The sequence below is a fragment of the Epilithonimonas zeae genome (assembly GCF_900141765.1).
GTDB lineage: Bacteria > Bacteroidota > Bacteroidia > Flavobacteriales > Weeksellaceae > Epilithonimonas > Epilithonimonas zeae.
In genome coordinates this window covers 1-57,671 of record NZ_FSRK01000003.1, presented here as the reverse complement: position 1 = coordinate 57,671, position 57,671 = coordinate 1, and the positions used below count along the sequence as shown (strand labels likewise).

At 35.2% G+C, this 57,671-nt stretch carries 50 protein-coding genes (1 of these 50 running past the window's edge); 23 read left to right on the top strand and 27 right to left on the bottom strand.

Features of this window, described 5'->3' with window-relative positions; translation table 11 throughout:
• Positions 1-130, top strand: the 3' end of a protein-coding gene (locus tag BUR19_RS16470; RefSeq protein ID WP_245799105.1) for a M3 family metallopeptidase. It extends 1,952 nt beyond the left edge of the window; the window shows 130 of its 2,082 coding nt (coding positions 1,953-2,082); its start codon lies off the left edge, out of view; its stop codon occupies positions 128-130.
• Between the two features lie 239 nt (positions 131-369).
• On the top strand, positions 370-1,053 hold the full coding sequence (locus BUR19_RS16465) for a M949_RS01915 family surface polysaccharide biosynthesis protein (protein WP_074236576.1): 684 nt from the start codon (positions 370-372) through the stop codon (positions 1,051-1,053).
• Positions 1,054-1,258: 205 nt separating this feature from the next.
• Here the strand turns inward: BUR19_RS16465 and BUR19_RS16460 are convergent, their stop codons facing one another.
• The 7 genes from BUR19_RS16460 to BUR19_RS16430 form a co-directional block, all read right to left on the bottom strand.
• Complete coding sequence (locus BUR19_RS16460) at positions 1,259-1,702, bottom strand: carboxymuconolactone decarboxylase family protein (RefSeq protein ID WP_074236575.1); 444 nt, start codon at positions 1,700-1,702, stop codon at positions 1,259-1,261.
• A gap of 15 nt (positions 1,703-1,717) precedes the next feature.
• Complete coding sequence (locus BUR19_RS16455; RefSeq protein ID WP_074236574.1) at positions 1,718-2,149, bottom strand: DoxX family membrane protein; 432 nt, start codon at positions 2,147-2,149, stop codon at positions 1,718-1,720.
• Positions 2,150-2,208: 59 nt separating this feature from the next.
• The gene (locus tag BUR19_RS16450) at positions 2,209-2,784 is read right to left on the bottom strand and encodes a Crp/Fnr family transcriptional regulator (protein ID WP_074236573.1); all 576 of its coding nucleotides are present in this window, start codon (positions 2,782-2,784) and stop codon (positions 2,209-2,211) included.
• A 68-nt stretch (positions 2,785-2,852) separates the two neighbouring features.
• The gene (locus BUR19_RS16445; RefSeq protein WP_083600810.1) at positions 2,853-3,479 is read right to left on the bottom strand and encodes a PH domain-containing protein; all 627 of its coding nucleotides are present in this window, start codon (positions 3,477-3,479) and stop codon (positions 2,853-2,855) included.
• A 102-nt stretch (positions 3,480-3,581) separates the two neighbouring features.
• Positions 3,582-4,547: a retron St85 family RNA-directed DNA polymerase gene (locus BUR19_RS16440; RefSeq protein ID WP_074236572.1), complete on the bottom strand. Its 966-nt coding sequence runs from the start codon at positions 4,545-4,547 to the stop codon at positions 3,582-3,584.
• 165 nt (positions 4,548-4,712) lie between these two features.
• A complete protein-coding gene (locus BUR19_RS16435) occupies positions 4,713-5,606 on the bottom strand; it encodes a retron St85 family effector protein (RefSeq protein ID WP_139297401.1) in 894 nt (297 codons plus the stop codon).
• Positions 5,607-5,736: 130 nt separating this feature from the next.
• Entirely contained in the window at positions 5,737-7,674 is a 1,938-nt protein-coding gene (locus BUR19_RS16430; protein ID WP_074236570.1) for an ABC-F family ATP-binding cassette domain-containing protein, read from the bottom strand.
• Between the two features lie 493 nt (positions 7,675-8,167).
• On the opposite strand from BUR19_RS16430, the gene BUR19_RS16425 reads away from it, so the two are divergent.
• The gene (locus BUR19_RS16425) at positions 8,168-9,142 is read left to right on the top strand and encodes a deoxyhypusine synthase family protein (RefSeq protein WP_074236569.1); all 975 of its coding nucleotides are present in this window, start codon (positions 8,168-8,170) and stop codon (positions 9,140-9,142) included.
• Between the two features lie 72 nt (positions 9,143-9,214).
• Here BUR19_RS16425 and BUR19_RS19005 read toward each other — a convergent pair whose 3' ends face one another.
• From BUR19_RS19005 to BUR19_RS16415, 3 genes are all read right to left on the bottom strand, one after another.
• On the bottom strand, positions 9,215-9,361 hold the full coding sequence (locus BUR19_RS19005; RefSeq protein WP_175565927.1) for a hypothetical protein: 147 nt from the start codon (positions 9,359-9,361) through the stop codon (positions 9,215-9,217).
• 41 nt (positions 9,362-9,402) lie between these two features.
• Positions 9,403-9,708 (bottom strand): DUF493 domain-containing protein, encoded by a 306-nt coding sequence (locus BUR19_RS16420; protein WP_074236568.1) that lies wholly within the window; start codon positions 9,706-9,708, stop codon positions 9,403-9,405.
• Between the two features lie 76 nt (positions 9,709-9,784).
• Positions 9,785-10,339 carry a ferritin gene (locus BUR19_RS16415; protein ID WP_074236567.1) on the bottom strand — a complete coding sequence of 185 codons (555 nt, stop codon included), beginning with the start codon at positions 10,337-10,339 and terminating at the stop codon, positions 9,785-9,787.
• Between the two features lie 279 nt (positions 10,340-10,618).
• Here BUR19_RS16415 and BUR19_RS16410 point away from each other — a divergent pair, with 279 nt between their 5' ends.
• From BUR19_RS16410 to bglX, 5 genes are all read left to right on the top strand, one after another.
• Positions 10,619-13,438 carry a SusC/RagA family TonB-linked outer membrane protein gene (locus BUR19_RS16410; RefSeq protein WP_074236566.1) on the top strand — a complete coding sequence of 940 codons (2,820 nt, stop codon included), beginning with the start codon at positions 10,619-10,621 and terminating at the stop codon, positions 13,436-13,438.
• Positions 13,439-13,449: 11 nt separating this feature from the next.
• The gene (locus tag BUR19_RS16405; RefSeq protein WP_074236565.1) at positions 13,450-14,874 is read left to right on the top strand and encodes a RagB/SusD family nutrient uptake outer membrane protein; all 1,425 of its coding nucleotides are present in this window, start codon (positions 13,450-13,452) and stop codon (positions 14,872-14,874) included.
• Positions 14,875-14,952: 78 nt separating this feature from the next.
• Entirely contained in the window at positions 14,953-16,341 is a 1,389-nt protein-coding gene (locus tag BUR19_RS16400) for a glucoamylase family protein (protein ID WP_074236564.1), read from the top strand.
• Between the two features lie 247 nt (positions 16,342-16,588).
• Positions 16,589-17,293 carry a carboxylesterase family protein gene (locus tag BUR19_RS16395; RefSeq protein ID WP_074236563.1) on the top strand — a complete coding sequence of 235 codons (705 nt, stop codon included), beginning with the start codon at positions 16,589-16,591 and terminating at the stop codon, positions 17,291-17,293.
• A gap of 20 nt (positions 17,294-17,313) precedes the next feature.
• Positions 17,314-19,641, top strand: a complete 2,328-nt coding sequence (gene bglX, locus BUR19_RS16390; RefSeq protein WP_074236562.1) for a beta-glucosidase BglX — start codon at positions 17,314-17,316, stop codon at positions 19,639-19,641.
• A gap of 108 nt (positions 19,642-19,749) precedes the next feature.
• Here the strand turns inward: bglX and BUR19_RS16385 are convergent, their stop codons facing one another.
• Positions 19,750-21,108: a PQQ-dependent sugar dehydrogenase gene (locus BUR19_RS16385; RefSeq protein WP_074236561.1), complete on the bottom strand. Its 1,359-nt coding sequence runs from the start codon at positions 21,106-21,108 to the stop codon at positions 19,750-19,752.
• A gap of 224 nt (positions 21,109-21,332) precedes the next feature.
• Between BUR19_RS16385 and secD the strand changes: the two genes are divergently transcribed.
• The gene (secD, locus tag BUR19_RS16380; protein ID WP_074236560.1) at positions 21,333-24,242 is read left to right on the top strand and encodes a protein translocase subunit SecD; all 2,910 of its coding nucleotides are present in this window, start codon (positions 21,333-21,335) and stop codon (positions 24,240-24,242) included.
• 270 nt (positions 24,243-24,512) lie between these two features.
• Here the strand turns inward: secD and BUR19_RS16375 are convergent, their stop codons facing one another.
• Complete coding sequence (locus BUR19_RS16375; RefSeq protein ID WP_074236559.1) at positions 24,513-24,881, bottom strand: hypothetical protein; 369 nt, start codon at positions 24,879-24,881, stop codon at positions 24,513-24,515.
• Between the two features lie 146 nt (positions 24,882-25,027).
• On the opposite strand from BUR19_RS16375, the gene BUR19_RS16370 reads away from it, so the two are divergent.
• The 3 genes from BUR19_RS16370 (at position 25,028) to BUR19_RS16360 (ending at position 27,265) form a co-directional block, all read left to right on the top strand.
• Positions 25,028-26,245, top strand: coding sequence for a TCR/Tet family MFS transporter (locus BUR19_RS16370; protein ID WP_074236558.1), 1,218 nt, complete (start codon positions 25,028-25,030; stop codon positions 26,243-26,245).
• Between the two features lie 138 nt (positions 26,246-26,383).
• Positions 26,384-26,707 (top strand): Sec-independent protein translocase subunit TatA/TatB, encoded by a 324-nt coding sequence (locus tag BUR19_RS16365; protein ID WP_074236557.1) that lies wholly within the window; start codon positions 26,384-26,386, stop codon positions 26,705-26,707.
• 3 nt (positions 26,708-26,710) lie between these two features.
• Positions 26,711-27,265: a phosphatase PAP2 family protein gene (locus tag BUR19_RS16360; RefSeq protein ID WP_074236556.1), complete on the top strand. Its 555-nt coding sequence runs from the start codon at positions 26,711-26,713 to the stop codon at positions 27,263-27,265.
• Positions 27,266-27,348: 83 nt separating this feature from the next.
• Here the strand turns inward: BUR19_RS16360 and rlmH are convergent, their stop codons facing one another.
• Positions 27,349-27,822, bottom strand: coding sequence for a 23S rRNA (pseudouridine(1915)-N(3))-methyltransferase RlmH (rlmH, locus tag BUR19_RS16355; protein ID WP_074236555.1), 474 nt, complete (start codon positions 27,820-27,822; stop codon positions 27,349-27,351).
• Between the two features lie 30 nt (positions 27,823-27,852).
• Between rlmH and BUR19_RS16350 the strand changes: the two genes are divergently transcribed.
• Positions 27,853-28,776 carry a YihY/virulence factor BrkB family protein gene (locus tag BUR19_RS16350; protein ID WP_074236554.1) on the top strand — a complete coding sequence of 308 codons (924 nt, stop codon included), beginning with the start codon at positions 27,853-27,855 and terminating at the stop codon, positions 28,774-28,776.
• 197 nt (positions 28,777-28,973) lie between these two features.
• On the opposite strand, the gene nhaA is transcribed toward BUR19_RS16350, so the two are convergent.
• Together nhaA and BUR19_RS16340 are read right to left on the bottom strand one after the other, a co-directional pair.
• Positions 28,974-30,140 carry a Na+/H+ antiporter NhaA gene (nhaA, locus tag BUR19_RS16345; protein ID WP_074236553.1) on the bottom strand — a complete coding sequence of 389 codons (1,167 nt, stop codon included), beginning with the start codon at positions 30,138-30,140 and terminating at the stop codon, positions 28,974-28,976.
• Positions 30,140-32,341: a RelA/SpoT family protein gene (locus BUR19_RS16340; protein WP_074237021.1), complete on the bottom strand. Its 2,202-nt coding sequence runs from the start codon at positions 32,339-32,341 to the stop codon at positions 30,140-30,142. Before BUR19_RS16340 ends, nhaA begins: the two co-directional genes overlap by 1 nt.
• A gap of 88 nt (positions 32,342-32,429) precedes the next feature.
• Between BUR19_RS16340 and BUR19_RS16335 the strand changes: the two genes are divergently transcribed.
• Positions 32,430-32,873 (top strand): VanZ family protein, encoded by a 444-nt coding sequence (locus BUR19_RS16335; RefSeq protein WP_074236552.1) that lies wholly within the window; start codon positions 32,430-32,432, stop codon positions 32,871-32,873.
• On the opposite strand, the gene BUR19_RS16330 is transcribed toward BUR19_RS16335, so the two are convergent.
• Both BUR19_RS16330 and proC read right to left on the bottom strand, forming a co-directional pair.
• A complete protein-coding gene (locus tag BUR19_RS16330) occupies positions 32,854-33,285 on the bottom strand; it encodes a GNAT family N-acetyltransferase (RefSeq protein WP_074236551.1) in 432 nt (143 codons plus the stop codon). The genes BUR19_RS16335 and BUR19_RS16330 overlap by 20 nt on opposite strands.
• Before the next feature lie 2 nt (positions 33,286-33,287).
• Complete coding sequence (proC, locus tag BUR19_RS16325; protein ID WP_074236550.1) at positions 33,288-34,091, bottom strand: pyrroline-5-carboxylate reductase; 804 nt, start codon at positions 34,089-34,091, stop codon at positions 33,288-33,290.
• A gap of 122 nt (positions 34,092-34,213) precedes the next feature.
• Between proC and BUR19_RS16320 the strand changes: the two genes are divergently transcribed.
• Positions 34,214-36,229 carry a M13 family metallopeptidase gene (locus tag BUR19_RS16320; protein ID WP_245799099.1) on the top strand — a complete coding sequence of 672 codons (2,016 nt, stop codon included), beginning with the start codon at positions 34,214-34,216 and terminating at the stop codon, positions 36,227-36,229.
• Positions 36,230-36,277: 48 nt separating this feature from the next.
• Here the strand turns inward: BUR19_RS16320 and BUR19_RS16315 are convergent, their stop codons facing one another.
• The 4 genes from BUR19_RS16315 to BUR19_RS16300 are packed head-to-tail and all read right to left on the bottom strand — an operon-like array spanning position 36,278 to position 39,660.
• Complete coding sequence (locus BUR19_RS16315; protein ID WP_074236548.1) at positions 36,278-36,970, bottom strand: DsbA family oxidoreductase; 693 nt, start codon at positions 36,968-36,970, stop codon at positions 36,278-36,280.
• Between the two features lie 10 nt (positions 36,971-36,980).
• The gene (murB, locus tag BUR19_RS16310) at positions 36,981-38,000 is read right to left on the bottom strand and encodes a UDP-N-acetylmuramate dehydrogenase (protein ID WP_074236547.1); all 1,020 of its coding nucleotides are present in this window, start codon (positions 37,998-38,000) and stop codon (positions 36,981-36,983) included.
• Positions 38,000-38,443 (bottom strand): hypothetical protein, encoded by a 444-nt coding sequence (locus BUR19_RS16305; protein WP_139297397.1) that lies wholly within the window; start codon positions 38,441-38,443, stop codon positions 38,000-38,002. The genes murB and BUR19_RS16305 overlap by 1 nt, the downstream gene beginning before the upstream one ends.
• 14 nt (positions 38,444-38,457) lie before the next feature.
• Positions 38,458-39,660: a pyridoxal phosphate-dependent aminotransferase gene (locus BUR19_RS16300; RefSeq protein WP_074236545.1), complete on the bottom strand. Its 1,203-nt coding sequence runs from the start codon at positions 39,658-39,660 to the stop codon at positions 38,458-38,460.
• Positions 39,661-39,887: 227 nt separating this feature from the next.
• Here BUR19_RS16300 and BUR19_RS16295 point away from each other — a divergent pair, with 227 nt between their 5' ends.
• The 4 genes from BUR19_RS16295 (at position 39,888) to BUR19_RS16280 (ending at position 41,924) form a co-directional block, all read left to right on the top strand.
• On the top strand, positions 39,888-40,343 hold the full coding sequence (locus BUR19_RS16295; protein ID WP_074236544.1) for a DUF1801 domain-containing protein: 456 nt from the start codon (positions 39,888-39,890) through the stop codon (positions 40,341-40,343).
• The gene (locus BUR19_RS16290; protein WP_083600809.1) at positions 40,321-40,965 is read left to right on the top strand and encodes a YiiX/YebB-like N1pC/P60 family cysteine hydrolase; all 645 of its coding nucleotides are present in this window, start codon (positions 40,321-40,323) and stop codon (positions 40,963-40,965) included. Before BUR19_RS16295 ends, BUR19_RS16290 begins: the two co-directional genes overlap by 23 nt.
• Before the next feature lie 194 nt (positions 40,966-41,159).
• A complete protein-coding gene (locus BUR19_RS16285) occupies positions 41,160-41,591 on the top strand; it encodes a DUF4395 domain-containing protein (protein WP_074236543.1) in 432 nt (143 codons plus the stop codon).
• 24 nt (positions 41,592-41,615) lie between these two features.
• Entirely contained in the window at positions 41,616-41,924 is a 309-nt protein-coding gene (locus BUR19_RS16280; protein ID WP_074236542.1) for an NIL domain-containing protein, read from the top strand.
• A gap of 62 nt (positions 41,925-41,986) precedes the next feature.
• Here BUR19_RS16280 and murA read toward each other — a convergent pair whose 3' ends face one another.
• The 4 genes from murA to BUR19_RS16260 form a co-directional block, all read right to left on the bottom strand.
• Positions 41,987-43,294: a UDP-N-acetylglucosamine 1-carboxyvinyltransferase gene (gene murA, locus BUR19_RS16275; RefSeq protein WP_074236541.1), complete on the bottom strand. Its 1,308-nt coding sequence runs from the start codon at positions 43,292-43,294 to the stop codon at positions 41,987-41,989.
• Positions 43,295-43,957: a DUF4290 domain-containing protein gene (locus BUR19_RS16270; RefSeq protein ID WP_074236540.1), complete on the bottom strand. Its 663-nt coding sequence runs from the start codon at positions 43,955-43,957 to the stop codon at positions 43,295-43,297.
• 201 nt (positions 43,958-44,158) lie between these two features.
• Positions 44,159-44,584 (bottom strand): thiol-disulfide oxidoreductase DCC family protein, encoded by a 426-nt coding sequence (locus tag BUR19_RS16265; protein ID WP_074236539.1) that lies wholly within the window; start codon positions 44,582-44,584, stop codon positions 44,159-44,161.
• On the bottom strand, positions 44,581-45,039 hold the full coding sequence (locus BUR19_RS16260; RefSeq protein WP_074236538.1) for a heme-binding domain-containing protein: 459 nt from the start codon (positions 45,037-45,039) through the stop codon (positions 44,581-44,583). Before BUR19_RS16260 ends, BUR19_RS16265 begins: the two co-directional genes overlap by 4 nt.
• 373 nt (positions 45,040-45,412) lie before the next feature.
• Between BUR19_RS16260 and der the strand changes: the two genes are divergently transcribed.
• On the top strand, positions 45,413-46,720 hold the full coding sequence (der, locus tag BUR19_RS16250) for a ribosome biogenesis GTPase Der (protein WP_074236536.1): 1,308 nt from the start codon (positions 45,413-45,415) through the stop codon (positions 46,718-46,720).
• 81 nt (positions 46,721-46,801) lie between these two features.
• Positions 46,802-47,452, top strand: a complete 651-nt coding sequence (upp, locus tag BUR19_RS16245) for a uracil phosphoribosyltransferase (RefSeq protein ID WP_074236535.1) — start codon at positions 46,802-46,804, stop codon at positions 47,450-47,452.
• A 65-nt stretch (positions 47,453-47,517) separates the two neighbouring features.
• On the opposite strand, the gene BUR19_RS16240 is transcribed toward upp, so the two are convergent.
• The gene (locus tag BUR19_RS16240) at positions 47,518-48,174 is read right to left on the bottom strand and encodes a ComF family protein (protein ID WP_074236534.1); all 657 of its coding nucleotides are present in this window, start codon (positions 48,172-48,174) and stop codon (positions 47,518-47,520) included.
• A 100-nt stretch (positions 48,175-48,274) separates the two neighbouring features.
• Complete coding sequence (gene glgP, locus BUR19_RS16235) at positions 48,275-49,927, bottom strand: alpha-glucan family phosphorylase (protein ID WP_074236533.1); 1,653 nt, start codon at positions 49,925-49,927, stop codon at positions 48,275-48,277.
• 285 nt (positions 49,928-50,212) lie between these two features.
• Between glgP and BUR19_RS16230 the strand changes: the two genes are divergently transcribed.
• Together BUR19_RS16230 and BUR19_RS16225 are read left to right on the top strand one after the other, a co-directional pair.
• On the top strand, positions 50,213-50,992 hold the full coding sequence (locus BUR19_RS16230) for a hypothetical protein (protein WP_074236532.1): 780 nt from the start codon (positions 50,213-50,215) through the stop codon (positions 50,990-50,992).
• 227 nt (positions 50,993-51,219) lie between these two features.
• A complete protein-coding gene (locus BUR19_RS16225) occupies positions 51,220-57,030 on the top strand; it encodes an InlB B-repeat-containing protein (RefSeq protein WP_175565926.1) in 5,811 nt (1,936 codons plus the stop codon).
• Positions 57,031-57,671: the final 641 nt, after the last annotated feature.

Sequence of the window (57,671 nt, the reverse complement as noted above, 5' to 3'; positions counted from 1 at the left end):
CGGTGACAGATTCAGAAAATATATTCTTTCCGTCGGCAACAGTGTAGATTTGAACAAGGCTTTTGAAGAATTTACGGGTCATAAAGCGGATATCAAACCTTTATTGAGAAGCAGAGGTTTCATCAAATAAAAATTTAACTTTCAGATATAAAACGTTTCCAATTCGGAAGCGTTTTTTTTTGTAGTAATTTGGGCGGACAATTCGCGCTGTCCAGGGGTTCCGTCTAGCAATATTTTTGCAAAAATATTGCTAGACCGCTCGCTGCGCTCGCGCCCTTACCATCACGGCCGCAATGACGTATACGAAATCAACATTCCACAACTCATTGAAGATTTTTTTAATTAACTTCGTTTCAAATTCATCATTTTGTGAGAAAACTATTACTTCCTTTTTGTTTTTTAATATTAATATTTATCGTTAGTTGTAATCCCAAAGAACAAAATCAAACTAATAAAATTGATACTGAAAATCCTGATAAAAAAGACTTCATAATCGCAGTTGAAGTCGATTCAGCGCAGATTCCAAAATCGATTGTTTATAATGGAAATTTTAAAAAAGCAGTTCAATGGAAAGATGAAGTTGGAGAGAATCTGGTTATTCTTTCAGAGTCAGGTTATCACAGAAACGAAAAATTCAAACACGAATTTGATGACAGCGCAGACTTCGAATTGTTTGCTTACCATTTCTGTTTAGATAAAAATAATTTGCAGATTTGGAAAATGTACGATTTTGTGGCCGATTGTCCGGTTGATATCGAAGCCGAATTTTATCCTCAATTTCCAATCATTACAGATTTAGACAAAAACGGAATCGCTGAGGTTTGGATAATGTACAAAGTCGGTTGTCACGGCGATGTAAGTCCTGTCAATCTGAAATTAATATTGTACGAAGGCAACAAAAAATATGCAATGCGAGGTGAAAACAAAATTCAGTTTGGCGCTAATGAATATATAGGTGGAGAATATAAATTGGACAAAGCTTTCGACTCTGCACCTAGTGTTTTCAAAGATTACGCCATCCAATTGTGGAAAGAAAATGTTTACAAAAACTGAAATCCTAACCAAAACTGATTAGGATTTTTTATTGAATTTGAATCAAAAAAATGCCCTTCTGCAAGTCCGATGGATAGGGCGTTTGCAGAGGCACTTAAAAAGGTACGTGCGTTTTCATCAAAAGGCACGTACCTTTTGTCCAAAACACACGTGTCTTTTTAGTAAAACATACGTGCGTTTTTAGAAATTAGTTTCGAGTAACTTATTATTCTCCTATTTCTAATCTTGTACTCAAAGCGATTCTGTTCCAGGAATTGATAGTTACAATCGCCATAATAACCTCTGCAATTTGCTTTTCAGAAAAGACAGCTTTTGCTTTTTGATAAGTTTCCTCGCTAAGGCCATTCTGGCTGATTAGTGTGATTTCTTCGGTCATTTTAAGAGCAACTTTCTCTTCTTCTGTGAAGAATTTTTCCGCTTCGTGCCAGGCGCTTACCAGGAAAATTCTTTCAGCTGTCTCTCCATATTTGATGGCGTCTTTAGTATGCATATCCAGACAGTAAGCACAGCCATTGATTTGCGAAGCTCTTATTTTGATAAGTTCTTTAATCGTTTTTGAGATTTCTGATTGTGCCAGATAACTTTCCAATCCTAACATTGCTTTATAAGCCTGAGAATCTGTTTTGCTGATGTTGATACGTTTTTCCATTGTTTTTGATTTTATTCAATTTTTGATTTTGTTATCGATACTAAAATGAAATTGATTCTGACTAGATAATAAGAATGCCGCAGCACTACCTATCCAAACCGAATAATCGAGTGGCGCTTTGATGCCTAAAGTGATGCTCATAGACAAGGCGAACATCAATAAAAGAAAGCCTGTTCCAATGGCTGTCCATTTGGCTTTATAACCTAGAATTAAAAGTAGGGCGAAGACTGTTTCTAAAAATGTTGCAGCATAAGCTCCGAAAATACTGAGGAATTCTGGCAGAAAAGAAGTGATTTGTTTGGTATAATTTTCAAAATTCTGCCAATTACCCCAAGCCGAACTTTTGCCCCAAAACCCGAATCGATCCGCAACAACAGATAGAAGTGTAATGCCTAAAGCCAGTCTTAAAAATAATTGTTGAAACCGATTGTTGGTGGTAGTTTCCATTTCCTTCGTTTTGATGATACAAAGTTGGGAAATCAAAAACGTGAAAAACTTAAACTGGTTTAAGAAATGCTTTTCTTACGAATTTCGCTCAGATATTCTGGTGTGAATCCGAGAAAAGAAGCAATGAGATATTGCGGAACACGCTGCACAAATTCAGGATATTGTTTGACTAATGAGAAGTAGAAATCTTCTTTGGAATAGGTAAAAATATATTTGACTCGCCGTTGGTTGGCAGCAAAAGCTCTTTGATAAATAAGTCTGAAATACTTTTCCATTATCGGAAAATCGTTAAGGAGTTTTTCCTGAGAATCGCTGCTGATAGTCAAAACTTCCGATTTTTCTACTGTCTGAATGCTGAAGTCTGCAGGTGTTTTGCGCTCGAATGAGAAGTTATCCGTCATCCACCAGGTTTCCAAAGCAAAATCTGTAGTTTGCTCAATACCTTTTTCGTTGATGAAAAACTTTCTGAGAAGACCTTTCAAAACAAAATAATTCTGCCGGCAAACCTGTCCTTCTTCTAAAAGAATTTCTTTCTTTCTAAAGTTTTTAACTTCAAAATAATCCAATATCAAAGCAAAATCCTCATCAGTAATTGTGATGAATTTATCCAGATGGGCTTTGAAGATTTGGGACATAATTATTTGATTGATGTAAATTTAAAACAAAAAAGCAAAACGTTGAATGACATTTTGCTTTCGGATTGTTACATTCTGCTGAGGATTTCTTTCTTTTTGGTTTCGTAATCTTCAAGAGATATCAAATCATTGTCCAAAAATGCTTTTAGTTTCAGTAAGGTTTCCATTGGATCTTCAGCTGGTGTTTCTGATTTTGCTTCTTGTGGTTCTGCAGCTTTTTCCTGATTTTCGTTTTGTGTATTGACAACAATTCCTCCTGCTGCAGCTCTTCTTTCTTCCAGTTCTTTTTCTCTGCGGTATTCTATCATTTGCTCTTCTTTGCCTTGAGCATATTGATAGAGTTTTCTGGCTTGAGATTTTGGGATATAATCAATTGTTTCAATATAGCCAGTCACTGCAGTCATTGTGAAAGTGGAACCCAAAATAGCTTCGCTAATATGACTCTCAGCAACATCTTTCCAAAGATAATCGTTGAAATCGGTTACCAATCCAAATGATTTTGAGCGAAAAAACAGGATTCTTTTATTGGTAAGAACGATAGAATCCGGAGATATATTAATGGCAGGCTTGTTTTGGACTGCGATATATTCCACAGTTTCTCCATTGGTTAATAGATCATTGACTTTTTCACTGATTTTTTCTACTGCTTTTGGGTCTTGGTCTTCGTTTAGGAATTTTTTTATATCGTTGATCATTGTTTGAATGTTAAAGTTTGTAAGAAAGAAAATAATTAACTTTTAATAGAAAATATATCATAATTATGAACAACCTAGAATTTAGGAAAATTCTTAATATCGTTAAGAATTATAATAATTGTAAAGTGTTTTAATGTCTGTTTTAGGATTTTTTTGATATAATAATTTAATATATTCTAAAAGCGATTTATATCGAACCTCGTCCACACTTTTAATATAATTCATCCATCCATATAAATGATGAAGGGCTTTATGATTTACGTTGTCAGTAGTTTTTGTAAAATTATAAACTTTACTCCTAATAATACGGAGTTTTTTTCTACCAATACCGAAGTTATTATCATAAATAACTAATCCGGTAATCTCACGTCTTCTCAATTTTCCAGTAAATCTAGTTTTATATTTATTTAAGGTAAATCCTTCATCTATTATTATTTTTTCCACAAAAGGTAAAACACCTATCAATTTATCTGGCATAATACTTGAGAAGGTTATATCATCAGCGTATCTTGTAAATATAATACCTTTTTTTCCAACGTAACCTTGAAGTCTTGAGTCCATTTTCCAACAAATTAAATTAGATATTTTTGGAGAACAAGGACTTCCCTGTGGTAAAGAATTTTTATAAGTGCAAATATTTGTTAATAAGGTACTAATCAAATTGTTGTAGCCAATAGATTTAAATAAATTATAAACTTTTATCGAATTAATACTTGGATAAAAGTCTTTAATGTCAATATTCAATAAACAATTTGAAAAAATATGAGGTCTTACATTATCTGAGATTGATTGTCCTTTTTCAAAACCTTTACTATACTCAGATACTTTTAGCTTGTTTAGTATGTTATTTAAAATCCAAAGTTGTATTCCTTTTAGTTGTTTGTTAGGTTGAGAAATATCTCTTAATTTACCATTTTTCTTTGCTATTTGGTAAGTTTTATAGTAATATTCAGAGTTTTTAGATAATTGGTAAATAGAATTTTTTGAAAGATTAATTAAATAAGCGAAATCTTCCAAATCAGTAATGTTTGGTAGTCCTAGAATTTTGAGTCTGATAGTACTAGTCATATTGAAAAGCGTAGGGTAATATTATTTACTTTCTAAAGTCTTACGTGATTAAAATAATTTTCGAGTGCCCGCAGGAAATTATTTTAATTGCACAAATAAAATATAGTTTTACTTCTCGAATAGCGAACCACTATTCTCCAAAAAATGGTCTAAATAATATTACCTCTACATCTTTAGCCTTTTATTTCTATAAATCAAATTTAATAAATCTAATCTTAAATTATCAAGTATTTTACCACCAGCTGAATTTTTAACTCTTGGATATGGATTTTTGAATTTCAAAAACTCTTTTTTCCCTGATTGAGTAAGTTTATAACCAGTTAATGTTAACTCAGCATAGTTTTTTTTGATTAAAGTAGTAAGTCCTGAATAGGTAGCTTGATACGCATTCTCTTCATCCTCATTCATAGCGAATTTTAAGATTTTTGATATTGTTAACCTATTGACAGGTTCTAAAAGGTATAATATAGGTAATATGAAACTGTCAGCTTGTAATAGACTGATCTCTTTCTTATTTATGAAATTTGTTTTAATTAATTGTTTTATTACAGATTGGATTTGCTTCTTATTTTGATCTATATTTTTTAAATCTAGAAATAGAACATTACTTGGATTTACATTCTTAACAAGTTTAACAGGACCTTGATTTATAAAGCTTCTATTTTTTTTGTATTTAATATCTAAGATACAAATCATTTTTTTTCTCAAATTCTCATCATTAGCGAATGCTCCTAGTTCAGCAAAAGATCCTGGACTTTCAGGTATCATAATTATAACATCAACACTTTTAGCTAACAATCCTTCAAGTGAAAGAAGATCTTTTGATTCAGAACTATATAATAATTCATCAAATATATCTTCAGGATAATATATTCTATAATAATATTTAGACCACCAATCTTCAAATAATTGTGCTACTTTGTATCGTGTAGATTTACTATCATTTATATCTGCTCCACATAGAAAAATTGAAGTTTTGTAGTCGTTAGATACATCAAAGATATTATCTCTGATTTTGTCAGCTAAATGTTTATATTCGATATCTTTAAATTTGACCATACTAAGTTTATTATATAGAACTTCATCAAAATAATTTTTCAAATGAGTGAAATTACGAAAACAAATGCAAATATCTTAAACAAAAAATCCATTCGAAATGAATGGATTATATTATAGCTTGATTTCAATTTTAACCTTCCAGCTGACTCCCAAGATATTCCCATTCCTGCAAAGTCAGATCCAGTGCTTCTTTGGTTTTGTTATAAGTTTCCAAAACTTGTTCAGAAGGATTTTCCTTAGCAAAAGATGCTTCGAATTCTTCGATTTTCAGTTCCAGTTCAGAAATTTTTTCCTCAACTTTTTTCAGTTTGTTCTGAATGTTTTTTTGTTCTTTGCTAACAATCGTAGTTGGTTGATTGTTGTTGGCTACTGGTTTGGATTCTTGTTTCTTCGGCCTTGGTTCTTCAACCTCTTCCTGATGCAGTTTTGCCTTTTCAACAGAAATTTCTCTGATGCTTTCTTTTTGTCTGTATTCCAGGTATTCATCAATGTTTCCAAGGAATTCTTTCATTTTCCCATCACGGAATTCGAAGATTTTATCTGATAAACCTTGCAGGAACTCACGGTCGTGAGAAATTACAATTAATGTTCCTTCATATTTCTGAAGCGCCAATTTGATAATCTCCTTAGACTGAATATCCAAGTGGTTCGTAGGCTCATCCATAATCAAAGTGTTGAACGGACGAAGCAATAATTTACATAACGCCAGACGGTTTCTTTCACCTCCTGAAAGAACTTTGGTTTTCTTTGTAACATCTTCACCTTGAAACAAGAAAGATCCCAAAAGGTCACGAACTCTTGGTCTGGTTTCCTCTGTTGCAGAATCTTCTGCTTCCTGTAGAACAGTTTTTTCAGGCGTCAAAACTTCTTCCTGATTCTGAGCAAAGTATCCGATGCTCACATTATGTCCCAAATTCCATTCTCCGGAATAATCTGTGATATCGCCTGCAAGAATCTTCGCCAACGTCGTTTTTCCTTGTCCGTTTTGTCCCAAAAGAGAAATTCTGTCACCACGTTCGATAAAGAAATCTACGTTGTCAAAAATCTGTTTGTCACCATAAGCTTTCCCAAGATTTTTTGCTTCGAAAATCACTTTTCCTGGCGTTACAGAAGGCTGAAAACGAATGTTGAATTTAGAAACATCTTCATTCTCAACTTCGATACGTTCTACTTTTTCCAATTTTTTAATCAATGACTGCGCAAATGAAGCTTTGGAAGCACTCGCACGGAATTTATTGATTAATTCTTCGGTATGTTTTATCTCAGCATCCTGATTTTTCTTAGCCTGGATGAGTTTTTCTTTTCTGTCTTTTCTCAGCTCAAGATATTTGGAATAATTGGCCTTGTAATCATCGATTTTCTTATTATTCACATCGAAAGTTCGATTACAAGTAGAAGTCATAAACTGCTTGTCGTGACTTACCAATAACATTGAGCCTGGATAATCTTTCAAAAATTCTTCCAGCCAAATGATAGATTCCATATCCAAGTGGTTGGTAGGCTCATCCAGAAGCATCAAATCGTTTTGCTGAAGAAGCAGTTTTGCCAATTCGATTCTCATTCTCCAACCTCCGGAAAACTCATCGGTTATTTTGTGAAAATCACTCGCTTTGAAACCTAATCCAAATAATATTTTCTCTACATCACCTTCCAGATTATACGCGTCGTGATTCATTAAAAGATCATTCAGATCCGTCATTCTGTTGATAAGATCTGTGTACGCATCGCTTTCGTAATCGGTTCTGGTTGCCAATTGGTTGTTGACTTCTTCCAACTCGTCTTTCAAAGCATTGATTTGTTCAAAAGCCTGCATCGTCTCATCCCAAACCGTTCTTCCTTTTACAAAATCTAAATCTTGTTTTAGAAATCCAATGGTGATATTGCCTTCTGGAACCACGTTCCCTTCGTAGAAATTGATTTCTCCAGAAAGAATTTTAAGAAGCGTAGATTTTCCGGCTCCGTTTTTTCCGACCAATCCAATTTTATCGCCTTTTTTGATGGTGAAATTGGTGTCTCTGAAAAGATAATTTCCTGCGTGATGTAAGCCTAATCCCTGAACCGAAAGCATTGTATTCTATATTTTGTTTGAATTTGCAAAAGTAAGGTTTAATTGATGAAGTCGCAAGAGTGAATAATTAAGATAAAATACAGTTAATAAAGTCTTTAAAATAGCTGGCTTCGAGAACCTGAGCCTTATAGTCGCTCGTCAAGTTTAGTCGTCAATTATAAATGAGAAAACGTGAATTTATGTTGAATCTGCAGCCCGATTTGAGCGGAAATCCTTTTTACGCAAACGTAGTGGAGTGAAAAGATTGACTTAGTCGAACCACTCTGTTAGGTTTGGGAGCGCTTCGACTAAGCTTAGGAGAAACTAAAGGCGGATAAGCTGACCAAATAAATTTAGGCTTTCTAATCAAGAAATTTATATGGAAAAAATCTGACGATTTTGTTTTTTTATTTGTCTTCGAGAGCCTCAGACTGACAATTCTATTATTGAAATCATCAACTTCCAACTTCTGACATCCAAACAAATCCTTATCTTTGCAAAAATCTTAAACAAAATGAGCAAACCGATTACTGAGTTCATAGAAAAATATTATTTGCACTTCAATGCGGCTGCTTTGGTAGATGCTTCCAAAGCTTATGTTGCACACCTAAAAGATGGTGGGAAAATGATGATTACGCTTGCAGGAGCAATGTCAACGGCAGAATTAGGGAAAATATTGGCAGAGATGATTCGTCAAGGTAAAGTAGATTTCATTTCTTGTACTGGAGCGAATCTTGAAGAAGATTTGATGAATCTTGTGGCACACACGCACTACGAAAGAGTTCCAAATTACAGAGACCTTACGCCGAAAGAAGAGTGGGACTTGTTGGAAAGAGGACTTAACAGAGTAACTGACACTTGTATCCCTGAGGAAGAGGCTTTCAGAAGATTGCAAAAACATATATATGAAATCTGGAAAGATGCAGATGATAAAGGAGAGCGTTATTTCCCGCACGAATATATGTACAAAATGATTTTGTCAGGTGTTCTGGAGCAGTATTACGAGATCCCGAGAGAGAACTCTTGGATGATTGCTGCGGCGGAAAAAAACTTACCAATCGTAGTTCCAGGCTGGGAAGATTCTACAATGGGAAATATTTTTACTTCTTATTGTATCAAAGGAGATTTGAAGTTTTCTACAATGAAATCTGGTATCGAATATATGGCTTATTTGGCTGATTGGTATCCGAAAAATTCTGGTGGAAAAGGTGTTGGATTCTTCCAAGTTGGAGGTGGAATCGCTGGTGATTTCCCAATTTGTGTAGTGCCGATGTTATATCAGGATATGGAAATGCACGACATTCCGTTCTGGAGTTATTTCTGCCAGATTTCTGATTCTACAACGTCTTACGGTTCCTATTCCGGAGCGGTTCCAAATGAGAAAATCACTTGGGGTAAATTAGATATTACAACTCCGAAATTCATTGTTGAAAGTGATGCGACGATTTGTGCGCCATTGATGTTCAGTTATATTTTGGAGAATTCTTAATTGAATTAATCATATAAATAAAAAGCGCTCAAATTATTTTGAGCGCTTTTTTTATTTTAAATTGATGATTTGTTAGTCTAGTGAATTGATTAAAACCAAATAACGATAGCCGAAAATAGCTTTTTGAAGTTTATTCAATTTTGTGAAATCTCTTTTGCTGTATTTGGGTAGAATAGCAACATTTATTTTATTCAGAAATTTAAAAAATGACTTTTTCATAACCTTAAATTTTATTTTAAAATACAAGATTCAAACCAAAATTATAACATCATTACACCTTCGATGGTTGCTACTTTTTTATAAATGCTAATGACTTGGTCAGCATCTAATACAAAGCAATCGATAGAAACAGAAGTGTATTTTCCAGTAGAGCTTTCTTTGTTGGATAAAGTGTATTTCAAATTATCGAATACTCTTAATATTTCTGTTATTTTTTCAGAATCACTTGTCACAATGAATTTGAAGAGATATTCTTCCGGAAAATTATGTTGTTCTTCTAATTTTTCTTTCAGTGATTTGTAAAATTCTTCTGGATTTGCGTGATTGCTATCTATAATATCTGCCATTTAATTTTAAGTCTTGGGATTAATAAAAAATCTCCGTAAAAAACGGAGACCAAAGTTAGTGATATTTAATTTGATGTTAAGAAGGATTTTCAGCCGTTGCTTCCTGAGGTAATGAAACTTCATCTGCTGCTGCTTCCAAAGCTTTGTCCAAAGTAAATAGAGATTCGTCCGTCGCACTGTCTCCACCTGCAATTTTCAATTTATCAATCAGTTCAAGAGCCAATTTTTCTTCTTCGATCTGTTCTTTCACAAACCATTGCATAAAATTCCAAGTCGCCCAATCTTTCTCTTCGAATGATAAATTGACAATATCATAAATAGCTGTTGTATTATCAACTTCATGCTGGAAAACTTTGTTAAAACAATCCGTTAAACTTTGAGGATTTTCAGGTGGAGCAGGGATAGCTTCTACTTTAGCTTCGCCACCTCTGTCGAGAATGTAACGCATAAATTTGATCATATGGTTTCTCTCTTCTTGCGAATGTCTGTATAAGAAATTAGCAATTCCACCATAGCCTTTTACATCTGCCCAGCAACCGTAAGAGAGAAAAATTTGTGATGCATGTGCTTCTTTTGTCATTTGTTTTATCAATGCATTTTGCATCTGATAGGATAATCTGTTGGTGTTCATAATTTATATGTTTAGTTGATTTATTCTTGATTGGATATAAGTTATTAAAGCATGTTTAACTTAATAACTCAAAATGAGTAATTAATTCATTAATTATGTTAAATAGACAAATATTGAGCCATAAAATGGGGACACTATTTTTCAATTGATTCATTGATTCTTTATGAAATAACTATTTAATTATTTGATTTACAATTAATTAAAATTTTGTGTTAAAATTAACATTGTGTTAATAAAAAGATTTATATTCGGTGTAAGAAAATAATACTTAAGAATATTATGAGAAAAAATTATGTAAAATTACCATTGTTGATTGCTGCTTTATACTTTGGCGGTGATTTGCATGCACAATCCACACAAGATACTGTTGCGAAAGAAAACAAGATTGAGGAAGTGGTTGTGATTGGATATGGTACACAGAAAAAAGAGAATGTTACTGGGAGTATCGGAATTGTAACAGCAAAAGATTTGGCAGATAAACCGAATGCTAACCCATTAAACTCTGTACAAGGAAAACTTGCTGGGGTAAGTGTTATTACATCTGGTACGCCAGGTGGTTCTCCTAGGGTAGATATTCGTGGAGTCGGTTCATTAACTGGTAATACGGTTTTTATCGTTGATGGAATGTTGACAGAAGATATTTCTTTCCTAAATCCTCAGGATATTGAATCAATGAGTGTTTTAAAAGATCCTTCCAGTTTAGCAATTTTTGGTGCTAAAGCAGCAAATGGAGCGGTGATTATTAAAACTAAAAGTGGAAAAGGTAAGCCAGTTTTTAATGTTAATTCTTATTTAGGAATCAAAACTGTTACCAACGTCCCAAAAATGGTAAATGCAGATCAATATGTTGAATTGTACAATGAGAAATTGTTGAATGACAATGGGTCTTCTGCAGGGTCAATTAGTAGAGCAGATTTTCCAGCAGATACAGATTGGTTTAAAGAAATTTTCCGTACCAGTATCATTAATTCTAATGATTTTTCTGCTTCGGGAAGTTTAGGGAAGTTGAATTATTATGGTAGTGTAGGATATCTTCAGGATGAAGGTAATTTAGCTGCTGGGCAAGGTATTAACTCAGGAAGTGGTTTTAACAGGTTCAATACAAAATTGAATTTGAGTTATAAAATCACTGATAATATTACAATTGGAGATAATTTTTCTTTTTCGAAAACACGGACTGACGTTGCAAATAATCCTTTGTTAGATGCACGTAACTCTCCACCGTTATTTGGTCCAATTAATTCTGCAACAGGGACTTATCAGTTTTTTAATGGTTATTCTATTGCCAATCCAAGAGCAACTTTGGATCTTTATAGATCACAGGTAAGACAAGAAAGAATGCTTAATAACGTTTTTGTTGATATTAAGTTTTTAAAGGATTTTACTTTTAGAAGTAGTTATACCACAGATAATTATACTCCTGTGCAATATGAATATACTCCAGCAATAACTTATATACCAAACCCAACTATTTCTAATTTGATAACCAGAACTAATAGATATAGAAATTATGTTTGGGATAATACAATTAATTGGAAAAAGACCTTTGGTAATCATAATTTAGAATTGTTAGCTGGTTTTTCAAGAATCAGAGATTCTAGATCAGAAGATGTTTGGATTGCTAAGAATGTAAGTTATGACGGTACTAATGGATCTCTAAATATCGGAAATGGTACAGATATTTTTAATTATCAAGATACTGCGGCTGCAGTTACCAATGGTAGACCTGCCGCTACACAGGATCAACAAAGAATTGAATCTTTCTTTGGGAGAATCAATTATGATTATGCTGGGAAATATCTTTTAAATGCATCTGTACGTAGAGATGCTAGTTCACAAATCTCAACAGACAGATATAAAACTTTCCCTGCTATAAGTGTTGGTTGGGTAGTTTCTAAAGAAGGTTTTATGAGTGAGCAGAACATTTTTAATTTGTTAAAATTAAGAGCTAGCTGGGGAGAGTTAGGTAACCCGAGAGTTAAGAGAGATTTTTCTGCGATTGTAACTAACATTGGTGGAGGTGCATATTATGGTAATACTGGATATGCCGCAGCAACAGTTGATAGAGTTATTGATCCATCTATTGGCTGGGAAACAACAACGGGTTCAGACTTTGGTGTTGAGATGGCATTTTTAAATAATAAACTAAAAGTTGAAGGAACATATTATAATAAAGAATCAAAAGATATAGTTTACGGAGTTAATCAGGCTACTATTTCTGGAGCTAGTAATCCGTATGATTTTATCACTAATGCTTATTCTTTTAGAAATAAAGGATTTGAAGTATCTGCAAATTATAATACAGATCTTAGTGAAAGTGTAAAACTAGGTTTCTATGGTAACTTCACGTCTCTTAAAAATGAGATTACAAGTGTCTACCAAGGGTCATTCTTAGAAACTGGTGCTAGTTTATTCGGAAATTCAATTGTAAGATTACAAGCTGGACAAGCAGTTGGTTCTTACTATGGATACCAAGTTGATGGTGTGTTCCAAACAGATGCTGAGGCTGCTGGTTCTGGACAAACTGGTGCTAAAGCAGGCTGGTTTAAGTTTGCTGACTTAGATGGTAATGGAGTTATTGATACAAGAGATAAAACATTTTTGGGAAGCCCAATCCCAAAAGGAACTTATGGTTTCGGATTTAACTTAACAGTTCATTCTATCGATTTTGGGATCGATTTCCAAGGTGTATTTGGTAATAAAATCTACAATTATAATCGCGAGCAAAGATATGGTAACGAGAGTTGGGATTTAGATATGTATAACAACAGATGGCGTGGAGCAGGAACATCTAATACTAACTCTATGATTACTTCTAACCAGTCTATTATTTTGCCAAACAGTTTCTATGTTGAGGACGGTAGCTATTTTAGGATCAGAAATATTCAAGTTGGATATAATTTGCCATCAGTAATTGCACAATCTCTATCTGTTAAAAAACTGAGAATTTATCTAAGTGCACAAAATCCTTGGACTAGTTTCAAATATAATGGATTCTCTCCAGAGATCATGAATCAGGACAGAGTACAAATGGGTATTGATCAAAATATCTATCCAATTTCAGCAATTTATACAATGGGTATGAACTTAACATTTTAATTAGAAAAATCATGAAAAAAATATTTTTAACACTCTCCATATTTTCGGTAATTGCAAGTTGTAGTGATGATTTTGTGGATATCAAACCAGAAGGGGTAGTAATAGCTGACGATTTCTATAAAACGGAAGCCGATGCTATGAAAGCGACGAACGCTATATATAGCTTCTTAAGAAGTTGGGAGAATAGTGGGTTCCCAGCACAATATGTATTTGGAGTGACGGGTGATGATGTAGAAAAAGGATCTAATCCTGGAGATGCATCTTTTATCAATGCATATGATAATTTTTCTTTTACAATTAGTGATGATGGAGTCAATGGCTATTGGACAGGTCAATGGCAGGCAGTCCAAAGAGCTAATCAAGTAATTACTAATGTTCCAAATATTGACATGGATACAGCTCTTAAAACTAGATTGGTTGCAGAAGCTAAAATGTTGAGAGCCTACTTCTATTTTAATTTAGTAAGAATATATGGTGGCGTTCCTATTTTTGATGGATTACAAACGGATTATATAAACCAGCCCAGAAATACTGCAGCAGAGGTATATGCATTTATTGTTAAGGATTTAACTGAAGCATCTGAAATTTTACCGCAAACATATCCTGCTGGTCAAGAAGGGAGAGTTACAAAAGGTGGTGCTTTGGGATTGCTTTCAAAAGTATATCTTTACATGAAGGAATACCAAAAAGCGTATGATGCATCTAACTTAGTAATTGGAATGGGGTATAAATTAGATCCTGATTTTAATCATTTATTTAGACCGGCTGGAGAATTTGGAACTGAGTCAGTTTTTGAAGTGAACTGCGGTTGTTCTCCTGAATTTGGAGGTAGTCAGTATGCGGAAGTTCAAGGTGTAAGAAACCAATATGGTTGGGGATTCTTTACGCCTACTCAGGCATTGGAAGATGCATTTGAGCCCGGTGATGTAAGAAAACAATTTACTATTCTTAGAGAAGGTGAGACTACACCAGAAGGGGATCTTATAAAAAAAGGAGATCCGCAAGCGGGCAATACTTGGAATTATAAAACTTATGTTCCTTCATCACTTAACAATAATGCTTGTGGATATGGATCGATCCAAAACATAAGAATTTTGAGATTTGCTGATATTTTATTAATTAATGCAGAGGCTGCTAATGAATTAGGTAATACTGGTGTAGCAATAGCAAATGTTAATAAGATTAGACTTAGAGCAAATCTTGGAGAAACACCAGCATCAACTCAATCTACACTTAGAGCAGCTATTTGGCAAGAAAGAAGAGTTGAGCTAGCGATGGAGATGGATAGATTCCCTGATCTGGTTAGAACTGGCCAAGCAGAGCAATTTTTAGGTCCTAAAGGGTTTCAAAAAGGTAAAAACGAGTTGTTTCCAATTCCTTTAAGAGCTATTACTGACAGTAAAGGTGTATTAACACAAAATCCTGGTTATAATTAATTTTTTATAGCCTAAATAATAAAGAGAGGGGAGTTTTAATTCTCCTCTTTTTTTAATTTTAATATGAAATAAGACCTTATGAAAAACCTACTATCAATATCAATCATATCCTTATCAGTTCTACTTTCCTGCAAAAACGCTCAGGTCTCAAAAACAGTTACTGAAACAAAAACAGTTTCAAAAAACCTGACTGACAACCAACTAATGGACAAAGTCCAAAGCGATGCTCTCAAATATTTTTGGGATTTCGCAGAACCAAAGTCTTTGTTGGGAAGAGAGCGTTATCACGAAGATAATATCTATCCGGATAACGACAAGCACGTTATTACAACAGGTGGTTCAGGTTTTGGGCTGATGACAATCTTAGTTGGCGTTGATAGAAAATTCATTCCACGTCAGGAGGCTGTAAAAAGACTAACTCATATTGCAGATTTCTTAGAAAAAGCAGATCGTTTTCACGGGGCTTGGTCGCATTGGATCAATGGTGAAACGGGTAAAGTCGTTCCTTTTGGAAAAAAAGATAATGGCGGAGATTTGGTAGAGACTGCTTTTCTTACACAAGGAATCATTTGTGTCCGTGAATATTTCAAGAACGGAAATGCAGAAGAAAAAGCTCTGGCAGCGAAAATGGACAAACTCTGGAAAGGGATAGAATGGAACTGGTATACAAAAGGTGGCGAAAAAGTGCTCTACTGGCATTGGTCTCCATCTTACGGCTGGGAAATGAACTTCCCACTGGAAGGTTATAATGAATGTCTGATAACTTACATTTTAGCCGCATCCTCACCCAATTATTCCATCGACTCCGAAACATACAACAAAGGCTGGTCAAGAAACGGAACTTACACAACAGACCGAACAAAATATGGACTTCCACTGTACGTTAAACATAATTACGCAGAAGAATTTGGGGGTCCATTATTCTGGTCACAATATTCCTATTTAGGTCTAGATCCAAGAGGACTTTCCGACAAATACGTAAAAAGTTATTGGGACTTAAACCGAAATCATGTTCTTATAGATTACAAATATTGTGTAGAAAATCCATTAAAGTATAAAGGGTATTCTGAGAAATATTGGGGACTTACCGCCGGTTATACAAGAAATAAAGATGGCTCTGTTGGTTATGCCGCACATCAACCAATGAAAGAAGATTTGGGTGTAATTACTCCGACGGCAGCGTTGAGCTCAATGCCTTACACACCAAAAGAATCAATGGCGGTTTTGAGGTTCTTATATGATGAAAAGCCGAATTTTATTGGGCAAGCTGGACCATACGATGCAACCTCGCTCAATTTCGGAGATTGGACAACACCTCGCTATCTCGCTATCGATCAGGGAACTATTGCGCCAATGATTGAGAATTACCGCACAGGATTGTTGTGGAATCTTTTTATGAATGCACCGGAAATCAGAAGCGGACTCAAGAAAATTGGATTTAAGTCCACAGAACACCAAATCCAATAGTCAAAAAGTAGTATCTTTAAAAACTAAAATTTATTGTCTCAATTTGAAATAATAAAAAAATTAGGAGCTATTCCCGCTTTCCACTATATCTTTTTTTGTTTAGAAGGTTCAGTCATAAAAATAAAATTTCTACAAAACAAAAAAAGGATGCCGTTGCAATCGGGGCTAGGGCATTGGACATAAAATAAAAATTCAACAATTTGTAGAGGATCCAAAGTCTCAAATAAATTTTTTGAAAATTTAAAATATGAAATTAAAAAACATCATTCTTTTTTTACTCGGATTTTCTTCTCTTGCAACAGCACAGGAAATCAAAGCTGAGTTTAATAAAGAAGTCAAAATTCAGAAAAAGTTATCCTACATTCTGGATATTCCAAAAGATGTAAAAAACAAAATCCCTTTGATTGTTTTTCTTCACGGTTCTGGTGAAAGAGGTAATGATTTGGAAATTGTAAAAGCACACAGTCCTTTTACTTACAGGAATTTAATCAAAGAACCTGTTGCGATTTTAGCGCCTCAATGTCCAGCAAATACTTGGTGGGATACAGATGCAGTTTATTTCCTGATTAAAGAGATTTCAGAAAAATATAAAATCGACAAAGACAGAATCTACCTCACCGGATTATCAATGGGTGGTTGGGGAACTTTGAAATTGGCAGGAGAACATCCCGAAATGTTTGCCGCAGTCGCATCAGTCTGTGCGCCGACAGATCGTGTAATGTGGGCAAACATCCACAACTACAAAGATATGAATCTGAAAATTTTCCACGGCGGAATGGACGATGTTGTTCTTCCGGAAAATGCTTTCAACTTCTATCAAAAATTACATCCAATCAATCCAAAAGCAGAATTGACTATCTTCCCAAATGACAATCATAATTCTTGGGATTCTACTTACTCTGACCCGAAATTATGGGAATGGATGTTATCTTTGAAGAAAATTAAAAATTAAAAAAATAATAAATATAACATATGAAAAAGTTTGTAATCCTTGCTGCATTGGCACTTTCGCCCTATTTTTTGGCACAGGAACTTGTAACCAAACCGGTTCAGTCTTATCAAACAGAAAAATACCAGTCAAAGAAAAAAGCTTTCATCGATAATTTGATTTCCAAAATGACTTTGGATGAAAAAATTGGTCAGCTGAATTTGCCTTCATCAGGAGATTTCACAACTGGTACAGCTCAGAGTTCCGATATTGGTAAAAAAATTGAACAAGGTTTAGTCGGAGGATTATTCAATATCAAAGGTGTTGATAAAATCCGCGACGTTCAGAAAGTAGCAGTAGAGAAAAGCCGTTTGAAAATTCCAATGATTTTTGGGATGGATGTAATTCACGGTTACGAAACTTCTTTTCCAATTCCATTAGGTTTAGCTTCATCTTGGGATATTAATTTAATCCAAAGATCAGCTCAGATTGCAGCCCAGGAATCTACAGCAGACGGAATCAACTGGACGTTCTCTCCAATGACAGATATTTCCAGAGATCCGAGATGGGGTAGAGTTTCCGAAGGTTCTGGCGAAGATCCATACTTAGGCAGTGAGATTGCAAAGGCGATGGTTTTTGGTTATCAGGGAACAGATCTTTCAAAAAATAATACCATGTTGGCTTGTCTTAAACACTTCGCGCTTTACGGAGCACCGGAAGGTGGACGAGATTACAATACGGTTGATATGAGCCACGTATCAATGTTTAACAATTATTTTCCGCCATACAAAGCGGCTGTTGAAGCTGGAGTTGGTTCTGTGATGGCTTCTTTTAACGAAGTTGATGGCGTTCCTGCAACAGGAAACAAATGGTTGATGACGGATGTGCTTAGAGACCAATGGAAATTCAAAGGTTTTGTGGTAACGGATTATACAGGAATCAATGAAATGGTAGATCACGGAATGGGAGATTTGCAACAAGTTTCAGCCTTAGCTATGAACGCTGGAGTTGATATGGATATGGTTGGAGAAGGTTTCCTTAAAACTTTGAAGAAATCAATTTCTGAAGGTAAAGTTTCTGAACAAACTGTTACAGATGCAGCACGAAGAATCTTGGAAGCCAAATATGACCTTGGTCTTTTTGATGATCCTTACAAATATACAGACTCCAAAAGAGCTCAGAAAGAAGTTTTCAGTCCAAAACATTTGGAAGCAGCAAGAACTATTTCTGCAAATTCTATGGTTTTGATGAAAAATGACAAGCAGGTTCTTCCGCTTAAAAAATCAGGAACGGTTGCTGTTATTGGTCCATTGGCTGATAACTCAGTTAATATGCCAGGAACCTGGAGCGTTGCTGCAAAACACGCCAATTCCATCTCATTATTAAGAGGTCTTAAAGAAACTGTTGGCAAGGACGTAAATTTCATCTACGCAAAAGGAAGCAACATTTACGAATCTGCAACAATGGAAGAAAGAGCAACAATGTTCGGTAAAACGGCAGACAGAGACAGCCGTTCTGCTGACCAAATCAGAAAAGAAGCTGTGGAAGTTGCGAGCAAAGCAGATGTAATTGTTTTAGCAATTGGAGAAAGTGCTGAAATGAGTGGAGAATCAAGCTCCAGAACAGATATCGGAATTCCGGAAACTCAAAAAGAATTGTTGAGAGAACTTAAGAAAACCGGAAAACCAATTGTTTTAGTTCTATTTACTGGTCGTCCTTTGGTTTTAACGGAAGAATCCGAATTGGCAGACGGAATCCTGAATGTATGGTTCCCCGGAAGTATGGCTGGATACGCAGTTTCTGATGTGCTTTACGGAAAAGTGAATCCTTCGGCGAAGTTGCCGATGACTTTCCCAAGAAGTGTTGGTCAGGTTCCAATCTATTATAATGCTAAAAATACGGGTCGTCCATTAAGTGCCGAGAATACTGAGAAATGTAATTTTGATAAATTCCGTTCCAATTATCTGGACGAGTGTAACACGCCGCTTTATCCGTTTGGATATGGTTTGAGTTATTCTAAATTTGATTATTCTGATGTTTCAGTTTCGAATGCAAAACCAACTGGAAATGCAGAAATCGAAGCGACTGTAACATTGACCAATAGTGGAAAATATGACGGAGCAGAAGTGGTTCAGCTTTATATCAGAGATTTGATTGGAAGTATTACAAGACCGGTTAAAGAACTGAAAGGTTTCCAAAAAGTGTATTTGAAAGCTGGGGAAAGCAAAAAAGTAACGTTCAAAATCTCTCCGGAAGATTTGAAGTTCTATAACAGCCAATTGAAATTTGATTGGGAAGCTGGCGATTTCGATTTGATGATCGGAACCAATTCTCACGATGTGAAAACGACGAGAATCACCTGGACAAAATAAAATTTAATCCAGATTAATATTAAAAAAGCCTTTCAGAATTTATATCTGGAAGGCTTTTATTTTAATAAGTATTTTAAAGTCTACGATTCTCGAAGATTTATAAATATTTTATTCTTTAATAATTTTTGTAGTCAAAATTCTCATACCTCCTTTTTTAAGATTGAGAATATAAGTTCCTGTTTTTAACCCGGAAACATCAAATGACGTATTAATATCAGAAACCAAAGCCTGATGAACAATCTTTCCTGATAAATCAACAACTTCTGCAGAAATATTTTTCTCGTTAAGGTTTTTGATATAAATTGTATTTTTTGCAGGATTAGGTGTTACAAGAATTTGATTTTTATTAAGGTCAGAAACTGCCAGATTATTGGTTTTGATTTTAAAAATCTTTCCGTTAGATGCAGCAATGTAGAGTTGTTTGTCATTATCTTCCCCGAATGTTGTAAACATATTTCCCGAAAAAGCAGAAGTCCAGGTAATTGTTGTATTGTCAAGAATACCGATTTGGGTTGAACAATAATCGGCAAAAAGATATTTACCAATCAGGTCTGTGTAGAGATTTCCTCTATAAACATAGCCACCCGTAATAGAACATTTTCCACCGGAATGATTATATTCTGCAACTGGGAAAGTCATCGTAGAAGAATTGGCGCAACCCGAGATATTATAATTGTTGTTACCTTCATAGCATCGCCATCCGTAATTAACGGCTGGAACTGTGGCAGAAACTCTGTTGATTTCTTCAATTGCACCTTGTCCTACATCAGCAATCATAAGGTTATTAGTTGTTCTGTCAAAAGAATATTTCCAAGCATTTCTCAATCCGTAAGCCCAGATTTCATCCGCTCCATCAACGCCAACAAAGGGATTGTCGGAAGGGATATTATAAGCATTTTCAGAATTAACATCTATTCTCAATAGTTTTCCCAAAAGAGAATTTTTATTTTGCGCATTGTTGTCAGTATCGCCGGCGCCTCCGCCATCACCAGTGGAAATATATAGATAACCATCAGCGCCAAAATGGATACTTCCGCCATTGTGATTGGTATTATTTTTTGGAATGGATAACATCACTTTTTCAGTAGCCACGTCCGCTGTGTTTGGATTGCTGGAATTGGCTGTAAATCTGGAAACCGTAATTGTTCTGCCAGCTCTGTTATAATAAACATAGAAATAGCGATTGTTGACAAAGTTTGGGTGGAAAGCCAACCCTAATAAACCCATTTCACCACTGAAATTGACTCTATCAGTGATATTTAAAAAATTAGCGGTTTCAAATGTTCCGTTGGTGTTCAAAATTCTGATGGTTCCAGATTGTTGAACAACAAAAAGTCTGTTGTCATTGGTTGGCGAAGCGATAATTTCTACAGGATTGGAGGCGGTTGCAAACTCTTCCAGAGAAATTTGTTGAGATTGGACTTCCGAGGCAAAAGCGAAGGAAAGAATAAGTAAGATTTTTTTCATAACTGATTATTTTAGAATTGGTTATTTAAATTATCAAAATTAATACCTAATTTAATTATTTTTATTTAATCTTTAAAATTCGTCAATTTTTATCAGATTTTTATTAAAAAAATAAGATATATTATTTGTAAATAGCCAATGTCCGCATATTTCTCATTTTCAAATTCTTATTTCCACTATAAATCATTATATTTGCCGACTAAAATTATATATATCGTAAGAAAATGCAAGGAAAAGGACTCGTTACACTAGTTGCCATCGTTCTTGGATTGATTTGTCTCAATGAGCTTCTGCCTTCTTTCTATGCCAATAAAATAGAAAAAGAAGCAAGAGCCGTTGCAGGTGAGAATCAGGTGAAATACCAAGCCGAACTCGACAGACTTTCTAAAGACACGCTTAATTTAGGTTTTACAAAACTGGATTATGCTTCTGCTAAACAGAAAGAAATGAAACTCGGATTGGATCTTAAAGGTGGTATCAACGTATTGCTAGAGATCAACCAAAGAGATTTGGTAAACGATCTTAGTAATTATTCTACAAATGCTACTTTAATAGAAGCACTTAACAGAACCGACAAAGCTCAGAAAAACTCAAGTAAACAATACATCGAGGATTTCTTCACCCAGTTCGAAGCGGTTAACAAAGAAAAAGGAACCAACCTAAAACTTGCAGATCCTGAGATCTTCGGTAATACTAATCTTTCTGAGATTAAGTTCAACACGCCGGATGATCAGGTAAAAAATATCGTAAGAAAGAAAATAGATGCGTCTGTTGGAACAGCTTATGAAGTTCTTAGAACACGTATCGACAAAATGGGTGTTACGCAGCCAAACGTTCAGAGAGTTCCTGGAACTGGAAGAATCTTGGTGGAAATGCCTGGTATCAAAGATATCGACAGAGTTAAAAAAATGTTGGCAACTTCTGCGAAACTTCAGTTTTGGGAAGTACAGTTAATGCAGGAAGTTGTTCCTTATTTCTCTCAGTTGGATCAATTGATTAAAGCTAAAGGAGACTCTATTGGTGTTGCAAAAACTACGAATTTGATGAACTTGATTCAATTGAATTCTACACCTGGAAATGCTGTTGCCAATGTAAAATTGTCTGATACAGCAGTTGTAAATAAATTACTTAATAGTGATGCGGCTATCAAAGCAAGACCTATTAACTTGAAATACACCCAGTTTATGTGGGGTTACAAGCCTGAGAATAATACTTCTAACAGTCTTGTATTATACGCTATCCGTGGAAATATCACTCAGAAAGCACCAGTTGACGGTGCCGTAGAATCTGCAAATATCAACTATGACCAATTGGGTCGTATCGTGGTAGATATGCAGATGGATTCTCAGGGAGCTCGTGATTGGAAAACAATGACGGAAAAAAACAAAGGTAAAGTAGTTGCTGTAACTTTGGATAACAGAGTGTACACAGCGCCTTCTGTAAATGAAGTGATTCCTAACGGTAGAACTCAGATTTCCGGAAACTTTACTCAGGAAGAAGCTAAAGATTTAGTAGATGTTCTAGGTGCTGGAAAATTGCCTGCAGGTGCAAAAATTGTACAGGCAGACGTTGTAGGTCCATCTCTTGGCGCGGAGTCTATCAATGATGGTATTATGTCGTTCCTTATTGCATTTGCTATTATCATTGTTTACATCATTTTCTATTACGGTGGAGCAGGTGTGTATGCAGTTATTGCAATGACCATTAACTTGTTCTACATCTTCGGAATTATGGATTCTGTGGATGCTACTCTTACACTTCCTGGTATTGCGGGTATCGTTTTATCTATGGCGATGGCGGTAGATGCGAACGTAATTATCTATGAAAGAACCAAAGAAGAATTGTTCCTTGGAAAAGGAATTATGGAAGCTTATAAAGATGGTTTCAAACACGCGATTTCTGCGATTATTGATGGTCATGCAACGACTTTCATCACCGCTTTGATTCTTTATATCTTCGGAACTGGACCGATTAAAGGTTTTGCAGTAACATTGATGATTGGACTGGTAATGACATTGTTTACTTCGGTATTATTATCAAGAGTAATGATTTTCAGCAGACTGGAAAAAGGAAAAACGCTTTCTGTTTGGACTGCACCTACCAAAAATCTTTTCAGAAATACTTGGTTAGATTTCATCGGAAAAAGAAAATGGTCTTACATCGTATCAGGTATATTAATGGTAATCGCAATTGGATCTATCGCAATCAACGGATTCAAATATGGTATTGATTTCACAGGTGGACGTAACTTTGTAGTGAGATTCGAAAAACCGGTTGATGCAGAAAAAATTGAAGCTAGTATCGGCAAATTGATGGTAACTGCAGATGGTCAGAATAACATCGTAGAAGCTAAAACATTTGGTAACTCTTCTCAATTGAAAATCACAACCGATTATTTGATTGATGACGAGTCATTAACAGCCGACCAGACTGTAGAACAAAAAATATACGAAGGATTGAAGTCTGAATTACCAGCAGGTATGACTTTAGCAGAATTTAAGTCTGCAGATAAAGGTCACGCAGGTATTGTTTCTTCAACCAAAGTTGGACCTACAGTGGCGGATGATATCAAAACACACGGTATGTTGGCAGTAGCTGCATCACTGCTTGGTATCTTCATCTACATCTTGGTAAGATTTGACAAATGGCAGTTCTCTCTTGGAGCGGTTGCTGGTCTATTCCACGATACGGTGGTGATCTTAGGTGTTTACTCATTGTTCTACAAAGTGATGCCTTTCAATATGGAAATTAACCAAGATTTCATTGCGGCGATTTTGACGGTAATTGGTTACTCAATTAATGATACCGTAATTATCTTTGACAGAATTAGAGAATATCTTCGTGAGAAAAAAGCATTGACTTTGGCTGGATTGTTTGATGATTCAATCTCTAGTACAATCGGTCGAACGTTCAACACGTCTTTCACTACGATCTTGGTAATCTTGGCAATTTTCATCTTCGGTGGAGATAATCTGAGAGGATTTATGTTCTGTCTATTGATTGGTATTGGTTTCGGTACTTATTCATCCATCTTCATTGCATCGGCTACGGCTTATGACTTCCTGAAAGGAAAGAAGAAAGAAGATAAAGTAACAGGGAAATCTTCCATCAGCAATGCTGAAATAGTGAATTAATTTTCTTAAAATATATAATGAAAAGCTCTCAACTGATTGAGAGCTTTTTTTATGCTTTCACTCAAACTTTAAATATATTTTAAAAGGCATTTTTGTCATTCCGGAGGAATCTATGCAAAGTGAATCAACGCAATGAATTATCTGCAATGTCTAGATTCCTCCGCAATGACAAACTAAGTGTTCTACCAATAGAAATCAAAAAAAATCCTGCAGACCAAAGATCCACAAGATAGTATCAATCTGATTCAGTTATATAATATTGAATTGGCATTATTGCTTTGTAAGCGTCCAGGTACCTTGTTGATCTTTATCTTTCCAGGTTCCTTTTTTATCTTTCAAGTTACCATAAAGTGTAAAGCTCAATGTGTTAGACATCACAGGTTGTAAGGTGCCATCGTCATAGACATAGCTGGCGAGATCTACTTCTGTACGGCCTAAAGAACCTGTGATATTACCGCTTTTAGAAATTTCAATTGTCAATGTTCCTACTTGAGCGCCGCTGTAAGTCCCTACCCATTTTCCCATAAATGGCGAAGTGTGATTTTCCTGTTCTTTCTTTTCCCAATAGTTGTCCGAGATTTGGTCGCAGGAAGTGAAGGCGAGTAGTAGGGCTAGGGTTAGGGTGATTTTGATTTTCATTAGTTGGTTAAGTTTTTTAATAAAAAATTAAAGATATAGTATTTTTTTGTTCCAAAAAGAGTCCATATTTATTTTTTCTAAAAATAGTTAATTCTACGATTTTTAAATAGAATTGTAGTTTCAAAAAAATATTATCTTCGCACTCTATGAAAACAAACCAAAAATCAGCAGCTATAGGATTTATATTTATCACTTTGTTGATAGATATTACAGGTTGGGGGATCATCATCCCCGTAGTGCCGAAACTGATAGAAGAATTGATCCACGCAGACATCAGCGAGGCTGCCAAATATGGTGGATGGTTGAGTTTTGCGTATGCTTTCATACAATTCGTTTTCTCGCCTTTGGTTGGGAATCTAAGTGACAAATACGGTAGAAGACCAGTGATTTTACTTTCATTGTTTGGGTTTTCTATAGACTATATTTTTCTGGCATTGGCACCAAGTATCTGGTGGCTTTTTGTTGGCAGAATTATCGCAGGAATCACCGGAGCGAGTGTGACGACTGCGAGTGCCTACATTGCTGATATCTCTACCGACGAGGATCGTGCAAAGAATTTCGGATTGATAGGGGCGGCCTTCGGTTTAGGCTTTATCATCGGTCCTGTTTTGGGTGGTGTTTTGGGGCATTATGGTGCGAGGGTTCCGTTCTATGCGGCGGCAGTTTTGTGTATGATCAATTTTATTTACGGTTATTTTATCCTGCCTGAAAGTCTTAGCAAAGAAAACCGAAGAGAGTTCAGTTGGAAAAGAGCGAATCCGATCGGGTCTTTCAAATTCCTAAGAAAACATCCTGAAATCTCAGCTCTTACTACCGCTTTGATTTTGATTTATATTGGCGGACACGCTGTGCAAAGTAACTGGAGTTTCTACACGATGTACAGATTTAGCTGGGACGAAAGAATGGTGGGAATCTCGCTGGGCGTTGTAGGTCTTTTAGTTGGATTGGTGCAAGGTGTGCTGATCCGATGGATCAATCCTAAAATTGGTGACCAGAAAAGTATCTTTTATGGACTGATGCTGTATGCTGCGGGAATGCTTCTTTATGCCTTTGCAACGGAAGGCTGGATGATGTTGGTTTTCACAATTCCGTATTGTTTAGGTGGGATCTGTGGTCCTGCGTTGCAGTCAATCATTACCAAGAATATTCCGTCCAACGAGCAAGGTGAATTACAAGGAGCACTGACGAGTCTAATGAGTGCAACTTCTATCATCGGTCCGCCCTTGATGACGAATTTATTTTATTATTTCACACACAAAGATGCACCGTTTTTGTTTCCGGGAGCGCCATTTTTCTTGGCATTCTTGCTATTTGCGGTAAGTATCTATTTTGTTTATATCAGTTTTAAAGGGAAGAAATCCTAAAGGTCTCTCGCTGATTGCACAAATTCAGCAGATCATTAAAGTCAAACTCAAGTGTTGTACAGGATAATTTTCTCTTTTGTGATAAAATTATGATAAATAGTTGTGTGTTAGAAAAATAAACTTTCTTAATTTTGTCAAATGGAATTGAGTATTGGAGAAATGCTGATGATTGCTCTGGCAATTGTTGTTTTGTTCGGACCAGATAAATTACCCGAGATTGCGAGAGGTCTTGGTGAAGGTGTCCGTAAAATGCGCGGCGCGGTAGATGATATCAAAACCGAGATTATGAAAGAGGCTGATAATCCGCTTTCTGAAATCAAAAAAGAGATTGAAAATGTGAAGAAATCTGCACAGGAATTCAATCCTTTGGAAGATAAAAAAAGTGTTGATTTCCAAAACACAGTCGCTGAAAAAATTGACCTTTCCGAAGACGATTCTCACGAAGGTCCCGTAAGCCGATAATCTATGAACGAACTCATTTCTCTCGACCAACAATTACTTGTGTTTCTCAATGGATTGGGAAGTTCTACATTCGACCCGTTTTGGCTTTTAGTTACAGGGAAATGGTTTTGGATTCCGTTTTATGTGATTTTACTTTACCTTGTTTATAAAGCAGTTCCTCGTAAGAAATTGATTTTCGTATTGATTTTTATCGCTATTGGTATTACTATTTCTGATCAATTGGCTAGTGTTTTCAAGCACGGCGTCGAAAGATTGCGACCTTGTCAAGATCCTATGGTTCTGGAAAAAATGAGATTCGTGATTTGCGGTGGGAAATATGGTTTCTATTCTGCACACGCATCCAGTGTATTTTTCCTGTTTAGCTTTCTGTCTATTTTGATTGGCAAACAATATAAATATCTGACATTTATTTTGTTGTTTTGGGCGATTTTGGTCTCTTATAGCAGGATTTATGTTGGCGTTCATTACCCGATGGATGTAGCTTTTGGTGCGGGAGTTGGCTTTTTGCTCGGCGGTTTTTTAGCGAATCTTACCAAGAAAGTTATTAATAAGAATTAAGAAATTAGAAATTAGAAATTAGAAATTAGAAATTAATTTTGCTAACATCTAACATCTAACATCTAACATCTAACATCTAACATCTAATCATTATGATAAGGTTTTCCTTGCAAAATCGTAGCTGCTCGATAAATCTGTTCTACAAAAAACAAGCGAATCATTTGATGTGTAAAAGTCATTTTGGATAAAGAGATTTTCTCATTAGAACGCTGATAGATTTCCTCCGAAAAACCATAAGCACCGCCAATCAGGATATTAACTTTTTTCACGGAACTTCCCATCCAAAAATCAATCTTTTCAGAAAATTCCCGACTTGTGAATTGTTTTCCTTTTTCGTCCAGAAGAATGACCAAATCAGAAGAGTCAATTTGGTTTTGGAATAATTTAGCTTCCTCTTTTTTCAGTTGATCAGGACTCAGGTTTTTAGCATTTTTCACATCCGGAATTTCCACTAATTCAAAGTTCCAATGTTTCGGGATTCTGGGCAGATAATATTTGATAAGAGAGATAATTTCTTTATCATCCGTTTTCCCGATGCAGAGTAAATTAATACGCATTTAGTATATTTGTGGTGCAAAGATAAATGAATGGTAAAAAAATTACAGCGTTTTTTTCTCAAAATCAAGAACTTTTTCGATGGGATCCATATTCCTGTTTTAGGAATTTCTCTTTGGAAAATGTTGACGATTTACACAGATGCGATTTTCAAAAATCCCTTGGGAAGACAAGCTGCCAGTATTTCCTGGAATTTTTTCCTCAGTCTTTTCCCAATGATTCTTTTCTTTTTGTCTGTGTTGCCATTTATGCCGCATTACGACAAGCTTCAGTTTTATATTTTTGAGGTTTTGATGCCACGGGTTTTCCCTTCTCATATGCAGAGTGATGTGACAGGTTACATTCAGGAGAACATCATCCCGAATATGAAATCCATTAGTAATTTGACGATTTTATTGTCTTTCGTTTTTGCTACGAACGGCTGTTTTACTTTAATTGGAGGATTCAACAGAAATACAGAATTGCAGCGTGGTTTTGTAAAAGAATATGCTTTGGCGATGTTGGTTACGATTTGTTTTCTGACATTAGTCTGTCTTTCAATTTTCGGAATCTACTACAGCGAGGTTGTTCTGAAGCTTTACACGCCAACTTATGATATCGGTTGGTTTACTAAAAACTTAACCAAGATTATCGGATTTATATCTTTTCCGTTATTTTATTTTATTCTGCTCACACTTTTTTATTGGGTTGGATGTCTTAAAATTACAAGATTAAGAGAAGCTGTTCCAGGCGCTATTTTAACAACATTCCTTTTTGTGTTATTGACCTATTTCTTCGCTATTTATGTATCGAATATTGCAAAATATAATGTTCTTTACGGCTCCATTGGTTCCATTATTTTGGTAATGGTTTGGGTAAATGTCAACGTGTTTCTTGTCTTGATGGGTAATGAGCTTAATCTCGCTATCAAAAAAGTTAAATTAGAAAAATTGGTTCGGGAAGAAATGTATTTGTAATCCGTTTATTGAATTGGATATTTAATTATATTTACAATAAGTAATTTACTAACACCAAAATACATAACAATGGCAAAAGGTCAAGACGCAAAAAAAGCAGTGAAAAAAGAACCGCTAAAAACGGCAAAAGAAAAGAAAGAAGCTAAAAGAGAAAAGAAAAGTGCTTCTAAAAAAGATTAAAAACTACAATCTCTCAATTAATCATTGAGAGATTTTTTATTGAGTTTCAATATAAAATATCCTGTAACTCCAGACAAAACCGAAGCAATCAAAATACTGATTTTGGAAATATCCTGAATTTCAATTTCATTTGGGAATGCTAAAAGCGAGACAAAAATCGACATTGTAAAACCGATTCCGGCTAAGAATCCAACACCAATCATTTCTTTCCAGGCAGAAAAAGCGGGAAGTTTTGCCCATTTTAATTTGATAGCTAAAAAAGAAAATAAGTTGATACCCAAAACCTTTCCGATAAACAAACCTCCGATAATTCCCAGACTTAAAGGATTGATGAAACCTTCAAATATTTCTTTCTGAAAAGTAATATTCGTATTAGCCAAGGCAAACAATGGCATTATAACAAAACTTACAGGAATGTGAAGCTTTTGCTCCAGTTTTTCTAATGGAGAAATCTCAGTTTCAGAAATATTAGTTGGAATCGTAAATGCCAGAATAACACCTGCAATTGTTGCGTGAATCCCGGAATGATGCATAAAATACCAAAGCAATAATCCCGGAATGATGTAAAAGAAAATTCTAGTTACTCCACTTTTATTTAGAATAATCAGTAAGGCAGTAATGCTACCGCAAATCCCTAGAGAAATCCAATCAATAGAATCTGTATAAAACAATGCGATTACGATAATGGCTCCTAAATCATCTACAATCGCCAATGCACTCAGAAAAATTTTCAAAGAATTGGGAACGCTCTTTCCCAGCAGAGAAATGATCGCTAGGGAAAATGCAATGTCGGTAGCCATGGGAATTGCCCAACCGTTTTTGTAATCTGTATCATGATTAAAACTGAAATAAATAATTGCCGGAATCAACATTCCGCCAAGTGCAGCGAAAATGGGAAGACTTGCTTTTTTGATGTCAGATAATTCGCCTTCCAGCAACTCTCTTTTGATTTCCAAACCAACCAAAAGAAAGAAAATAGCCATCAAGCCATCATTAACCCAAACAGAAACCGAATAATTCAGATGAAATATTTCTGTCCCAATTTTGGTGTCCAAAAGATTCTGAAAACTTCCCGAAAGCGAACTGTTAGCTATTAACAAAGAAATCAGAACAAAAACAATCAGGAAGATACCTGAACTTTTGCTATTATGAAAAAATTGTTGAAAGTATTTGGTTAAAATCATTAAACACGCTTCACTTTAGAAACACCTTTGATACCTTTCAGTTGTTTGAAAGTCTCTTCCAGTTGGCTTTTGTTCTTCACTTCCAGGTTGATATTTCCGGTGAAAATACCGTCGTTGGACGAGATACTCAAACTCTTCATATCCATATTCATAGAGCCGCTGATAACCGCCGTGATATCGTTAATCATTCCCATTCTGTCCAAACCTTCGATCTCAATTTTAATTCTGTTTTTGAAGCTTTCTGCATTCACCCATTTCGCTTGGAGAACACGATAATCGTAATTAGCCCTCAGGTTAATGGCGTTTGGACAACTTTCACTATGAACTTTGATTCCGTCTGAAATAGTAATAAACCCAAAAATCTTATCCCCAGGAATCACCGTACAACATTTGGCGAAAGAATAATTCAGTTTTTCTTCATCTTTCCCAAAGACAATCATATCCAGATTAGAATCAACTTTTTCTACAAATTGTTCTTTGTTAGAAGTCTTTCTGAAACGTTGGAACAAATTGCTAAGGATACTTTTTCCGTCTGCATATTTCTTGATATCGCCGATATCAAAAGTTCCGTTTTGGAAGCCTAAGAATAAGTCCTGAGACGTTTTAAGATTCAGATGTTTTTGTAAACCATTGATTTCCTCTTCATTGAAATTCAGTTTGGCATGACGCATTTTTCTTTGCAGAATCTCTTTTCCTTCAGCCGTATGTTGATTTTTTTCTGAATTAAGGATATTCTTAATCTTCGATTTGGCTTTAGAAGTTACAACAAACTCCAGCCAGTCTGCTTTCGGCTTTTGGTTTTGAGAAGAAAGAATATCGATCTGATCGCCATTTTGAAGAACATAACTGATTGGAACTAATTTTCCGTTAATCTTCGCACCAAGACATTTTGTTCCCAAATCTGAGTGAACGGAAAATGCAAAATCCAAAGCTGTTGCGCCAGTGGGAAGAATCTTAATTTCTCCTTTTGGTGTGAAAACAAAAACTTCTTTAGAATAGAGATTTAATTTAATATTATCAAGAAGTTCGGATGTGGAAAGGTTTTGCTGTTGTTCCAAAACATCACGAATCTCAGAAACCCAATTTTCGAATCGTTGGTCATCTGTGTTTTTTCTGTAGCCTTCTTTGTATTTGTAGTGGGCTGCAACACCTTTTTCAGCGATTTCGTTCATTCTTTCCGAACGGATTTGAACTTCGATCCATTTCTTATCCGGACCCATTACTGTAAGATGGAGACTTTCGTAACCTGTTGATCTCGGTTGAGAAATCCAGTCACGCATTCGCGAAGGATTACTTTGGTAAAGGTCTGTTACGATAGAATAGATTTTCCAAGCCAAAAATTTCTCATTTCTAGGATCGGATTTGTAAATAATTCTGATGGCATAATTATCATAAACTTCCTCAAATGTCACATTCTGCTTCTGCATTTTACGATAAATAGAGCTAATGGCTTTCGCTCTTCCTTTGATTGTAAAATTCAGATTTTCTTCTTTCAGTTGTTCGGAAACTTCTTTGGTGAACTCTTCTACATATTTTTCACGGCCTTCCTTTGCCGTTTCCAATTTGGCAAGAATCTCATTATAAACGTCTGGATTATTGTATTTTAAAGACAAGTCTTCCAACTCAGATTTGATGGAATAAAGCCCAAATCTGTGAGCCAAAGGCGCATAAATATAAGACGTTTCTGCAGCAATCTTTTTCTGTTTGATAGGATGCATACTTTCCAGCGTTCTCATATTGTGCAATCTATCTGCAATTTTGATGAGAATCACACGGAAATCTTCCGAAAGCGTCAATAATAATTTTCTGTAATTTTCTGATTGAACAGAGATATTCTGCTGGTTCATTACAGAAATTTTAGTCAAACCATTAACGATGTCCGCAATAGTTTCTCCGAAGATTTTTTTCAAATCTTCATAAGTATATTCAGAATCCTCAATGACATCGTGAAGCAATGCACAGGCGATACTGGTTGCTCCCAAACCAACTTCATTAGCAACAATTTTAGCCACTTCTATCGGATGGTAGATATAAGGTTCGCCCGTTTTTCTCCGCTGATCTTTGTGCGCATCCAAAGCTAAATCAAATGCCTTTCTGATAAGCTTGTTGTTTTCCTCATCCAACGTTCGGTAGGTGTTGGAAATGAGGTCTTTATATCGAGCAAGGATTTCCTTGTTTTCTTTCTCTAAGTCGTAGTTCATCATAGAATGTTAACTATAACGAATATAAGAAAATTAATACAAATTATCAAGCTATCTTTGCTGTGGTTTTTTATAAAAGGTTGATTTTATGAAGGAAAAATATCAACAGATATTTATAACATTTTACAGATATTTGATTCCGTTTTATACTGTTTTTTTGCTGTATCTGATGTTTTTCGGATTTGGAAGAAGTCAATACGATATTAATATTGTAAGATTGTTGCCGATGATTTCGACCTTTAATTTTGTCAAAGAAACCATTATTTGGAAAACGATTATCATCAATGTTTTTGGAAATGTTTTGATGTTCACGCCTTTTGGTTTTCTCGGAATTGTCTTACCCAAACTTAATAATTTCCGACTATTGATTTTTGATTTTCTCTTTGCAATTATTCTTGTAGAAAGTCTTCAATACTTCACAAGATTAGGTGTTTTCGATATCGATGATGTGATTCTTAATACAGTTGGTGTTGCAATCGGATTTTGGATGTATCGATGGTTGAATAAAAAGTTTATTGGTAAGGATTTTTAGTATGAACTTCCATCCATTTTGCCGGATCTTTAATATTATTCCATCCAAATTTTTTATAAAGTTCGTGCGCGTCAGCAGTTAAAAGAATCCATCTTCTCGAGCCTTGTAATTCCGGATGAGTCATAATGTTTTCCATTAATAATTTTGACAAACCTAACCCACGAAATTCATCCAAAATAAACACATCGCCCAAATAAACAATCGTCGTAAAATCTGTAATCACTTTTGCAAATCCGACCTGTTTATCATTATAAAAAACACCAAAACAGAAAGAATTGGCGACAGATTTTTCAACAATTTCTTTGGGAATACCTTTTGCCCAATAGGATTCTTCGGATAAATATTGGTGAATGGTTTCTATGTCCATTTTGGATTTATCAGTAGAAATGTAAAAGTCTTGTTGGTTATACATTGTTATGAATTTAATTCTTTAGCTCTGTTTTCGGCTGCTAAAATTCCTTTTTGTAAGATAGATTTTAATTGATTTTCTTCGAAAGTTTTAAGTGCAGCTTCAGTAGTTCCGCCCTTGGATGCAACATCTTTTATCAACTCTTCCAAAGATTTATCTGAATTATTGATAAGATGATAAGCGCCCAACATCGTCTGTTTTACAAACAATTTTGAAAGATTCTCATCGATGCCCATTTCTGTTCCTGCTTTTATCATCGCATCAATAATGTAGTAGAAGTATGCTGGTCCGCTCCCAGAAAGTGCAGTTACGCCATCCAAAAGTTTTTCGTCTTCTAAATAAACAGAACGTCCGGTGGAATTCAATAATCGTTCGATATTCATCAATTCTGAGAAGGAAATTCCTTCTGCGGCTGTATAACCTGTGATTCCCATTCCGAGAAGAGTAGGAGAGTTAGGCATTGCACGAACAACAAATTTGTGATTCAAATAGTTCTGGATTTTCTCAATAGAAATCCCAGCCATTATCGATAAAACCAAAGATTTTTCTGGAATTTTGAAAGTTAGGTTTTCTGCAACGAAAGCAAAATCCTGAGGTTTCACAGCAATGATAATTAGGTCTGCTTCCAGATTTTGAATTTCATCAAAAGAAGAAATCTCCGAATCAGGGAAAACCGATTTTATCTTCTCTTTTTTATTTTGACTTCTCGTGATGAGACGTAGATTTTGCGGTTTTATCAATTCATATTTCAAAAAGGATTTTGAAAATGACAAACCCATATTTCCTGCTCCTAAAACTGCAATTTTCATTGGTTAGAAATAATTTTCTGATTGTTTTCTAAGCAATTTAAGCATTTTCTTTGGAATGATTAATATTTTATATTTACAACATAAAATTAATATGAAAACTTGCAATGTACTTTATTAAAAAAATGATTTTTGCTACGGCAATTGCGACAGTACTATACAATTGTAGTAAAAAAGAACAAACATTTGTAGATCCACTTGAAATTAATCGTGATACTTTAGTAGATCCATCTCAGGATTTCTTTCATTACGCAAACGGAGGTTGGTTTAAAAAAAATCCTATTCCTGCTTCGGAAGAAAGTAATGGTATTTTCCGAATGATTCAGGATACTATCAATAATCAGATTAGAAATATTTGTGAAAGATCCGCTAAAGAAGAATCAGTGAAGGGAAGCAATAAACAAAAAATTGGTGATTTTTATGCTTCTGGTATGGATTCTATTGCTATCGATAAAGCTGGTATTTTACCAATTAAATCAGAGCTTACCAAAATAAATTCTATTAATGATATTCCATCTCTGTTAAAAACTATTGGATATTTGCATACAATTGGTTGTGATCCTGGGTTTAGCTTTTATGTAGCCCAAGATGACAAAAACAGTTCCAAAAATGCGTTGAAATTGTTACAAGGAGGTCTTGGCTTGGGAGAACGTGACTATTACTTTAATAATGATGAAGAAACCAAAAAAATTCGATCAGAATATGCAAAGCACATACAGCTAATGCTGAAGTTTCTGGGAGAAAAACCAGATAATATTGAAACACAAACTTCATCAATCCTAAAGTTGGAAACTGAATTGGCTAAGTTTTCTAGAAAAATAGAAGCATTGCGCAATCCTATTAAAAATTATAATAAAATGAGTGTAGCGCAATTGAATGCTACTACACCTAATATTGAATGGAATGAAATGTTAAATAATCTGAGTATAATTAAAGTTGATTCAGTAATTGTTGGACAACCAGAATTTTATAAAGCTTTTAATACTACAGTTAAATCTTTTTCACTGAACGATTGGAAAAATTATCTAAAATGGAATCTGATAAATTCTTATGCATCTTACCTAAGTAAAGATATCAATGAACAAAATTTTAAGTTTTATAGTACAGTCTTGAATGGAATCAAAGTTCAAAAACCGAGATGGAAACGTATTGTTCAGCAAACAGATTCTTCTCTTGGCGAACTGATTGGACAAGTATATGTTGAAGAGTACTTGCCAAAAGGAACAAAAGAAAAATTATTAGAGATAGGAAATAACATTCGTAGTGTTTATGCTGAACATATCAAAAAACTTGATTGGATGAGCAATGTAACGAAACAAAAAGCTTTGTACAAATTAAGCAAAATTGTTATGAAAGTTGGTTATCCAGATAAATGGAAAGATATGAGTTCTGTAGTTATTGACAAAAATTCTTATTGTAAGAATGTAATGAATATCAACAAGTGGGAATATAACTATTATATTAGTAAATTAGGAAAACCAGTTGATAGACAAGAATGGATGATGTATCCTCAAACTTACAACGCCTATTATAATCCAAGTAATAATGAAATTTGTGTTCCTGCTTGTAACATTATTGTTCCGGGATTTGAAGGAAGAATGCCTGATGATGCTGTCCTGTATGGAATTATAGGAGGTTCTACTTTTGGACACGAAATAACACACGGATTTGACGATCAAGGAAGTCAATATGATGAAAATGGAAATCTAAATAATTGGTGGACAGCCGAAGATCTGGAAAAATTTAAAGCAAAAACGGTTTTGATTGTCAATCAATTTAATAAGTATAAAATTGAAAATAAAAATATAAACGGAGATGCTACACAAGGAGAAAATATTGCTGATCTTGGAGGTGTGGTAATGGGATTTGAAGCGTTTAAAAAAACTAATCAATACAAAACCAATCAATCTATTGGAGGTTTGACTCCTGACAAAAGATATTTTTTAGCTTATGGATATGCTTGGATGGTCAACCATCAGAAAGAAGCGCTTATGAGAAGAATTATGGTAGATGTTCATTCTCCAGCCCAATACAGAGTTAATGGAGCTTTATCTAATATTCCGGATTTCTACAAAGCGTTCAATATATTACCAGGAAGTCCAATGTATCAGCCTGCTGATCTGAGGGTAATGATTTGGTAACAATAAAAAAAACTATCTAAAATGGATAGTTTTTTTTTATTGAATTTTTTAACAATTCCCGTCAACATCGCAGGAGTCGCCTTCACTGATAATGTTGATTTTAGAATCAGATTCAGAAAAGCTTTTTTCCAAAACTTCCGAGAACAGATGCGTTGGCTGAGCTCCGGAAATCGCATACTTTCTGTCAAAAACAAAGAACGGAACACTGTTGATTCCAAGTGCTGCGGCTTCTTCAATATCATTATTTACCAATTCGGTTAATTCTGGAGATTGAACAGCATTTTGAATTTCATTTTTTGTAAAACCTAATTTTTCTCCGATTTCTGAAAGGACTTCAACATCATCTATGTTCTTTCCAAGAATAAAATAAGCTTCGAACAGAAGCTCTTCCATTTCGTTAGCTTTTCCCTTTTCTTTAGCCAACTGAACCAATATTTGACTTTTGAAAGAATTAGAAACTTTTACTTTATCAAAATTAAAATCAATGCCAGCTTTTTTTCCTATCTGGATAAGATTTTCGTGCATTTTGATTGTCTCTTGTAACGAGTGGCCTTTGATATCAGACAAATATTCATAATGATTTCTGCTAAGGTCAGTTTTCATTTTCGAGTCCAATTGAAACGAATGCCAATTGACTTCGATTTTATCATTTTGAGTGAAATTCTGAAGTGCTTTTTCAAAATTTTTCTTTCCAATAAAACAAAACGGACAACGTGTGTCGCTCCAAATATCTACTTTCATTTTTTTAATTTTAAATTATATTGACTTCTCGTTCCAATTCAATTCCGAATTTTTCTTTTACTGAATCAATAATCATCGTCGAGAAATCAAAAATCTCTTTTCCGGTTGCATTTCCAGTGGCGTTAATGATGACCAAAGCCTGCAATTGGTTGGATGCTACATTGCCGATTTGTTTGCCTTTCCAGCCAGCTTGCTCTATCAACCAACCAGCGGGAACTTTAACAAAATCACCATTCGGATAGCCTGGGATATTTTCAAATTGTTGTTTTAAAGCCTCAAATTGTGAAAGCGAAATTGTTGGGTTTTTAAAAAAACTTCCTGCGTTTCCAATCACTTTTGGGTCTGGCAATTTGCTTTGTCTAATGTTGATGACAGCTTTCGAAACATCCTGAATGGTTGGATTAATAATTCCTAATTTTTCCAATTCTGACTGAATTGCGCCATATTCGACATCGATTTTATGATTGTGTCTTGTTAATATGAAAGTCACCTCCAAGATCACATATTGACCTTTTCCTTCCTGCTTGAAAATCGAATCTCTGTAACCAAATTTACACTGATCTGAGTTCAAAGTTTCAATCTCAAAGTTATCCAGATTCAGAACTTTGCAACTTCCGAAAACATCTTTTATTTCTGTTCCGTAAGCACCAATATTCTGCATTGGAGAAGTTCCGACGTTTCCAGGAATTAATGATAAATTTTCTAATCCTCCATAATTTTTCTCCAAACAAAACATCACAAACTGATGCCAGTTTTCACCCGCTTTAGCTGTAACAAGAATTTGATTGTCGTCGATAATTTCTTCGCTGATTCCCTTCAGATTTAACCGAATAGCTAATCCTTCAAAATCTTTCGTAAACAAAATATTGCTCCCACCACCAAGGAAAAGCAGTGGGAGAGTTTTTGCGTTTGAGAGTTTGAGCGTTTCTATAAGTTCTTCTACCGAATTGACTTCTGCAAAATATCTGGCTGAAACATCGACTCCGAAAGTATTGAAAGACTTTAAGGAAACGTTTTCTTGGATTGACATTAATATTTTTTAAGAAGATTATCCAGATTATTTTTAAGCTTCTCAATTTGCTTATAACCTTCGGAATTTTCAGGAACATTAATCAATTCGTATTCTTTTTCAGTAGTTGTTATTCGGAAAATATGGTCTGGTCCGTCATAATATCCACGTGCTTTTCCACTTTGTGTTTTTTCCAAAAGAGAAATATTAATATCAGAAACTATTTTGTCCCAATCTTTCTTATCGATTTTTTTCTTGAAAACCGGATAATCTTCAAACCTTCCGCCAGTTTTATTGGATTCCAAAGAATCTTTCGTCGCGTTGATGAAAGTTCTGCCGCCTCTTCCAGCAGTATGTGTGTAAGAAACTGATGTGATAGTTGTATTCTGAGCTGCAGTTTTACAATTCAATAAGAAAAGTGAAAGCGCTGAAAGTATAAAGCCAATTTTAATTATTTTCATCATTTCGAAATTTAATTTTAAGCAAATTCTGTATTGTATTTTTCAATCGCATCTTTCAAAATCTCAACACTTCTTCTAAGGTCATTTTGATTTAAAACGTACGCAATTCTTACTTGTTTTTTTCCTAATTCCGGGTTGCTGTAAAAACCGCCCATTGGCGCAACCATTACTGTCTCGTTGTTATTAGAATAACTTTCCAAAAGCCATTGTGCAAATTTTTCTGTATCATCTACAGGCAATTCTACGCCACAATAGAATGCGCCTTTTGGTTTTGGACAGATTACTCCAGGAATCTCATTCAATAAGCTTACCAAAAGGTCTCTTCTTTCGGTATATTCTTCTCTAACTTTAGCAATATATTCTGCATCGTTCTTGTGAGCAGCCGTTGCAGCGATTTGTCCTAAAAGAACTGGACTTAATCTAGCCTGAGCAAAAAGAATTGCAGCATCGTGGATTTTTTTGGAACGGGTAATCAAACATCCGATTCTTGCACCACACATTGAATATCTCTTTGATTCTGAATCGATAACGATAACATTGTCTGCAACTTCCGGAAATTCGAACATTGAGATTTGCTTTTCTCCGTCGTAAACATATTCTCTATAAACTTCATCAGAAATAATAACAATATCGTGTTTTTTTGCGATCTCTGCCAGTTTTTGAAGTTCTTCTCTTGAATAAAGGTAACCTGTCGGATTTCCAGGATTACAAACGACGATAGCTCTGGTTTTATTGGTGATTTTTTTCTCAAATTCTTCAATTGAAGGCAACGCAAATCCAGTATCAATGGTTGATGGAACTGCTACTACATTAATGTTGAATGTTCCAGCAAATCCATTATAATTAGCATAATAAGGTTCTGGAATAATGATTTCGTCGCCGTCATCACAAAGTGTAGAAATAGCAAAATTCAAAGCTTCAGAACCTCCGTTGGTAACGATGAAATTATCTGTTGTAAGGTCATTGAATCCTAATGAATGGTAATAATCTCTAAGCGCAATTCTGTAATCCAGATTACCTTCTGAAAGTGCATACTCCAAAACTTTTAAGTCGATGTTTTTTACAGCATCCAAAGCCGTTTGCGGCGTTTCAATGTCTGGCTGACCAATATTCAGGTGATAAACTTTGATTCCTTTTTGTTTTGCAGCAGTGGCAAACGGGACTAATTTTCTAACAGGTGATGCAGGCATATGCTGCGCTCTTTGCGATATTTTCGGCATTATAATTTAACTTTGAAGTACAAAAATAAGCTTTAAATTTTCAATAAAAAAAATAGTATTTTTGATTTAAAATAATTGGATTTTGTTTAATCGTATAGGTGCTAAATTTTTTAAAATATTGTGTTTTTAAGTCGCCAATTTGTCAATCTGAAAACTTTGTGACTTAATAATAATTCGATTTTAATTTATATTTGTGACTTTGCAATAAAACTTAAAAAAATAATCATATGCAGATTTTTGTTGACACTGTAGAAGAATATATTTCCCAAATACCTGAAGAACGAAGAGAAGCTTTCAGAAAGTTATTAGAAACTGTTGATCGTAATCTTCCAAAAGGTTTCCAGCAGACAATGCAATACGGGATGGTCACTTGGGTTGTGCCTATGGAAACTTATCCAGCGGGCTATCATTGCGCAAAAAATACGCCTTTGCCATTCATAAGTGTAGCTTCGCAAAAGAATTTTATCGCTTTTTACAATATGGGAGTTTACGCAGACCAAAAGATTTTAGATTGGTTTGTGAATGAGTTTCCAAATCATTCTAAAAAGAAATTAGATATGGGAAAATCTTGCATTAGATTCAAAAAAGTGGAGGATATTACTTATGATTTGTTGGGTGAGCTTTGCCAGAAAATATCTGTGGACGAATGGATTGCGATGTATGAAAAGAATTATAAAAAGTAATTCAGTTTACCTTATTTTTGCGCTGTTTTTTTTAACAAGCTGCAAAACTTACAACACTTCTATTTTGGAAAACGGTGATTTGCTTTTCGTTCCTGCTGTAGAATCCGGATTGTCGGGTGCGATTAATAATGTCACGCAAACAGAGAAGAAAACGTCCTACGACCACATCGGAATTGTGAAAAAAGAAGACCATCATCTTTACGTGCTTCACGCTGCACCGAAAGGCGGTTCTCAGAAGCAGAAACTCAATCATTTCTTAAAAGAACAAACCAAATCGGGACAAAAAATTGATGTTTACAGATTAAAATCAGAATTTCATTCATCGATTCCCAATTCGATTTCCAAAGCTGAAACTTTGGTTGGAAAGCCCTATAACTTCAATTACATTTTGGATGAACACTCGTATTACTGCTCTGATTTTGTAGAACGTGCTTTTCGTGAAAATCAGATTTTCAAATTAGAGCCGATGACTTTTATCGATCCAAAAACTGGAAAAACCAATGTATTTTGGGAAAAATTCTATCAAGATAAAAATCTTAAAGTCCCTGAAGGTGAACCTGGATGCAATCCCAATGGTTTGGCTGCTTCTGAAAAACTGACGAAAGTAGGACAGTTAGAATAATTTTTTTAAAAATAATTCATACTAATTTGGTGGGAATTAAATAATTTATATATTTGCACTGTAATTAAGAAATAATGAAACAGATTTTCTCACAGATGATGATGTGTAATACGAACTGAAGAGTGCGGTGAGAAGGCTATGACATAAAGCTTCATCTTACCGATGGAGCTTTTTTTATTTTAAAAATTTCAAATATGGATCAAACGAAAAAATATTATACAGACGAAAATACCGTAAGACTAACCGCATTTTTTGTGATTGTCGTGGTTTCTGTATCCCTGTTTTTTGAGTGGCCGTATTTATTATTGCTCTTAGTTTTTGATTTTATTATTAGGGCTTCTGGCTTATTATTTTCGCCTTTAGCCCTTTTTTCAAAATCGATTTTAAAAATATCAGGATTGAAACCAAAACCGATTTTTGCAGCTCCGAAAAGGTTTGCTGCGACATTGGGATCAATCTTTACGCTGACAATTGTTGTATTGATGCTGACCGGATTTTATAATGTTGCTTTAGGATTTGGATTAATGTTGATTCTTCTGGCGGCTTTGGAAAGTTTTTTAAAAATCTGTGTCGGCTGTTACATCTTCCAGGTCATTGTTGTTCCAATCCAAAATAAACTTAAATAATTCACCAAATACCAAAATATTACTATGATTTACAAACAAGAAACTACAGGCAAAACTTTTTTTCCGAAATCGACGAAACAAATAATCCTTGAAATAGAACTGAACGGGAAAATCAGATTTGACATTCTACTTTACACGATTTACAATCATTACAATGTGAGTTACAAAATCGTAAATGCTAACATCGAATATCTGAATGGAAGCAATTTCGGAAATGTGAAACTGCTTTTGAACATTAGTCAAGACCAAATCGAAAAGATAGAAAACTATCTGAGAGAATATAAATTGCTGAGCAGCAGAATAGACGTTCTACAAAAAAAGGAAGCTTCTTAATGAGCTTCCTTTAATTTTTATATCATAAATTTAGATTCTAATTTCTAAAACGAAAGTTCTAACTAGATTCTTCTAATATCGGCACCAATCGCTCTTAGTCTTTCATCGATATTCTCATAACCACGGTCGATTTGTTCGATATTTTGAATTACTGATTTTCCTTCCGCAGAAAGTGCTGCAATCAATAAGGCATTTCCAGCTCTGATGTCTGGCGAAACCATTGTAGTTCCGCGTAAAGGTGTTTCTTGGTTCATCCCGATAACTGTTGCTCTATGCGGGTCACAAAGGATGATTTGTGCGCCCATATCGATTAATTTATCAACGAAGAATAATCTGCTTTCGAACATTTTCTGATGAATCAAAACTGAACCTTTTGCCTGAGTTGCCACTACCAAAATAATGGATAACAAATCTGGCGTGAATCCTGGCCAAGGCGCATCTGAAACGGTTAAGATAGAACCATCGATGAATTTCTGTACTTTATAATTTTCCTGAGAAGGGATATAGATATCATCTCCTCTCTGCTCCAATTCGATTCCTAATTTTCTGAAAGTATTTGGAATAACACCTAACTGATTCCAGTTCACGTTTTTGATGGTAATTTCAGATTTTGTCATTGCTGCCAATCCAATCCAAGAACCAATTTCCACCATATCCGGAAGCATTGTATGTTCTGTTCCGTGTAGTTTGTCAACTCCTTCGATAGTAATTAGGTTAGAACCAATTCCTGTGATGTTGGCGCCCATTCTGTTCAGCATTTTACACAATTGCTGAAGATAAGGTTCACAAGCAGCGTTGTAGATTCTGGTTTTTCCTTTTGCCAAAACAGCTGCCATCACGATATTGGCCGTTCCGGTTACAGAAGCTTCTTCCAACAGGATGAATTTCCCAGTCAATTCTTTGGCTCTCAAAGAGTAGAATGCTTCCTCTTCATCATAAGAAAATTCAGCACCCAATTCTACAAAACCTTGGAAGTGTGTATCCAAACGTCTTCTTCCGATTTTGTCACCACCTGGCGTTGGCAAATAAGCTTCACCGAATCTCGCCAACATTGGACCCAAAATCATCACGGAACCTCTTAGCTTAGCACCGTCTTTTTTGAATTCCTTAGATTTAATATAATCGAAGTTAACTTCATCTGCTTTGAAGGTGTAATCGCCTTTACCGTTTTTAGTTACTTTGACGTTGAAGTCCTGAAGGATCTCAATCAACTTATTCACATCCTTGATGTCAGGGATATTATCAATTCTTACCTCATCCTCAGTCAGCAAAACTGCACAAAGAATCTGCAAAGCTTCATTCTTTGCACCTTGAGGCGTGATTTCTCCGCTCAATCTCTTTCCTCCTCTTATTTCGAAAGCACCGTCCATTTATCTTCTTTTATTTTTATGATTTTGGAAATTATTTTTCCTATTATTGTTGTTATAGTTTTGATTTCTGTTGTTGTTTCTATTATTATTGTTGTTATTGTTCCTGTTGGTTGCATAATAGATTTTACTTTTGTCCAGAGAATCCAAACCTGTAAGGTCTAGTCTGTTTTTAGAAAGTTCTTTCAGATGGCGGAAAATCACATCATCCTGCACGTGTTCTTTGTTATACACATTGTAGGACTTTTTCATGTTGTTGGCAATAACCTGAATCAGGGCATCTTTCTCATCACCTTCTTCCAGAGCAATTGCAGTTTCTATGAGCTGAAGAATACTTTTTCCGTAGAATTTATAATCATTTTCCAAAGATGGATAATCCATTTTCCTTGGTTTTGTGATAAGTTCTTCTGCGGTTAATATTGGATAAGGAGAATCTACATCCAGATTATGATCTGCCAAAATGAAGAGGTGATCCCAAAGTTTATGTTTGTAGTTTTCTTCGTCGCGAAGGTGTGGGTTTCTTTGTCCCATAAACTCGATAATTGCAAGCGCCATTTCATTTCTTTCTTCTTTGGTCTGCAGCGTTTTGCAATGCTCTACGAGCTGTTGTATGTTGCGCCCATATTCGGGCATTAGTAGTTGTGTTCTGTCGGTATTATATTCCATAATATTGCAAATATAAACAATAAACTTATAATCTATTGAGAAGATATTTCTCCGAATTTTAACAACTGCAGATTTATAAGAAAATCAGCGCTTTAAACTTCAACAATTGTAAGCTATAACTCTTGCAAATAGAATCATAATCTGAGCCAATTTTTTTACAAACTAACTTTAAAGAAATGCCATCTCTTTTGATGGCTTTTCTTATGTTTCTATAAATTTTTTTCGCTGTTCAGCATTGGGTAAAAAACATTGGTTTTCGGCTAACTTTTTTCTGTTTCGGGAAACCAAATTATAAAATTGATTTCCGATAAAATCTGGCAGGATCTTCCCAATATTTGCCAAAGAATAAACGCCGCCCAATTCACTCGCAATTCTTAAAATCGCCTGATATTTGGACAAATAAAAACTCTCAGGTTTCCAAAGATAAAGCGTGTCAAAAACTTTGTTCGGAAGATTTCTCTCATTCAAAAATTTTTGTCCAAATTCAGATTGCAACGATGAAAACAAAAACTTATCATTTTTGTCCCGTTCCAAAATCCATTGCACCCAATGATTGCAAAATCCACATTCACCATCATAAAAAACAATGAATTTATCTTTCAAATTAACTGAGATATCTGTCGTCATAATGGGTTGGTTTCCGTTTCTTTCTGTATTTTTCTAAAATATTGGGCGAGTTCTTTTCTTTGCCTGTCAGTCAATTTGGCATTAGAATGACCAAGCAGATAACTTTCCAGAGGCATTTTGCTTTGCTCCACATACTCAGCCGCTTCTTCCATTTTGTGCGCTTGCCGCTTTGGTTCGTACGTTGCAAAAGTAGAAAAATTAAGTCCTTTTCTACCTTCTTCTATATGATTTTTCAACAGCCACGCAACAGGCTGGATGTTACTGTAAAAAGGATATTTCGTTTCATTGGAATGACAATCGTAACAAGAATTTTCGATGATTTTTGCAATCGGATCAGGCGTGTTTTTGATTTTCAGAAAATCCATTCCTTGATTAGTCGTAGGATTCGTCTTGTCAATCGGAAAAAACTGAATGATAACAAATATCATCAGCAAAACAATTAATACTTTTTTCATAGTTCAGATTTTAAGATACAATTGCAAAAAGCTTTCCAATTTTTCATCTTGTTTTAGGAGCTTAATCCCGCTATCCGCTATATCTTTTTCTTTTTTTGCAAAAAAGAAAAAGGATGCCGCTACTATCGGGGCTAGTTGGCAATTCGACCCTTACGATTCACAAACAGCCATCAACTATCAACCAAAAAACGTATATTTGCAAAAATTTTGGGCTTCGAAAGTCGAAGTAACCCATTCTTAATCAGAATTTAAAAACTCGGAGATTGAGAGATTTGAAAAATTGTAAGTAGAAATTAAAATAGGATCCTACCATCATTTTCTGAATCTCAACATTCTTTAATCTCCTAATTTTTAAAGAAAAAGAAACAAATTTATGTCAAACATTGTCGCTATCGTTGGGCGCCCCAACGTAGGAAAATCCACATTATTTAACCGATTATTAGAAAGAAGAGAAGCTATTGTAGATTCTACTGCAGGCGTTACACGTGACCGTCATTACGGAAAATCCGATTGGAACGGCGTAGACTTCACTGTAATCGATACAGGAGGTTATGATGTAGGAACAGAGGATGTCTTCGAGATGGAGATTCGTAAACAGGTTCAGCTGGCTGTGGACGAAGCTACGTCTATCATTTTTATGGTAAATGTGGAAGAAGGTCTTACCGATACAGACCAAGAAATCTATGAACTTTTAAGAAAAGCCAACAAACCGCTTTATTTGGTTGTGAACAAAGTAGACTCTTCAAAAGAAGAATTACCTGCAACCGAGTTTTATCAATTAGGCGTTGAAAAATATTATACTTTATCTTCTGCAACAGGCTCCGGAACTGGAGAATTGCTGGATGATGTTGTGAACGATTTCCCGACAACAGATTACAAAGATCCATTCGAAGGGTTGCCAAAAATCACCATCGCAGGTCGTCCAAACGTTGGAAAATCAACTTTGACTAATGCTTTACTTGATGTAGAAAGAAATATTGTGACAGATATTGCTGGAACGACTAGAGATAGTATCCAGACTTTGTATAACAAGTTCGGACACGAGTTTGTGTTGGTAGATACTGCTGGAATGAGAAGAAAATCTAAGGTGAACGAGGATTTGGAATTCTATTCCGTAATGCGTTCAATCCGTTCTATCGAGTTTTCCGATGTTGTCATCATTATGGTAGATGCAACTTTGGGCTGGGAATCTCAGGATATGAACATTTTCGGTCTGGCTCAAAAAAACAGAAAAGGAATCGTGATTGTTGTGAACAAATGGGATTTGGTTGAGAAAGACACCAACACAACTCGTGATTTTGAAGCAGCTATCAAACATAAAATCGGACAGTTTACAGACATTCCAATCTTATTTGTTTCAGCTTTAACGAAGCAGAGAATTTTGAAAGCTGTTGAGGTTGCAATGGAGGTTTATAATAATAGAGCTAAGAAAATCAAAACTTCAAAACTGAATGAAGTGATGCTTCCTGTTTTTGAAGCGATGCCGCCACCAGCTATCAAAGGAAAATATGTGAAAATCAAATATTGTGTGCAGCTGCCAACGCCATCGCCGCAATTTGTATTCTTCTGTAATCTTCCGCAATATGTGAAAGAACCGTACAAGCGTTTCACGGAAAATCAATTGAGAAAACACTTTGGCTTTACAGGTGTTCCAATCGAAATTTACTTTAGACAAAAATAAAAATTCAACCCTTTCAGAATTTATTCTGAGAGGGTTTTTATTGCATTAATTTCTTAAATTTAAAATACTAATACAGCATAAATGTTAACAATATTATCAAATCAATTCTCTCTTGTCAATTCTTGGATTAATGATCTTAGAAACGTTGAAGTACAGCAAGACCGAATGAAATTCCGTAGAAATATGGAAAGAATCGGAGAAATTGCGGCTTTTGAAATCAGTAAAACATTAGACCAAAAAGAAATTGAGATTACAACACCTCTTGATAAAATCACGGTAAAAGAAATCGAAACACAGCCTGTAATCACAACGATTTTGAGAGCTGGAGTTCCTTTGTTTCAAGGAATTCTTAATTATTTTGATAAAGCGGATTGTGGATTTGTTGCTGCTTATAGAAAGCATGATGCAAACGATTATTTTTCTATCAAACAAGATTATTTGACTTGTCCGAAATTAGATGGACGCCCGTTAATCGTTGCTGATCCGATGTTGGCGACTGGCGCTTCTTTGATTGAGGCAATCAAAGATTTGTTGACCAACGGAAAACCAACCTCTATTCATATTGTTGCAGCAATCGCAAGTAGACAAGGAGTTGAAACGATCGAAAAAGCTTATCCTGATGCGAAAATCTGGATTGGTGCCTTGGATGAAAATTTAACTTCAAAAGGTTATATCACGCCAGGTTTGGGCGATGCAGGCGATTTGTCTTACGGAGAAAAACTTCAAAGGTAATTATGAGTTATTGGCTATGAATTATGAATGATTTGAAAAACGCATAAATTATAATTCATAACTAATCAAACGTCCATCGCCATTACCAAAATACTGATTTTTACATTTTTGGAATTATTGAGAATTTCCCACGCGATATTCGACATTGTATTTCCGGTTGTGTAAACGTCATCAATCAAAAGAATATGCTTATCATTGATATTTTGTGTCAATTGATAAGCATTTTTTGTTTTCAGTCTTTCATTTTGATTTTTCTTTGCCTGAGCTCGGGAGTGTTTGATTCTTTTTAATAAAGTATGACTAACAGGAATATTATAATGCTTTGATAACTCATTCCCGAAAAGATGAAGCTGATTATAACCACGTTGTTTTAATTTCTTATAATGGAGCGGAACTGTTACGAGCAAATCAGGTTTGCTATTACTGAAATCAATTCTCTCAGTAATCCATTTAGCTAAGACTTTTCCGATTTTTTCTCTGTGATTATATTTAAGTTGATGAATGATTCTCTGGGCCAGACTTTCTTTTTCATAATACAACAGCGAGTAGGCATTTTCAACAGGAATCTGTAATGCTGCTTTATCCATCAAAGAATTATTCCCAAAGTAATTATGATTGGAAAAATTGACTTTATCCTGACATAGTTCACAAACGATTTTCCTTTTGTCAATCAGTTGATTGCAATCCAAACATCGGTTGGGAAACAAAAAATCGAAGATCATAGTTAATAAGTTTCTGAAAACTAAATTAAAAATTTTCTTCAAATAAAAACCCCTTCAAAGTTTTAAACTCTGAAGGGGTTGGAAATTAAGATTTATATACTTAATAAAGTAATTTGTAATATTCATCTGCCATTCTATCACTTCCGAATTGAATTTTCACATCATCCATAGCGTTATGAACGATTTTTCTCCATTGGTCTGGCTTCTCGTAGTATGTTGGGATAATCTCATTTTCCAAAACATCATAAAGATTATTAAGGTCAAAATTATCTTGTTCTACAACTGGCCAGTTATCGTAATCTGCTTTTGGAACCACGAAAGAGTTCTCGCCGTGTTTTGCAAATTCTGGGATCCATCCGTCGTCTGTAGAAAGGTTGACAGAACCGTTCATAGATGCTGTCATTCCACTGGTTCCGGATGCTTCTCTTGGAACTCTTGGGTTGTTCAACCAAATGTCAGAACCTTGTTTCAAAGCCTTACTCAAAGCTAACTCATAACCTGTAAGAACGGCCATGTTTTTATGGTTTTTGCTTTCCTCAACCAAATTGTTGAACGTAGAAATTGCGCCATAGTCCATTGGATAAGGTTTTCCTGCCCAGATGATTTGAACCGGATGCTCTTTGTTCTCCAACATTCTTCTGAAACGTTCTTTGTCAGCTAATAAAAGGTCTGCTCTTTTATAACCTGCAAAACGTCTTGCCCAAACGATGGTCAAAACTTTGGTATCAAACATATTGCCTGTCTGATCTGCTACAATTCTGAATGCTCTTTTCTTAAGATAAGCTTTTCTGATGTCAAACTCTGCAGCGTCATTATTTTCTTTGTGCTTATAAAGCGCTTTGTCGCCCCAATAACCGAACTCCTGAGCATTGGTAATAGACTTGATTTCACAAATTCCGTCATATTTGTTCCACATATCTCTGGAAACTACGCCGTGTAATTGAGAAACGCCATTCGCAATTCTTGACATTCTCAAAGCACAAAGCGAGTGGTTGAATCTGTCATCCTGTACACCTTCGATTCTTTTAACTTCATCGATGGTTAAACCACAGAAATAAGACATATCGTGGCAAAGGTGGATATTGTGTTTTTCATTTCCAGCTTCTTCTGGTGTGTGGGTTGTGAAAACTAATTTTTCTTTCACTTTAGCCAGATTGCCACCATATTTTCTTAAAAGATAGAATGCTGCTGGCAAGCCGTGCGCCTCATTCAGGTGATAAACTTCTCTGTGGAAATTCATCTCATCCAATAATTTTGCACCACCTTTTCCTAGAAGGATATATTGTGCAACCTTGGTAGATTCGTTGGCGTCGTATAATTTGTGGCAAATAGTCTTAGATAAATGATCGTTTTCCGGCACGTCTGTACTCAAGAAAAACATAGGACAAGTTTTGAATGTCTCCGGAGCCAGATACCAAACTTTTACCCAAACCGGAGCGTTATGAATCTCGATTTGGAATTTGATGCCCGTATCTTCAAGGAAGCTGTACATTTTTTTTGTCCAGATTGGATTCAGGGTTTGATCCATATTTCTGCTTTGGTCATAATAACCATATTTCCAAAGAATCCCGATTCCAACAAAATCTTGTTTCAGATTGTAGGCACTCTTCATATGAGATCCTGCAAGGAAACCTAGTCCGCCGCTGTAGATCTTCAGGGCCTGATCTATGGCAAACTCCATAGAGAAATAAGCCGTTTTTTTGGAATAATCTGGATTGATGCTGTAAGGCATCTTAAAGTTTTTAAAATCCATTAGTGTAGTAAATTTTTTTTAAGGTCGTCTATATGCCTGCAAATATAATAATTAGTTTTTTGTACCATAGATTATACACTTACAATGTTCAAAAAATCAAAGTTGGAATGGTGCTATTGGGCTTCCATTGCTTGTTTGTGAAGCTTTAAAAGAAATTTTAAATAGCTCAATCTTGAATCTTATGTCTTAAATCTTGTTTCTTTTTTGTTAAATTTAATTCATATAAGTGTTTTGTAATCAATAATTTATTAAATTTAAAAAGGTTTAATTTCTAATAATACGAAGATGATTTATTGTGAAGACCTTAATAGAAATCTGGAGATTTGCGTTGCTTCCAACGGTGACAAGTCAGACAATTTAGTCAAATGGTATAACTCCATCAGCAACGCCAAACTGCACGAACGCGAGGAATATCAGAAAAAAACAGAATTGCTGTTACTAGATACACTCTTCCAGCATTATCCTGAAATGGAAATCGAAAACCTGACAGGCGAGAGTCCGGATTTTATCATCAATTATAAAGGAAAGCAGATTGGGATAGAAGTTTCGGAGATTATTAACCATTTTGAGCTTAAAAAAAAGGAGAGTTATATTAATCACATCTTTCGCACCGTAGAAAAGCTTTTGGCAGAATATAAGAGTCTTTATGGCATTTATCATCTTAATATAGATTATATACAGGAAGATTTTTACCAGCAACCTGAGCAATTGATTAAAGAAATCTCGTCTGCGATTACAAATAACAAAAAAACCAAATTCGTAAAACATATCAGAAGAACGCCCCACCAGAAAGGCGTTCTTTTGTTTTTGGAGTATCAGTTATCTCTGTTTGATGAGCTGCATTCTGACAAAATATTGGAAGTCATCGAAAAGAAGAATACCAAATATCCTCTATACAACAGCAAGGCGAAAGAATGCTGGCTGGTGCTGGTTTCTAATATGCACAACATCGCTTCCCGATACAGCTACATCCACGCCAAAGAAGAATTGGAAAAAGTAAAAAGCCCTTTTACAAAAATTCTGCATCTGGAAAATCTTTATAGCCAGATGATGGTAATCAAGTAGTTTTCTGGTAATTACTCGGTTGAGTTGTTTAATCCAAAATCTAAGCAGTTGTAAACTAAAAGTTAAGTGTTTGTAAAATTTTGGAAAATGGAATTTTAACAAATAAGCTTTATCCACAAAATTGATGCGATTTTGACAGTATTTTTACATTTATATTAACATTTTAAAACTCAGGTGTTTGTTTTAGTTATGCGGTTATATTTGCTTGCTTAATGAAAACAAATGCTATGGATCAAAATTTATTCTCTCTGAGAACATATTTTCTCTGGAAGTCTATCAAGGCTTTTTTACTTTTCTTTTTACTTTTAATTGGAGGGAAAGCTATCGCTCAATATTCTGGAACTGGGACGTTTACCAAAGTTACTGCTGCTGCAGGTTTTACTGATGGCTATTATGTTGTAGCTTATGGTACAACTCAGGCAATGAATAATACTCATAACGGGACATTTTTTGCGAATACATCTATATCTCCAACTTCAGGAACCACAATTACTAATCCTTCTAAGGCAATTGTTTGGAAAATAGAAACTAACGGAACAGGAAAGTCTATATATAATGAAGATGCCAATGTTTTTGCATCTTATACAGGTAGTAGTAATAATGTTCAAGCTGTATCTACTGCAACTACTAATAATCAAAGATGGAGTTTTACTTATTCTGGTGGAACATTCAGTGTTCAGAATCTCGGAGTTAGCGGTAGATCCTTACAATACAATACAAGTGCTCCTAGATTTGCTTGTTATACAGGCAGTCAGCAAGATATTACTTTATATAAGTTAACGGTTACTGCTACTCCAACTCTTACACTTACGCCCACTTCTATAACAGGGTTAAACTATTCTCAAGGTTCAGGTCCTTCAGCAGCACAATCCTATAATTTAAAAGGTACTAATTTAACAGCAGGGGTTACCGTGACTGCACCTACAAATTTTGAAGTTTCAAAAACAGCAACAGGTACTTACGCAGGTACTATCTCTTATACGGCTGCAGAAGGGAATGTTTCTGCAGGGCAAACAGTATATGTCAGATTACAAAGTGGATTAACTGCCGCGACTTATGGAGGTGCAACAACTTATGTATCCAATGCTAGTACAGGGGCAACTACAGGAAATGTTTCTGTTGCTGGTGCAGTTACTGCGCCTGTTACTTATACGCTTACTTATAATGGTAATGATAATACTAGTGATGCAAGTACCATTCCTGCAAACGATAACTTTACAGGAGGACAAAGTCCGGGAATTGTATTAGCTAATCCTACAACGCTTGCCAAGAATGGTTATACGCTTGCAAGCTGGTACAGTATTCCGAATGGTGTTAGTGGAGGTGTCATCAATACACCGGGTTCTAGTTATGGACCTGCACCGATGCCAAGTAGTAATATTACGATATATGCCCGCTGGAAATTTAATGTTGCTTACAATAATAATGGCGGGTTGGGAACAATTTCTAGCCAGGATGGTTACTATAACGGAATTACGGGCGTTAAATCGGGTACACTTGTTCTAAATAATGGTTCAGCTTTTACAAGAGCAGGATATACTTTTGGTGGTTGGAAAACCACGGCAGCAGGGACTGTAGCAGACTATACTGCAGGAGCTACTTATACTCACTCAGCTTCTAGTGCGACAATAACCTTGTATGCTCATTGGATAAAAAATCCACCTAAATTTACAGTAACGCCAACTTCTTTATCTGGTTTCAACTATGTGGAAAGCAACGGTCCTTCTACTGCACAATCTTTTGTATTGAATGGTAGCGATTTGGAAAATACAGACACCGATCCTGTAGAATTGGTAACGATAGATGACCGATTTGAAATTGCAGAAAGTGCAACAGGACCTTATAGTCATGCAATAGCACTTCCAGCTAGTTATATTGGCGCTTCTAAAACATTCTATGTCCGTTTGAAAGCAGGTTTAATAGCTAATGCTAATTATACAGATACAGTTCTTGTAAGTGGAGGAAGTGCTATTGAAGCAAATTATGCTGAGGTCGCATTGTCAGGAAGTGTAGCGGCTTGTCTAGCACCTACCACACAATCAGCAGTCGCGTCATTCACTTCGGTTACATCATCAGGAATGACTGTTAATTTAACCGCAGGTAACGGTATTGGTAGAGTAGTGGTGATTAATACAATTAATAACTTTACAAATCCGGTTAGTTCTAATGTTCTACCTTTAGCTAATACAGTTTACGGAGGTGGAGAGCAAGTTATTTATTCCGGAACAGGGAATAATGTGGCAATAATTGGTTTAGCACCATCTACAACATATTATGTCAGAGTTTATGAATATAATATCTGTTCAAGTAATTATATATACAATACAACTACAATTACTAATAATCCGAGAACAGTAACTACACCTTGTCAGGTTCCTGTAACTCCTAATGGTGAGATTACGCCTTTGGAAAATCCGGTTTGTAGTACTGCGGTTCTTATTTATGAAATAGGAACTCAAGACGAAGCCAATATGACGGCAGGTGCTACTTTTTATTGGCAGACTGCAGCTACAGGAACATCTACAGCTAATCCGGTTGTTTTTGCTGATGGTTCTACAGCGTCTGAGCCTTATTCTGTTACAGTCTCAGGTAATTATTATGTACGTGCTTATAATGGTTTTTGCTGGAGCACGGGTTCTTATGTAACACAAGAGCCAATTTCTATATTATCAGCGCCAACTATCACTACCCAGCCAACCAACCAAAGTATAATAACTGGAGCTAATGCAAGCTTTTCAGTAGCAGCTTCTGGATCTGCACCCTTCACTTACCAATGGCAAGAAAGTCCTACAGGCGCGGCTGGGACTTGGATAAATGTAGGAACAAGTAGCAATACATTGACACTTACAAATGTGCCATTGTCTAAAAATGGATATAAGTATCACGTCATTGTAAGTAATGACTGTGGTAGCAAAACTTCTAATGTTGCAACGCTTTCGGTGATTACTGGACCTTGCTTTGAAGAAACTTTTAATGCAATTACAGCAGGTAATAATACAAGTACAAGTGGATCAAGTTCTGCATGGTCAGGAAATACCAATTTTCCAACGACTTCTACTGTTTATCAAGCAGGCGGCGCAATTAGAATTGGAACGACAACTAGCGGAACAATTACTTCAAGAAATTTAACAGAAGTGAGTGGTAATATTACTGTTGAACTAGATGTAAAAGGATGGACTACTGTTGAAGGCAGTTTTAATATTGCAGTAAATGGTGTTACAAAAAATGTAATTTACAATAATAAAATGGCAGATGGTTTTGAAACTGTTACTGCTGAATTTGAAAATGTACCAACTGGTTCTCAATTAACAATTTCAACAACAAGAAGAGGATTCTTAGATGCAGTAAGAGTATATTGTGCTAGTAGTTGTATTCCGGCAACAATCATAGCATTCCCAATAAGTGGACCTGCCAATACAATCGTAACAATTACCGGAACTGATTTCACTGCTGCTTCAACAGTTAAGTTTGGGTCTGCAAATGCAGTTCTGCAATATATTAGTGCTACACAAATCAAAGCAACTGTTCCTGTAACAGCAGACGGAGATATTGTAGTTGATACGGCTTTAGATTGTGATTCCGAGACTGCTTTTACATTAATCAAAGAAGATGCTTCAGGTTGTGAAGCGTTAATAGGATCAGGTTCTGGTACTATTGCAACAGATCTTATTATATATGAAGTGTATGACGAAAATGGCGGATCAGGAGGAACTGTTTCTATTTATAATGGAACTAATGATACTGTTAATTTAGCTGATTATAGCTTCTACAGAGCTAATGATTATGGTGTAGATTATGGAAGTTATGGAACATTATCAGGGAGTCTTTCAGCAGGTGGATTAGCTGTAATTGGAGTAAGTGGATCGGCTTGTGGATATGCACCAACAGGCAATGGAAGTATCACAGGCGGTTTTAATGCAAATGATGGTTTACAGCTAAGAAAAGGTTCTGTTGTGGTTGATGATTTCAAAGCACCTAATTATGTAGGTTATTATTTGAAAAGAAAAAATGCATTCTTATCTCCTAAAGCAACTTTTGTAGAATCAGAATGGACTATCAAAGTTGTAGAAACGGGACAGTGTTTGGCTAATGTGGCATCTGAGCCTCCTGTGGTTAGAACGCCTCCGGTAATTACAGCTCAACCTTCATACGTAGTAAATTGTGATATAGTGAACGCATCTTTAGCGCTTACAGCAACAGAAGGCTATGTGGGAGGTAATGTATTGGCTTATCAATGGTATGAGTTGAAAAATACAGGTGCTTGGACAGCAGTTGTAGATGGTGGTGTTTATTCGGGTGCAACTACTCAGACTTTAACGATAAGTGATGTTAATGGTCTTAATAATTATCAATTTTATTGTCAGGTAAGGGAAAATACGCAGACTTGTTACACAGCAACACAAGCAACTCAAATCAAAGAAGCTGCAAATACCTGGGCAAGCAATGTTTGGAGTAATGGAACTCCGGTTTTAGGAAGTAAGGTGATTATCGCAGGAAGTTATAATACTCAAACAAATGGAGCTTTAGATGTTTGTGATTTGACAGTCAATGCAGGAGGAACTTTGAGAGTAAGACCAAATTTCCCGGTTAATGTTAAGAAAAAAATTACAAATAATGGATCTGCAGCTAATTTCATCATAGAAAGTGATGCTAATTTGATTCAGACTGATAACGTAACCAATGAAGGCGATATCCAGGTTCAGAGAAGTGTAACAGATATGAACAACAATGCTGCTGTTGCAATTGATTATGTTTATTGGAGTTCACCAGTTAGTGGGCAGACTATTAAAGGAACAAATGGCTTCTCTCCGAACACTCCGGCAAACGGTTATTTACAATATAACGAGTCGAATGATAAGTTTACAATAACCAACGATGCAACATTCCAGACAGGAAAAGGTTATGCAATCCGTGCAGAAGCTGGAACTGATGGCTATAACAAAACATACAATTTCAATGGAATTCCGAATAACGGAAATCTCCAATATCAAAACCTGAAATGGACAGATGCTAATCACGGATTCAATTTGGTTGGAAATCCTTATCCATCTAATATTGATTTTGATTTATTTTACCAATTGAACTCTGCTAAAATCTATTCTACGGTTTGGTTTTGGACCAATAACAGTTATACGCCTGGACAAGTTGGATCCGGATATAATGGTAACAATTATGCAATTTATAATGGAACAGGAGGTTCTCCGGCAACTTATAATCCAGAAAATCCTTACAATGGATCTATTGTGCCGAATGGAAAAATCAAAGTTGGTCAGGCGTTCATTATTCAGGCAAAAGCAGGAGGTAGAGATCAGCCGTTAGATTTTAGTAATAATATCAGAGTGACGGATAATGGTAATTTCTACCAAAAATCAACTCCAAAAAATAGATTCTGGCTCACGATGACTTCGCCTTCTAATTTGGTTAATACAATTCTTGTAGGTTATATCGAAGGAGCAACCGATAATTATGAAACCGATTTTGATGGGGAATTATTAGCTGTAGGTTCAGATTCATTTTATTCTATATTAGGTGCAAGAAAATTAGCTATTCAAGGTAAGGTTAATAGCTTCTCAACTGACGATTTTATTACTTTAGGAAATGTATTTGCAGTCAATGGAACTTACAAAATTAAACTTCAAACTCCGGAAGGTATTTTTGAAACTAATCAAAAAGTTTACTTAAGAGATAAAGTGCTGAATCAATATTTTGATTTAAGTAGCAATGAAATTTATACTTTTACAGCAACTAAAGGAACTAATAATAACCGTTTCGAAATTGTATATAAAGAAGGTACATTAGCTGTGGCTGATGACAAAAAATCTGAGTTCCAGGTTTACAGAAACGGAGAAAGTTTTGTAGTTCAATCTTCGGAAAAACTTGGAAATGTAGAATTATACGATGCTGGAGGAAAATTGATTCGTCACCTATATTCAAAAGAAAAGAATATTGTTATCGAGGCTAATACTTTACCCCACGGAGTATATATAATAAAAGCAGAAAATTCTGGAAGTTTAAGAACAAAAAAAGTGATTAAGTAAAATTCAAGAACAATTAATCTAATAATAGATTTTAATTACAATATTATAGAAGAGCCAGGAAACATACTTTCAGGCTCTTCTATTTTTCTTTAATTTTATAATAAGGTGTAATTATTCCAAGCTTTTTCCTACTCGAAATTTTAAAACCGCTTATTTGTTCCTTTTTTTTTCAATCAGAAATAATGTTTCAGACTAAAGTAGTCATTACATTAAAATTAAACTTACTACAAATCAGCTTAATAAGGATATAATGTTTAAATAACTGGGTTAATATTTGCGAGATGAGATAAGAAGCTCTACTTTTGCCACCGCTTTGAGAGATAAGCAGCGCAGGAGTTACAGGTTAATAATTAGTAAGTATTTAATGGTTTAAAAATTATTAAATATAAAATAAGAAAAGGCTTGTAGGATTAAAAAGATTGCTTATCTTTGCAATCCGAAATCGAGAGATCTCGGAGCGCAGGAGAGGAGTGAAAAACATATTAAAAACGGATTTGTGGTTAATTAAAAAAAAACTTCAAAAAAGTTTTGGTAGTTTAGGAAAAACTTTTTACTTTTGCACTCGCAAATCAGGGACAAGATGACAGATTAAGATTCCTGATGAAGCGAAAAGAACAAAGTTCATTGACATAACATATAAC

Excerpts from the sequence above, each read along its gene's own strand:
- BUR19_RS16460 (WP_074236575.1), bottom strand. The coding sequence starts at position 1,702 with ATGGAAAAACGTATCAACATCAGCAAAACAGATTCTCAGGCTTATAAA.
- BUR19_RS16455 (WP_074236574.1), bottom strand. The coding sequence starts at position 2,149 with ATGGAAACTACCACCAACAATCGGTTTCAACAATTATTTTTAAGACTG.
- BUR19_RS16450 (WP_074236573.1), bottom strand. The coding sequence starts at position 2,784 with ATGTCCCAAATCTTCAAAGCCCATCTGGATAAATTCATCACAATTACT.
- BUR19_RS16445 (WP_083600810.1), bottom strand. The coding sequence starts at position 3,479 with ATGATCAACGATATAAAAAAATTCCTAAACGAAGACCAAGACCCAAAA.
- BUR19_RS16440 (WP_074236572.1), bottom strand. The coding sequence starts at position 4,547 with ATGACTAGTACTATCAGACTCAAAATTCTAGGACTACCAAACATTACT.
- BUR19_RS16435 (WP_139297401.1), bottom strand. The coding sequence starts at position 5,606 with ATGGTCAAATTTAAAGATATCGAATATAAACATTTAGCTGACAAAATC.
- BUR19_RS16430 (WP_074236570.1), bottom strand. The coding sequence starts at position 7,674 with ATGCTTTCGGTTCAGGGATTAGGCTTACATCACGCAGGAAATTATCTT.
- BUR19_RS16425 (WP_074236569.1), top strand. The coding sequence starts at position 8,168 with ATGAGCAAACCGATTACTGAGTTCATAGAAAAATATTATTTGCACTTC.
- BUR19_RS19005 (WP_175565927.1), bottom strand. The coding sequence starts at position 9,361 with ATGAAAAAGTCATTTTTTAAATTTCTGAATAAAATAAATGTTGCTATT.
- BUR19_RS16420 (WP_074236568.1), bottom strand. The coding sequence starts at position 9,708 with ATGGCAGATATTATAGATAGCAATCACGCAAATCCAGAAGAATTTTAC.
- BUR19_RS16415 (WP_074236567.1), bottom strand. The coding sequence starts at position 10,339 with ATGAACACCAACAGATTATCCTATCAGATGCAAAATGCATTGATAAAA.
- BUR19_RS16410 (WP_074236566.1), top strand. The coding sequence starts at position 10,619 with ATGAGAAAAAATTATGTAAAATTACCATTGTTGATTGCTGCTTTATAC.
- BUR19_RS16405 (WP_074236565.1), top strand. The coding sequence starts at position 13,450 with ATGAAAAAAATATTTTTAACACTCTCCATATTTTCGGTAATTGCAAGT.
- BUR19_RS16400 (WP_074236564.1), top strand. The coding sequence starts at position 14,953 with ATGAAAAACCTACTATCAATATCAATCATATCCTTATCAGTTCTACTT.
- BUR19_RS16395 (WP_074236563.1), top strand. The coding sequence starts at position 16,589 with ATGAAATTAAAAAACATCATTCTTTTTTTACTCGGATTTTCTTCTCTT.
- bglX (WP_074236562.1), top strand. The coding sequence starts at position 17,314 with ATGAAAAAGTTTGTAATCCTTGCTGCATTGGCACTTTCGCCCTATTTT.
- BUR19_RS16385 (WP_074236561.1), bottom strand. The coding sequence starts at position 21,108 with ATGAAAAAAATCTTACTTATTCTTTCCTTCGCTTTTGCCTCGGAAGTC.
- secD (WP_074236560.1), top strand. The coding sequence starts at position 21,333 with ATGCAAGGAAAAGGACTCGTTACACTAGTTGCCATCGTTCTTGGATTG.
- BUR19_RS16375 (WP_074236559.1), bottom strand. The coding sequence starts at position 24,881 with ATGAAAATCAAAATCACCCTAACCCTAGCCCTACTACTCGCCTTCACT.
- BUR19_RS16370 (WP_074236558.1), top strand. The coding sequence starts at position 25,028 with ATGAAAACAAACCAAAAATCAGCAGCTATAGGATTTATATTTATCACT.
- BUR19_RS16365 (WP_074236557.1), top strand. The coding sequence starts at position 26,384 with ATGGAATTGAGTATTGGAGAAATGCTGATGATTGCTCTGGCAATTGTT.
- BUR19_RS16360 (WP_074236556.1), top strand. The coding sequence starts at position 26,711 with ATGAACGAACTCATTTCTCTCGACCAACAATTACTTGTGTTTCTCAAT.
- rlmH (WP_074236555.1), bottom strand. The coding sequence starts at position 27,822 with ATGCGTATTAATTTACTCTGCATCGGGAAAACGGATGATAAAGAAATT.
- BUR19_RS16350 (WP_074236554.1), top strand. The coding sequence starts at position 27,853 with ATGGTAAAAAAATTACAGCGTTTTTTTCTCAAAATCAAGAACTTTTTC.
- nhaA (WP_074236553.1), bottom strand. The coding sequence starts at position 30,140 with ATGATTTTAACCAAATACTTTCAACAATTTTTTCATAATAGCAAAAGT.
- BUR19_RS16340 (WP_074237021.1), bottom strand. The coding sequence starts at position 32,341 with ATGAACTACGACTTAGAGAAAGAAAACAAGGAAATCCTTGCTCGATAT.
- BUR19_RS16335 (WP_074236552.1), top strand. The coding sequence starts at position 32,430 with ATGAAGGAAAAATATCAACAGATATTTATAACATTTTACAGATATTTG.
- BUR19_RS16330 (WP_074236551.1), bottom strand. The coding sequence starts at position 33,285 with ATGTATAACCAACAAGACTTTTACATTTCTACTGATAAATCCAAAATG.
- proC (WP_074236550.1), bottom strand. The coding sequence starts at position 34,091 with ATGAAAATTGCAGTTTTAGGAGCAGGAAATATGGGTTTGTCATTTTCA.
- BUR19_RS16320 (WP_245799099.1), top strand. The coding sequence starts at position 34,214 with ATGATTTTTGCTACGGCAATTGCGACAGTACTATACAATTGTAGTAAA.
- BUR19_RS16315 (WP_074236548.1), bottom strand. The coding sequence starts at position 36,970 with ATGAAAGTAGATATTTGGAGCGACACACGTTGTCCGTTTTGTTTTATT.
- murB (WP_074236547.1), bottom strand. The coding sequence starts at position 38,000 with ATGTCAATCCAAGAAAACGTTTCCTTAAAGTCTTTCAATACTTTCGGA.
- BUR19_RS16305 (WP_139297397.1), bottom strand. The coding sequence starts at position 38,443 with ATGATGAAAATAATTAAAATTGGCTTTATACTTTCAGCGCTTTCACTT.
- BUR19_RS16300 (WP_074236545.1), bottom strand. The coding sequence starts at position 39,660 with ATGCCGAAAATATCGCAAAGAGCGCAGCATATGCCTGCATCACCTGTT.
- BUR19_RS16295 (WP_074236544.1), top strand. The coding sequence starts at position 39,888 with ATGCAGATTTTTGTTGACACTGTAGAAGAATATATTTCCCAAATACCT.
- BUR19_RS16290 (WP_083600809.1), top strand. The coding sequence starts at position 40,321 with ATGAAAAGAATTATAAAAAGTAATTCAGTTTACCTTATTTTTGCGCTG.
- BUR19_RS16285 (WP_074236543.1), top strand. The coding sequence starts at position 41,160 with ATGGATCAAACGAAAAAATATTATACAGACGAAAATACCGTAAGACTA.
- BUR19_RS16280 (WP_074236542.1), top strand. The coding sequence starts at position 41,616 with ATGATTTACAAACAAGAAACTACAGGCAAAACTTTTTTTCCGAAATCG.
- murA (WP_074236541.1), bottom strand. The coding sequence starts at position 43,294 with ATGGACGGTGCTTTCGAAATAAGAGGAGGAAAGAGATTGAGCGGAGAA.
- BUR19_RS16270 (WP_074236540.1), bottom strand. The coding sequence starts at position 43,957 with ATGGAATATAATACCGACAGAACACAACTACTAATGCCCGAATATGGG.
- BUR19_RS16265 (WP_074236539.1), bottom strand. The coding sequence starts at position 44,584 with ATGACGACAGATATCTCAGTTAATTTGAAAGATAAATTCATTGTTTTT.
- BUR19_RS16260 (WP_074236538.1), bottom strand. The coding sequence starts at position 45,039 with ATGAAAAAAGTATTAATTGTTTTGCTGATGATATTTGTTATCATTCAG.
- der (WP_074236536.1), top strand. The coding sequence starts at position 45,413 with ATGTCAAACATTGTCGCTATCGTTGGGCGCCCCAACGTAGGAAAATCC.
- upp (WP_074236535.1), top strand. The coding sequence starts at position 46,802 with ATGTTAACAATATTATCAAATCAATTCTCTCTTGTCAATTCTTGGATT.
- BUR19_RS16240 (WP_074236534.1), bottom strand. The coding sequence starts at position 48,174 with ATGATCTTCGATTTTTTGTTTCCCAACCGATGTTTGGATTGCAATCAA.
- glgP (WP_074236533.1), bottom strand. The coding sequence starts at position 49,927 with ATGGATTTTAAAAACTTTAAGATGCCTTACAGCATCAATCCAGATTAT.
- BUR19_RS16230 (WP_074236532.1), top strand. The coding sequence starts at position 50,213 with ATGATTTATTGTGAAGACCTTAATAGAAATCTGGAGATTTGCGTTGCT.
- BUR19_RS16225 (WP_175565926.1), top strand. The coding sequence starts at position 51,220 with ATGGATCAAAATTTATTCTCTCTGAGAACATATTTTCTCTGGAAGTCT.